Origin of the sequence: Prosthecochloris marina (assembly GCF_003182595.1) — a bacterium.
GTDB classification, from domain to species: domain Bacteria; phylum Bacteroidota; class Chlorobiia; order Chlorobiales; family Chlorobiaceae; genus Prosthecochloris; species Prosthecochloris marina.
Map to the genome: position 1 here is coordinate 5,001 of NZ_PDNZ01000010.1, position 57,671 is coordinate 62,671.

Below are 57,671 nucleotides of genomic sequence, written 5' to 3' on the forward strand. Positions count from 1 at the left end.
CGTTTATTGAATTCCGTTGAATTGGCCTCGCTGAAACCGCACACGTTACGAGCGAACTCAATCGTTGCGCACTGCATACCGAGACATATCCCCAGGAAAGGGATATTGTTCTCACGGGCATAACGAATGAAACTGATCTTGCCTTCTATACCTCTGTCACCGAAACCGGGAGCAACCAGCACGCCATGAACCCCTTTCAGAAACTCAGCACTGCTACCGCCGTTTTCCTCAGCATCTTCCGCCCTGAGCAGCCTGACATTCACCTTGACGTTGTTCATCGCCCCGGCATGTACAAAAGCCTCGAGAATCGACTTGTACGCATCGGGATATTCGGTATACTTTCCGCATATCGCGATCGTCACCTCTCCATCCGTCGGATGTTTCACCTTGTTACAGAAGTCCCGCCAGTAGGAAAGCTCAGGATCCTTGTACTTCTTGATATTGAGCTTTTTCAGAACACGCTTGTCGAGCTGTTCGTTCAGCAACATCAACGGTACGTCATAGATCGTCCCGCAATCGTTCAGACCGATGACATCTGATTCATGAAGGTTGCAGAAGTGCCCGACCTTGTTTTTAATCTCTCTTGAAAGCGGCTTTTCGCTCCGGCAAACAAGAATGTCCGGCTGAATTCCGGTTTCAAGCAACATCTTGACGCTGTGCTGCGTCGGTTTGGTCTTGAGTTCACAGGCCGCCTTGATGTAAGGCACAAGGGTCAAATGGATGTTCAGGAGGTTTTTCGGGCCCAGATCCAGTTTCAACTGACGCATGGCTTCGAGAAAAGGCAGCGATTCGATATCACCGATAGTGCCACCGATTTCGGTAATCAGTATATCCAGACTTCCGTTTTTCGCCTGCTCATTCATTTTTTCCTTGATCTCGTCGATCACATGAGGCACCACCTGAACGGTACCTCCCAGGTATTCGCCCTGACGTTCTTTGTCAATAACTGACTTATAGACCCTGCCCATCGTCAGATTGGACGCTTGCGACGTCGGCTCGTCAAGAAACCGCTCATAATGTCCGAGATCGAGATCCGTTTCTGCACCATCATCGGTAACATACACCTCCCCATGCTGGTACGGCGACATCGTTCCGGGATCAACGTTTATATACGGATCGTATTTCTGTATCGCTACACGAAGGCTTCGTGACTTCAGAAGCAGCCCAAGGGAAGCAGACAAAATACCCTTGCCTAAAGACGAGACAACCCCTCCTGTAACAAAAATATGCTTTACGTTTTTCGGTCGTGCCATAACAGTAACGGTGTTTTCCAAAGTTGATCGTTTCACTAAGCGCGGCAGTGCCGTGCTGTCGAATTATCTGAGAACAAGCGGCTGCCCTGTATTTCTCTCACACCCTACAGTGACAAATGCGAGCCATCACAGAACGGCTTGCTCTTCGACTGGCCGCAACCGCATATCGCAACAGTTCTCTCCTCCTCAATCTCTACCTTGTACGAGTGCATGCCCGTTCCGTGATGGGAACCGTCACAATAAGGCTTGTTTTTCGATAACCCGCATGCACAATACTTTTTCAATCCAGGTTCTTCATGCAGTATATAGGGCTCTGTTCTCATGTCCATAACCACCTCTTGTAAAAAATATCCTCAGGAATCAAAAAGCTCGATCTGCTCCTCAGGACCGTCACTAACATCTTCATCTCCGTTTTTCGGCACTCTCGCAGTAGCAGAAATCGAATCACCATCCATAAGCCGAACAAGCCTTACCCCTGAAGTATTGCGACCGGTAAGCCTGATATTGGATACATGCTGACGATTGACAATACCGTTGGCTGTAATAATAATGAGATCATCGCTGTCATTGACATCGAGCAGGCCAACAAGACTGCCAACTTTCTCGTGCGCTTTGAGAGTGATAACTCCTCTCGCACCCCTGCGTGTGAGCCGGTAGTCCTCAACCTTACTGCGTTTGCCGAACCCGTTGTCCGTAACAGCGAGAAGTGAGGTGTCGGAACGTTTCGATGTCACCATGGAAATGCAATGCTCATCCTCGTCCAGGGTTATCCCCTTTACTCCCATGGCCGTCCTTCCCATCGGACGGACATCTTTCTCAGCAAAACGGACCGCATAGCCCGAATTCTTTGCCATGATAATATCGTGTTCTCCGTCGGTCAGACGAGCATCGATCAACTCGTCGCCGTCCTCTATCGTAATAGCGGCAATACCGTTACGGCGAGGCCGGGAAAACGCTTCGATCTCGGTTTTTTTAATGATACCCCTGGATGTAGCCATAACGATGAAAAGAGAATCATCGAAATTCTTTACGTTGATATATGCCCGGATCATCTCGCCCGGCTGCAGTTCCATGATATTCGCCAGAGACCTTCCCCTGGCCGCTCGCCCAGCTTCCGGAATTTCATAGACTTTCAGCCAGTGGCATCTGCCCCTGTTGGTAAAGAAAAGAATATAGTTGTGCGTGGATGCCACGAACATATGCTCCACGAAATCTTCATGCTTGGCCTGGGCTCCGGTCACCCCTTTGCCCCCACGGGCCTGACGCCGGTACCCTGAAACCGGAAAACGCTTGATGAAACCCTCGTGCGTGATAGTGATGACCACATCCTCCTGTGCGATCATATCCTCGATGGAGAACTCGCCTTCCTGCGGCCTGATTTCTGTTCGTCGCTCGTCGCCATAAACCTGTCTGACTTTCAGCAGCTCTTCCTTGATGATCTGCATCTGCTTTTCAGGATTTGCAAGAACAAAACGTAGCTCTTCGATGAGCGCAAGGGTTTCGTTATAGTCCCTTTCAATTTTATCACGCTCCATACCAGTAAGGCGCTGGAGTCGCATTTCCAGAACAGCTTTCGATTGAACTTCGGTCAGCCCGAATTTTTCCATAAGCCGTTCCTGAGCCACTGCTGCATTGGGAGACTGTCGAATCGTGGAGATGACTTCATCGAGGTTATCGAGACAGATTTTCAAACCTTCGAGGATATGCGCTTTCTTTTCGGCAGCTGCCAGCTCGAAGGTGGTTCTGCGAAGAATAATCTCATTGCGGTGCTTGAGATACTCCTGCATCATCTCCTTGAGGGTAAGCACTTTCGGCACCCCGTTGACCAAAGCAAGCAGAATGACGCCGAAGGTATCCTGCATCGGTGTGTGCTTGTACAGATGGTTCAGTACCACCTTGGCAACGGCATCTCGCTTCAGCTCGATGACAAGGCGCATGCCGTCACGATCGGACTCATCACGGATATCGGCAATGCCTTCGATTTTCTTCTGGTGAATCAGATCTACGATCTTTTCTATGAGCCGAACTTTGTTTACCTGATAGGGGAGTTCGGTCACGATAATCGATTCTCTTCCGTTTTTCTGGGTCACTTCAACAACAGCTCTTGCACGGATAACCACACGTCCACGGCCGGTTCTGTATGCCTGCTTGACCCCCTCGTATCCGTAGATAATCCCACCGGTAGGAAAGTCGGGAGCAGTAACATGCTCCATAATTTCATCAACGGTAATATCAGGATTGTCAATCATTGCGATCAACCCGTCAACCACCTCGTTGAGATTCTGCGGGGGAATATTGGTCGCCATGCCGACCGCGATACCCGAAGCACCATTCACCAGCATATTCGGCATCGCAGAAGGCAGCACCGTCGGCTCCTCGAGCGAGTCGTCGAAGTTCAGCGCAAAATCAACCGTTTCCTTCTCCAGATCTTTGAGCATCTCGCCAGCTATGCTTTTCATGCGCACTTCGGTATAACGCATGGCAGCAGGGGAGTCGCCGTCGATCGAACCAAAGTTACCCTGTCCGTCGATCAGCGGATAACGCATCGAAAAATCCTGGACCAGGCGTACGATACTGTCATAGACCGCACCATCGCCATGGGGGTGAAACTTACCAAGCACTTCACCAACTACGCGGGCAGATTTCTTATAGGACTTTCCTGCCTGCAGGCCAAGTTCATGCATGCCGTAGAGCACCCTGCGGTGGACCGGCTTGAGGCCGTCACGAACATCCGGTAAAGCGCGGCTGACAATAACCGACATGGAGTAATCGAGGTAGGAATCCCTCATTTCATCTTCTATGCTGATCGGTAAAATCTTGTCGCGCTGCATGTTCGTGCTTGTATACTATGTGAATGAAAAAAGAAAAACCAACGGGGACAATGTAATAAAATAGACCTCTAAAGGAAAAGTATCAGACTGCTTGTTTCAACACCTTACGAACCCTCGGCAACCGTACTTTTAAGTTGCACCTTCGGTGCGTCTCCCCACAGTGACTCGAGATCGTAGAACTTTCGTTCATCAGGCATGAAAATATGAACCACGACATCGACATAATCAATCAAAATCCAATGCAAAGAATCACCCCCCTCGATATGCAAAGGACGTTCATCGTCTTGTTTCAGTTCATCGACAATGTACTCATAGGCTGCTTTTGCTTTTCTTTCGGAATCAGCCGTTGCAATCACAAAAAAATCCGTGACGCTCGTCAACTCCCTGACATCAAGAATCGTCACCTCTTCACATTTTTTCTCCAGCGATAATTCTGCCGCTCTTTTCGCAAGCAGTTCGCTTAAAGTAACCTCCCTCACATCCAGTCTCTTATCGTCTTCACGATTTAGCTCAGCCATAAACCTCCGTTTTGCTCAATTTTAAAAACACTTCATTTCAAGGTCTTTCGAGGAAACCTGCCCGCCATAAGCGGCTGTATAAAAATATACTAATAATCAACGCTTTCCGAAGCTGCTACATTCCGGGGGGGGTGCGTAAAAACAGTATTATCATTTCCAACAACAAACGTAACGCATGAATGGATCCAATAATTCTTGAATCTTAGAAATGAACGATCCCGTTTACGGCTACGATTAACCGCCTCACCGATGCCATCGGATCATCACAGCACAATTGATGCGATATCCAGGCAAATTCCCCCCTATTCCCCATTACTTACGGCCTTGCTTTTTCGGACGGAATTTCTGCTGATAATCAGGAATCACGGTTTCCAGAGAGGATATCTCTCCTGCCGTATATTTCTTGTTCGCAAGAGGAATAAGCGATGCCGCTGTAAAAAAATCGGCTTTTACAGCACCCACACCGGCTGCTCGACAAACCTGCTGCAATGGCGAAATATCTCTTACAACGACGGCACAACGCCCCTTTCTCAACTCAAGAAAGTCTTTCATGCGGTCAACCGGAGCATACGTTGTCTTCTCGATCTCTTCAAGCCCATCATCTTTCGAGGCATAGAGAGCATAATAAAACTCCCCTTTCCTTGCCGGGATAGCCGGCACCAGAAAAGGACTATCGACACGGTCACGGGCAGACTTGGCAAGAGCCTCCATGGTGGAAACCGTAACCAGTGGAGCAGCTGTTCCGTAAGCGAGCCCTTTCGCCGTAGCCATACCGATACGCAACGAAGTAAAAGAACCGGGGCCGGAAGAGAGTGCAAGGAGATCGATATCACTCACGGCTATCTCTGCCGAGGCAAGTACTTTGTCAACAAGGGGAATAATTGATTCCGCAGTCCGCTGCCACTCCCAGACCGTCTCCTCGACAATCCCTTCGGGGCCGCCAACCGCAACACTGACGCATTGATGCGTGCACTCTATTGCAAGAATCCTGTGAGAAAAAGAAAAAGTCAAAAGGAAAAAGTCAAAAGTCAAAAAAGACAGAAAGCACTTCAAGGCTCACGTATGACGATGCGCCGCTCGCTTTCTCCTACGGCCTCAATAAATACTTTTTTTGCATTATCGGGAAGTTCGTCGAAAAATTTTTCGCCCCATTCCACAACAGAAATGGCATCACCTGCAATGTACTCCCCGAAACCGAGCCCTTCGAGCTCGAGAGGAGACTCGATGCGATAAAGATCGAAATGCTGCAGCTTCACCGGCAAGTCTCTCAAACGCCCATTGTAGATATTGAAGATTGAAAAGGAAGGACTCGTCAACTGGTCGTCACAGCTGAACACCTGCGCAATACCCCGCATGAATTCAGTTTTTCCGGCCCCTAGGTTACCGCTCAAAGAAACAACGTCCCCCGGCTGCAACCCCACGGCAAACTGCCGCGCATATTCACGGGTCTCTTCAACTGAACGGGAAAGATATTCCTTGGTCATTGTCGATATCTTCAAACTGTTTCCTTTAACAAATTATCAGTCAATTCTACGGAAAAGATTTCGCTTGTTGAATTGTTGATCTGTTGAATTGTTGAATTGAAACGGCAAAAAGCTTTCAAGAGGCAATAATAACTTTTTTAAACTATCGAAAAACCGTCGCGAGCTTTTTGAGTACAAGGCGGACAGCGCACAGAAACCGGAGTGTACATACAAGTACATGAAGATTTTGAGCACTGCCCAACGCAGTAATCGAAACACGCAGCAGGTTTTCCTATAGTTTATGCATTACCATCCCTGTCATTATCTTGGGATAAAAATACGTCGACTTCTGCGGCATCACCTCTCCTTCTCCTGAAATATCGAGCACCTGTTGCACGGTTGTCGCCTTGACGACAAAACCGACCTGGATACCACCTTGTTCCACGGCATCGAACACCTGACGATCATCCTCTTCGTAGACGAGGTTCGTCTGACTGCACATCGCCTCCGGCGTAATGCCGAGAACCCGGTGCAGAATAAGCTCATGTAAAACAACAACACTGAGCTGCAGGAGCGGAGCGGGAACCGAGTCGCCAAGAAGCGTTTCAGGAGAATCTTTCAGCTTGATTCCCCAGATCCCCTCCGAAGTGACAACACCATAAACATGGCTTGAAGATTCACTTTCAAGGTAGTGCTTCAGCTCTCCTCTGCCGCCGAGAGGTTTCACCTCGAAGTGAGTGCTCAAGGTATCGATCAAACCTTCCGGACTGAACCTCCCGAGACTATGCACCATCCTGTGCAGTGGAAAGATAATGAGCCCTTCATCGAAAATGTTCGCAAGGTAGATGAGAATGAAGTTATACGGCTCATCACCGGTATGCGAATGATTTTCCTCAGAACGGAGGTTACGGTAGTTCACCCCTGTTTCATAACGGTGATGTCCGTCAGCGATATAAACCTGGCGGTCGAGCAACACCTGCTGTACCGTTGCGATAACATCGGGATCCGTCATCTTCCAGAGCCGGTTCCTGACGCCTCGAAATACAGCATCGACCTCAGGGTCATGCGTTACAGCAAACTCCTCGATCGCCTTGTCCGCCTGTAACTTTTCGTCGGCATAGAGTCCGAAAATGCTGCTGATATTGGCTTGTGTCCTTTTGAACAGGTTCAACCTGTCCTTTTTCGGCCCGGAAAGCGTCCGTTCGTGTGGCAATACCTTCTTTTCGCTGAACTCGTGCAGACGCAACGCACAGAAAAAACCTTTGCGGGTATAGGTGTTTCCTTCGGGGTCGGTATAAGTCTGATAGTAGGGGTACAACGCAGGCTTGTCGTCCTGCATCAGAACCCCATCCTGCATCCATTGCACAAGCCGCCCTGCCGCAGCTCCGTAAGGGTCATCCTCTTTCGGAAGCTCCAGCCGCACCGCGTTGTACTCGGAACTGCCATACAGTTCCTGCTGTATGGTGGGAGGAATAATATCATAGGGAGGACAGATGATAGAGCCCATGTCACCAGCGGTTTCAGGATCGTACCGCAAACCCTTGAAAGGACGGATTTCAGGCATGATTGTTCTACTATTTTTTCTTTTTTACAACGCCTTGTGCACTGCTTCCCCAAGATATAAAATGCTGGGCAAATGACCGGTCAATAGCTGTTCTCTGAATTGATAATCGAGCAGAATGCCATTCGATTTTTCAGATCGCCCTGGAAAGCAAAAGTTATGCTCCTTTATTGGCAGTGAATATTTTCATAGCCAACCCAATAAATACAATTCCCGCAATACGATTCAGATAAATTTGGATTCTGGGCGACCGCTTTAAATAGGTGCCCAAAGTACCTGACAACAAAGCGATACCCCCAAAGACAACCAGTGTAACCAGAATAAAAAGTGCGCCGAGTATGAACATCTGCTGCGTAACCGGACCGTTTTCAGGGATCGCGAATTGAGGCAGAAATGCCAAAAAAAAGATCGACACCTTCGGGTTTGTGACATTCATGATGATGCCCCGCCGGTATAGCTGCAGTCCCAAGAGTTTATTTGACTTACCGTTTTCCAAGAAAGATGCCGATGCTGTAAAAGCCTGCCAGGCAAGATAAAGCAGGTACACAGCACCGATGACTTTTAAACCGGTAAACGCAATTGCTGATGCTTGAAATATCGCTGCCACCCCAAAAGCAACCGCTACAGTATGAACGACAAGACCCGTACAAAGCCCGAGCGTCACCAGAACACCTTCAGTTCGACCATACAACGCTGCCTGAGTCAGGACAAAAATGTTATCCGGTCCGGGTGCAAGCGCCAGTAACACTGAAGCAAAAAGAAAAGTGAAAAAAGATTCTACGGGTATCACACAATGTTATTGAAAAATTCGATGATCAAACGTTTTCCAAGAAAATTACAGATGAAGTCGCTGACCTAAAAACCCTCCTCCAATATGATATAGTCATCGTATTACACCTGGATACCTGAGTTTCAGAGTTCGCTCAGAGCTGCTGTTCTGTAACAAAAATCAGCTCTCCCGCATGAATCACAACTTATTTGGTATCACGCTTTCCCCATTTCGGAAGCAACAAAGAGAAATCCCACAAGCAGCGGGATTATCATAGGTATTACCAACCCATAACCAGAAAAAAAAGTCACCGTTTGTGCAGCAAGAATGGCCAATACAACCATGTATCCACCTATCCGCGGATAACGCCATGCGAGAATAAGTCCGATAAAAACAAAGGGGAATGCCGTCAGCCATGCATTATCATGCACTGTGTAATCTGGATTCAAAAAGGGCAGGGGATTGCCATATCCGAAGTAGAAAGGAAGGAATAAAACCACGATTGCGATACCAGCTATTCGCGCAATCCATCTAGCCCATAATCTAATTTTCATCTCTGTTTTTTTCGCTGCTTGATGTTTACACGTTGCCATCTAATATGGCTTCATCGAACTCTGCACGAAACCTGGTTATCCCACCTTCTCTTGGTCAAGCATCCCTGTTGTCAAATATAAAACCCATAAACACTTCATCAGGCACACCTTTCCATTGGCACTTGAGCTTGTAGTGCAATGCCTGCTCAAAACCAAAACGCGGACAATATTCAGGATGCCCCAGACAATGACAAACGGACAGCCAGACTGTCGCAGGTGCCGCAATCCATGCCGAACGAGCATAGAGCCGATACCTTGTTTCTGACACGATGGTAAACCGCCATCGGAGCCCAAGCCCATGCCAATCACCTTAGAGCCGTCAATAGTAACCGGAGTAAACAATATATGCCCTATGACAGTATCCTGATTGACAGCCACAAACGAACAATAGTTTTACATGACTTACGAAGTTTGTCTACAATTGCCACCTCTGACCCTTGCACAAAAGCTATATCGTTAATTTGTCGAACTGCTTCCTGGTCAGCAGGCTCCTCTTTCCGTATGTCAATCATTGGAAAACCTCCGTTAAATTCGTTACCCAACCTCATCGCACCCATTCTTCCCGCAACAACCCAAACAGGAAAATATCATCATACATACCATCGAGTTTCCTGGCCTTGCGTTTTTTCCCCTCCTCACAAAAGCCGAAATAGCGATAGAGCTTTATTGCTCCAACATTTAAAGCAAAGACCTCGAGTTCGATTCGTTCAAACCCCGCTTTGAACGCAATCGACAATGCTTCTGTAACAAGCTTTGTTCCCCAACCCTGTCCACGATATTCCGGCAATAATCCCATCCCCAGACGCCCTGCATGCGTCAACCCTTCATAGATTTGCGGTGTTACATCACACCAGCCAACAACATCGTCACCATCCAGGGCAACGAGGTGAACTCCACCTGCGCTTTTGACAAATTGAATGAATTCACGAGTCTACTCTGGCGAAAAACCTTTGGTATTACCCAGGAAAAGCCGCTCCCTGGCAACACTGTCAATACAGGCTGCAATCCGTGAGGCGTCTTCTGTTTCTGTCGGGCGAATTGAAAGCATGACAGTTCGTTTTCGATAACACTCAGGCTCAACACAGGGGCTGAGCCCAAGCGTTTATAGAGAACTACAAGGGCTTTACCGGAAGACAAATATCAACAATATGATGCCCCTCGGGATGTTCTTCGGGATTATTGTGATAGACTTCATAGCCGAGCCGGTCATCGGGCTGAAGTCCGCTTTCAGGTAACCATTCTGCAATAACCATGTTCCAGGCTTCTTCATATTCATGACTCCCTTCCAGTTCAAAGCCTGCCACAGCAAATTTACCACCATCGATTTTCATTTTACCAACCTCTCCTTGAACCGGTGTATCTTCCGGCACTGTGATACAGGCAGAAACCCGAAGGTTATCTTCTTCAGTCACTTCGGGGTCGTCATGGTAAACCGCCATGATTTTTGCCTCCGGCACACACAGCCCCCGAGGGCCGGCCCAGTTCATCAACCGGGTAAACAAGCCTTCAAAAAGCTGACTATCGCCTTTATAGGGCCCGATGTGTCTGACATAAGCCACGTAAACAGATGGCATTTCTTTAACCTCAATGCCAAGTATTTTTTCTTTTTTCATTTCTATCCTCCATTTAAGATTACGAGTAACACTATCAACATAGTGGGAGGATTGAATAATATTTTCGCATTTCTTGCCAACCCTATTGCCGTTCTTGCTATTGGTTTTGCGATTCTTGCTATCGGGTTGTCGTTCGTTTAACCGCCACTGGCTGGCACTCACCCCAAAATAATTTTTAAAGGATCGGGCAAAGGTGGCGGATCCTGAAAATCCGGTATCGAAAGCAATCTCGGTAATTGTTTTTTCAGGATTGGTTGATAATTGATAGGCTGCTTTCTGCACCCGAACCCGGTTAATAAACCGGCTCAGTGTCTCGCCCACACAGGCTTTGAAGATCCGATGAAAATGAAACGGTGAAAAGCAGGCCACATCGGCAAGGATTCCTAAGGTCAAATCCTCGTCAAGATGATTTTCGATATAGTCAATAACGCGATTGATGCGTGATATATATTCCGCTCTCATGGATTGAGCGGTGTTGTTTTTATTTTCAGATTCCCTCATATCACTTCTTTTAACTCCGGATACCGCGAAAAGTACTCAACGAGCAACAAATTAAAAAAGGCACCCTTGTATAACGGCTGTTCAATAACAGCAAAAATTACCCTCATCCATCATATAGCTCCTCATAATTATCGTTACTCCCCGATAGCCCCCTCCGCTAATTTCTCCGCAAACAAGTTAATCCTCCGAAACGTCTCGAAGCACGTTCCATCACCTTGCAGAGTTTCTTCTACCATACGTTTCACGACATAATCACGGAACGATGTCCGCTCTTCTTTCGGAAGATAGGGCAACAAAGGTACAAGGCTTGGCTGGTCAATCCATTTGATCATGATCTCTTTATCGGGAAAGTAACGGTCTGCGTTCTCTCCCCATACTTTTGCATTGTGTAATCCGCTGGATTCGCAAAGCGTGCCGTACTCGTCAACCGAAGGCATGTACCACGGCCACTCGAAATCAGCAAAATACGCTATGTGACGATCATGCACCATCGCCTCCTGAACCACATTGAAGAAGTTCCTGCAGTTACCATCACCCGCGAAGTTGAAACGGATCCTGCCACCGGGCCGAAGTGCTCGATGAACGTTCTGCAACAGTTTTTCGTGATCTTTTATCCAATGAAGTGCTGCATTTGAAAAAACAACATCAAACTCCTCGCAGTAGTCAAGATAGTTGATATCCTTCCGTAGAAACTGAAGATTTTTCTTCGCCTTAGGAATTGCGGCATCGATCATTCCCTGCGACGCATCGATACCGATAACGTTTCCCTCCGGTACAAGCTTCGCAAGCTGTAAAGAAAGTGCACCATCACCACACCCCAGATCAAGAACACGCTCATTACCCTTTAGACCAAGCTCCTCAATCAACCGCATACCCCATTCCTTCTGATGAGAGGATGCCTGCTCGTATTTTTTGCCATCGAATTCATGTGCCATTTACGCTAAAAAGAAAATGTTTTCCGAGATCACCCAAACAGTCTCGTTTGAAAACCGTCAGGAGCAGTAATGACACGGAAGAAAAGGGTTTCCTTTGCCTTCAAAACTGCTTTGAACACCTCGGCAGGTGATTTCATTTATAAGCAAGGATTACTTCTGAAGGGAACAGCATTTGCTGATAATACTCTCTTGTTTCCACCCTGAAGCTTTGCGCCTGCAATCTTTCAGCCAGTGCAACACCCCGGCACCCACCCATTGTTGCAGGGGAAATCCTGTAAATAAAATCATAGATTCCGCTTCCAAAACGCTCGCCCTCTGTCATATTCACCAATACGAGTTTTCCGCCTCTTTTTAGAACTCTTTTAAACTCCTTGAGAACCTTACCCATCTCTTCAAAAAGAAGAAGATCAAACATATAGTTGTTTACCAATATATCAATGGATTCATCCTCAACATTCAAATGAAAGATACTTCCCTTATCCAAAGCATAATGAGCACCTGAGAGTTTGCTTAAACGCTCTCTGGCTTTCTCGAGCATCCCTTGCGACAGATCGATACCGATATTCGTGCCATGTGGATTCCGTTTGACGATTTCATAGAATGCCAGGCCCGTTCCTACGGCTGCTTCCAATACATGCTGCCCATCCTTGATGTCGGCAAGCTCGATAGCCCTACTTCTTGCTCGTGATTCCGTCAACTTTCCCAAGATATCATAGACCGGTGCTATTCTGTCATATATTGCACCGATGTTTTTCTGCGATACCCTTGCATCCAGCAGCCTTTCCTCTTTTCCGGAACAAGTAATACCACAACATGAAACAGATCTACCCATTTCTCACCCTTCTTTTTTACATAGGACTTACTGACTGAACAAATCGCTACTCTGTCAAGAGGCATTCATAAAGGGACCTCTCTTTATTCCTTCCGCGACTCAATTGCTTCGTTGAGTGGTGCTCGAAATCCTCATGTACTATCCGACCTTGCCGTGAAACATCGAATACGTAAAGAAAGCAGCGTAATCCGGATGATTGAGCAGGAAATCCTGTGACTCGGGAAGGCAAAGACGCCGATACTCCGCCTGATCCTCCTTTGTCAGTTCTGACTCAACACCATGCCAGCGCATCTGAAACAGGGCAGCCAAAGCACGATACAGCTCATCTGTCAAACAGGCTTGAACACTCCCCGCAAAAGTACTGGACGACAGTTCAACAAGTCCCACTTCACGAAACCAGCCAAGCGCGCGCATGACATGTAATTCCGGCCTCCTCCTCCTGGTGAAAGGGGCCATCCCTGAAGATGTCGCGTTAAGCCTGGCCTCGAGCAGAGGATATCCCGGAAGAAGTTTTTCTGAAGACCACGCGAGAATAGCTACACTCCCGCCAGGCTTAACAACACGTGCCAGTTCTTTCACCATCGGCAAAGGCTCAACAGGTGTGTATCCCACACAATCCGCACTCCATGCCCAATCGAAAGAATTGTCATTGAAAGGAAGTCGGTTGACATCTCCTTCCCGAAAGGCAATCATTTCCGACAAACCGGCCTTCCCCACAACATCTTTGGCGTAAGCCAGAATCTCTGAAGACACATCAAGGCCGGTGATATGACCTGCAGGCCCAACGTTTTGTGCAAGCAACATGGTTTGCAGTCCGATACCGCAGCCTGCATCCAGCCCTCGGCTCCCCGAAGAGAGCCGAAGCGCCTTGATCGCCGAACGAAGTACCGGCTCCCTCAGAGGTTGGGATACGAAAGCCGTCCTTACAACCGTCTCTATATCAGACATTATTCCTTCTTCCCAACCATTAAGACGTTCTATTTGAGAAGCTATTTCTATCGATACTCCAATGAGCGATACAGAGGGTTTTGAATCTTCATGAACCACTACAAACTCTGCTTCATAGCCATCCAAAAATCATCATACCCCTCTTTCACGATCACGACGATCTTCTGGCCTTTGCAGAGCTCGAGCACGGCAAGGAAGGTAACAACAAGCACCAAAGGCTCCTTCACTCCTTCAAGCACCGTTCTGAAAGAGATTTGTATTGTTTCCTGCAACTTCGTGAGAATCATCCCGCACTGCTCGTCGACGGTTACCGGAGCTTCATCGACATTCTGTACACGAACCCGCGGCATTTTCTCAAGCACCGATTTGTAAGTCATAATCAAATGATAGAGCGTCGGCCGGTTAACCGGCTCATCGAGTTCATCGATAACTTCAGGCTCGAACGATTCATAATACCCCCGGGGAAACATGGCGCTTCTTGTCTCTTCGAGTGAGCGCATTTTTTCTGCGCCATCCTTGATCCGTTTATACTCTATCAACCGCTCGACCAGTTCCGTTCTTGGATCGAACTCGGAATCGTCACCTTCTTGCGGAACTTCATTTGGCAGAAGCATCTTGGCCTTTATACTCATCAAGAGCGAAGCCATGTAAATAAATTCAGCAGCCACTTCGAGATTGAGACTCTGCATGGCTTCAAGGTAATCGATAAAATCTTTGGTTATTTTAGAAATAGGAATATTATAAATATCAAGCTCGTCTCGCTTGATAAAAAAAAGCAGCAGGTCAAGCGGTCCCTCAAATTCTTCAAGGCTTATTCGAAACATGCAGGCTTATGCTTTGGACAGGTTTGGTGTAGAAATAAAATAGGAAATACCGTCGAAATAGTTTTAGCTTCTATGTATATGATGCGTAGTCTTACTCCATATATTCTAGCCACGCTTTTAAGCGGCTTTATTGCATGGACACCGCTCCATGCCAGTACTCCGAAACAGTCTTTTGACAAGGGATACCGGCAACATCTCAAAGGAAACCATGCTGATGCCGTAAAATATTATACAAAAGCGATAAAGCGCAAACCCTCATACGCCCAGGCCTACCTCATGCGAGCTGCTGCCCATCATTCCATGAAAGAATATGAACGGGCTATGAAGGACTACACCAGGGTCATCGAATCGGGCGACAATTATTTCAAAGCTGTCGGCCACTTCAACCGCGGCGTGGTCCAGTACGATATCGGAAAGTACAGTGCAGCCATTACGGATTTCACCTGGGCGCTATCCTATGATCACAAGATGGCAGCGGCCTATCTGCACCGCGGCATTGCCAAGGGACGAGCCGGCGATAAAAAAGGCCAGGTCCAGGACTTTGTCTATGCCGCCCGTTCAGGAGATTCCGAGGTAAGAGGGTGGCTCGAAAAGCACGCACCTCATGTTCTCGGAAGAAAATAAACCCTGTTATTGTTGAGTTGTTGCAACAGTTAAAAAACTGTCTTTTCGTCTTTATTAACTAACAACTCAACGAGTCAACAATCCCGACTTGTCGGGTAAAACAAATCAACAACTCTTTTACAGTCCGAACTGCTTTGTATCCACCATCTCCATGCTTAAAATCGACCAGAAATCAACAGCCAGTCCTTGTAACACATACTCATAAGGCAACCAGCCATACCCCTCATCACCCCAGCTCGTTCCCCAGGAATTCCTTATAAGCAGCGCTCCTTTTGATTTCTTGTTGCAGCGAGGATTCTTTATTTCCTTTTTATCATCGAAACCAACAGCAACGATTGCGTGCCCCCACTCCGCTTTTTCATTAACACAGGGAAAAGGGATACACCCACCTTCATCAGTTTCATCAAACGATGGAAACCCATAGAATCCAAACATTGAAGGAATACCTGCAGCCAGATACTTTTTTACGCTTTCGAGCACATCCTTAAAATCAATATTTGAACCGAGAGGGTCGTGACAAAAATATTTCAGTGCCTCAAAATTATCGGCGACAGCATAAACAAACCCGGTAGGCTCCTCGTCAAAATCCGGATCGACATCGGTATACTCCCAGTAGCTTTCATGGGGAACGCCACAAAGGACAAGCGCTCCCATGGTATTTCTCAACCATGCACCGGTATCCCCGGTAGCTTTCATCAGGTTTCGGGTTGTTTTATACACAAAGAGCCTTGAACCGTCAATATGATCGTCAAAAGCTTTGCGTTGCAGATATTCGATCACTCCCATGGCTGCATGTGCCGTACATGAACCTATACTGCCCTGATTTTCGACTTTCGAACACCACTCCCTCAAGTCAACCACATCAGGGACGGCAGTCTTCATCGACTTTGCGCTCTGCTTCAGTTTCAGCTTTTTTGCCATCTCGGCAATTTCCGGAGTATTCACCGTATAATCCCTTAAATCAGGCATAGGGGGAAGCCACCCGGTCCCCAATGTTACTGGGGAACCACCGATATGCAGACTCACATGTTTGGATACCACAACAACCTCCTATTTCGAATGTTGATAAACTAATCCCGCACAAAAAGCCGCAGTGTCGAAAAAAGCCTGATTGAAGGCAGGGGACAGCAAGGCTTTTGTAAATAATACGAAAAATTTTCATCCGGCTGAATCACCCCGCACCAGAGAAAAAAGAAAAGAGGCTATCTCAAAAAAACCTCATCAATGGCAGAAACCGGAGAAAAATAGAATGACAGAACTGTTGAGAGAACAGAGTCATGCAGCCCTGTGAAATAGAAGTTCAGATTTCACAGGGCTGCATGACTCTCTACCGGAAACGTATGCATGGCAGCCAAGCAGTGCTTTTAATCAGCCTCTTGACAACTACATAGTGGGAACTCTATATAGCAGTTCCACCACGTTCTCCAGTCCTTATCCGCACGCACTCTTCGAGAGGGCTGACGAATATTTTTCCGTCACCCACCTTACCGCTACCATGCCGGGCCGACTCTACGATGGCATCGATGGTTGCGTCGACAAACGCTTCATTGACGGCAATTTCGATACGTATCTTGGGAATCAGATTCGGTACAATTTTCCTGCCGCGATAGATATCAATATCCTCCTGCCTTCCGTGACCGGAAATTCGGCTGACCGATATTCTCGTAATATCCGCCTGTATGAGGGCCTCCCGAACAGAATCCAGCTTGTCTTCCTGAATTATGGCTGTTATCAGCTTCATAGTAATTGAGAGTTAGTTAAGATTGATGAGACCATAACCGTGCTCTCCATGAAGAGTCTGATCGAGGCCGGTCATTTCACCAGTCTCATTCAAACGGAATCCAACGGTTTTTTCAATAACAAACACCAGTATAATCGTTACAACTGCCGCATACACGGTAGTGATTCCGACAGCTGCAGCCTGAACGCCAAACTGCTCCCAGACACCCCAGGTTCCACCTGCAGCCACTGCAGCTTCGGCCATCCAGCTTTCTCGAATAAAAAAAGTCAAAGTAAGCGCCCCGACGATCCCACCGATACCATGAATACCGAAAGCATCGAGACTGTCATCATAACCTGCACGGTTTTTCACTTGAATGGCAAGGAAACAGAAAAGCGAAGCTGCCGCACCGATCACTATTGCTCCACCAGGCTGGACAACACCGGCTGCAGGAGTTATAGCAACAAGACCCGAAAGAATCCCTGAAACCAAACCGAGGCTGGTTGCTTTTTTATAGAGTATCGCTTCGATAATGATCCAGGCAAATGCTCCAGCAGCCGCTGCAACCTGAGTCACGGTAAGCGCCCTGCCTGTATCGAGATCGCTGGCAACAGCGCTGCCGGCGTTGAACCCGAACCAGCCGACCCAAAGAAGACCCGCCCCAATCAGGGTCATAACAAGATTGTTGGGATGCATGACATTTTTCGGATATCCCCGCCTCGCCCCCAGAAACAAAGCGGCAACAAGAGCGCTGACTCCTGAAGAGATATGCACGACAGTACCTCCTGCAAAATCTATCGCCCCTGCAGGACCCATATTGAAAAGGAAACCGTCTTCAGCCCAAACCCAATGACAGATTGGACTATAAACCATTACGCTCCACAGCGCGATAAAAAGCACATACCCTCTGAAACTAACCCTTTCGGCAAAAGCACCGGCAATAAGGGCAGGGGCAATAATTGCAAATTTACCTTGAAACATCGCAAATACGTATTCGGGAATACCCGAATCAAGGATAGACTCGTCGATCCCCCTTAAGAGAACATATTCAGGGTTCCATCCCACAAGCCCACCCAGGATACTCGGACCGAAACTGAGGGCATAACCAATTGCCGGCCACAGTACACCGATAATCACCATAGCGGCAAAACTATGCATCATGGTACCCAAAACATTTTTTGTTCGCACCAGCCCACCATAAAACATTGCAAGCCCCGGGACCATCAACAACACGAGTGTCGTTGCCGTAAGCATCCATGCGGTTGTCCCCGAGTCTGTAACCTTCTCCGATGCCCAACTGGTATCGGCGGCAGCAATAACCAGAAACAGCAGGGCTCCTGCTGTTGTCAGCTTTTTAACCATAACTGAAATATTTAGAAAAAAAGAAATTACCTTACTTTTTAAACCCGAAGCGATAAATTTAAAAAAATATTTAAGCTGTAAAAATATAAATCAAAAATTAATTACAATTATGTCAACGAAAACACAAAAATGTAACCCTCGAGCGATCGAGCGCTTAAGAAATCGCAACCAAACCTGTTTACCGAAAAATCACAAACTTGTTTTTTGCAAAAGTGAAACTTTTTCTTTTTGAAATCCGCAAATCTGAAGAGTAAATTAAAGCATCAGCCAATGGTTGGCTGGTCGCTGCCGGATAACTCGTGCTTTGGCTATTCGAGAGCGGCTCTCATTCTATCAAAGCACGTGTTACTTCGATATTAAAAATGAATATTTACATTGGCAATCTGCCTTACAGCATAACTGAAGATGAGCTTCGTGATAAGTTCTCTGAATTCGGTCAAGTAGACAGAGCGAATATTATCAAAGACAAGTTTTCAGGCCGCTCGAAGGGCTTTGGATTTGTTGAAATGCCAAACGATGGAGAAGCACAAAGTGCTATCGACTCACTCAATGATACCGATTTTAACGGTCGTTCGATCAAGGTGAACCAAGCAAGGCCTCGCGAAGAGCGCCCTCCTCGCAGGGATAATTATTGATCTAATTACCAAGCAAAAATACATTGTTAGATAGCTGTCGGCGCTTTACCGGCAGCTTTTGTCCGGCGAGCTTTTATCCTTCGATCAAGCAGCTTGTAAGAGATGTGTACCTCAAGGCTTTGTTTTTACTCTGAGGTAACGATGATAGTGGGTTTTTGCATGATTAGATTATTTGGATATGAAACGATCTGCCCTTTTGAATCCCTGATTTTGAGGTAGAACAGCTTTATATCTTCGATACGGCCTTCTGTGCCCTCATCACCCTCGACTATTCTGATTGTATCGCCAATCTTGTAAGGGGCTGTAAAAAATATGATAAATGAAGCCGTTATGTTGCTGAGGATGGACCAGTTCGCAAACAGCCCGACACCAACAACCGCAAACAGTGACGACAAAATCACAAGAGCAGCCTGCAGATCGATTCCCCAGATAAGCACGATCGAGGTCAGTAATGTTGTTACATAAAAAACCTTGAAAAATTTTTTGATGTAAAACACGCGCTGATCGGGAAATTGCAGCTCTTGACCATAACGTTTAAGGCTTTTTGCCGTTGCAATCTGCAAAACCGCATATATGACGAAGGCAATGGCTGTAGCGATGATATTGCTCGATATCCCGGTGTCAAGAATAGCTTTCATAGCAGCATAGAAAAGCAACTGAGGAAACCTTCATCAATGGGCCCTCAGTTGCTGCAAGTTGATGAATCAGACAAGGAAAATCTTCTGCCTTTCACTTTTTCAGTATCACCCCAAGATCCACCAGAAGAGCCTGCAAATCTTCTTCATGCTCGACTTCATCTTCAAGAATCTGTACCGCAATATTGTATGTCACCGGGTCTTTCAGACCAATCTCCGCTATAATGCTATTGTAGACTGAAATGGCACATTGCTCCCCGGATATGTTCTGCTCGAGAACCATTTCTACAAAAGGATTTTCCGGCGCTTCATACCCGCAATTTGTCCACTCGTACCATTGTTTCGGAGTTACCAGCGGCGTACCGCCAAGCTGTATGATACGATTACTTATCATATCGGCATGGCGTAGTTCATCGGCCGCATGTTGCATGAGTTCGGCAATGACTGCATCCTTCATAGGGCCCTCGACAACCTTGGCACCTATCCAATACTGATAATAGGCAAGCCATTCATCGGCAAATGCCTTGTTGAGAAGTTCAAGTACACGATCAAGATGTTCACCGACAATTTCACGGCCTTTGGTTCCCATGTAATCCTCCTTTTGATTTGTTTACACAGTTAAAGAAAAAACCTCGTTTCATAAACCCTCTTCAACAGCATTCCAAAAACCTGGATACGGTCGAATTGAAACATCACTTGTTGTGCTCTATTAAATCCGCCAATGCCTCATGAAGCGAAGGATGAGCAAAACGGTAACCGTGATCATTAAGAAACGAGGGAATCACTTTCTGTCCTTTCGTTGCATATTCAGCCCCCTCACCCATAAGAATCTGCAACGCAAATTTTGGAACCGGAAGTAGTGATGGCTTGGATAGCACAGCCCCCAAAGTCTCTGCAAAAGTCTTCATTGAAACCGATTGAGGTCCGACAAGGTTTATCGGCCCATTATATGAAGTATCCTCCATAGCTTTGCGTATGATTGCAACTTCGTCATCGACATGGATCCAGGCAAGACACTGACTACCAGAACCGACCGGACCACCAAGAAAAAGATTGAAAGGCAGAAGCATCTGCTGGAGCATCCCCCCCCTTGTTGACAGTACAATTCCGGTTCTCAGCAGCACCAGCCGTACCGTATCGGAAACGTTACTGGCCGCTTTTTCCCAATCAATACAGATTTTTGCCAGAAAATCATCACCTGCTGCTGCGTTTTCATCCAGATCACTCGTATCATTACAGCTCCCAAACGCTCCGTAGTAACCCACCGCAGAAGCAGAGATAAAAACGCCAGGTTTCTTTTCGGCAGCCTGAATAGCTGCAACGAGGTTCTTTGTTCCAACAACCCTCGAGTTGTAGCATTCAACCTTGTGCTCTTCTGTCCATCGGCCTTCGAGCAGCGGCTTGCCTGCCAGATGCACCACTGCTTTGGCTCCGCTGATGTACTCTGCCCACGCCTCTTGTGTATCGTTATAATTCCATGCGGCATAGGCCGCAGCTCCTGGAATTTTTGAAGAAGCGCTTTCGGGAGAACGTGAAAAAACAACGACCTTTTCACCCTCTGCAATCAACTGATGAGCAAGCTCTGAGCCGATTACTCCTGTTGCACCGGTGATGACAACATGACCTTCCATGGCGAACCTCGGTTTTTGAGTGGTTTGAATCCTTAAGGCGTGTATCTATCTGTACTTGTTCACCAACCACCGTGTCAGAATAATAATTCCCCTGCAACACAGGAACCGGACACCTGCCAGCAGTTTTCAGCCGGCGCCATCGTGCTTGGCGAAGCAGCAACAAGTTTTTTCCACAAGCGATTCTTGCTACTCTTCGCTACTATTCCACCGTTACCGATTTGGCAAGATTTCTCGGCCGATCAACGTTACACCCTCTCAAGGTTGCAATATGGTAGGCCAGAAGCTGCAACGGAATAACCGAAAGCAGCGGGGTCACGGGCCCTGATGCAGCCGGAATATAAATAACGTGATCCGCAAGCCTGGTTATCTCTTCATCACCCTCGTTGGCGATAGCGATGACCTTCCCTTTACGGCTCCTGACCTCCTCGATGTTGCTCAGTACTTTGGCATAGGAGTTATCGCGGGTTGCAATAAAGATAACCGGCATATCCTCGTCAATAAGAGCGATAGGCCCATGCTTCATTTCGGCGGCAGGATACCCCTCGGCATGAATGTAGGAGATTTCTTTGAGCTTCAGCGCCCCCTCGAGCGCGACAGGGAAATTGTAGCCCCGGCCAAGGTAGAGAAAGTTCCGTGCATCCTTGTAACTGTTTGCAATATCGAGAATGAGATCATTGTGCTCGAGAATACTCGCCACTTTTTGAGGCACTTTTCCAAGATCTTTCAGATACAACTTGATCTCGTCACGGGACATGGTACGCCCCTTGCTCAGTGTCAATGCAAGAAGATAAAGCACGGTGACCTGTGCGGTAAAAGCCTTGGTCGAGGCAACACCGACCTCGGGACCAGCATGGGTATAAATGCCGCAGAGCGTTTCACGGGCGATTGTCGAGCCGACAACATTGCAGATCCCCATGACCAGGGCACCTTTTTCTCTTGCAAGACGCAAGGCTGCAAGGGTATCTGCAGTTTCACCGGACTGCGAAATCACAATGACAACGTCGTCCTTGGTTATTACCGGATTACGGTAACGAAACTCTGAAGCGTAATCAACTTCAACAGGAATCCTTGCAAATTCCTCTATCAGGTACTCCCCGATCAAACCGGCATGCCAGCTTGTGCCGCATGCACAGATAATAACCCTGCTCGAAAGCTTGAGGCGATCGAGATAATCCTCGATGCCACCAAGATGAACCTGACCCTCTTCAATCCTGACACGTCCCCGCATAACATCCTGAAGAACCGTAGGCTGCTCGAAAATTTCCTTGAGCATGAAGTGCTCGAACCCTCCTTTTTCTATCTCGGCAAGTTCGAAATCAAGCTCGCTGACATGTTTTTCCCGTGCAATATTTTCAATGGTCTTGATGATATAGCCATCTTTTGAAACAACCGCCATTTCACCATCTGAAAGATATATCACCTTTTTGGTATGCTCCACGATCGGAGCGGCATCGGATGCGATAAAATATTCTCCATCGCCTATACCGATCACCAGAGGGCTTCCCTTGCGGGCAACAACAATTTTATCGGGCTCACGCTCTGAAATAATGCATAAACCGTAAGCACCCTCTACATGGTAGAGCGCCGAACGAACAGCCGCCTCCAGTCCCATATTCGGATTGTCGACCCATATGCTGTCGATAAGATGAACCAGGACCTCGGAATCGGTATCACTGCTAAACTGATAACCTTTTGAAACCAGCTCTTTTTTGATCGAAGAATAGTTTTCGATGATGCCATTATGAATCAACGCTATACTGCCGTCGCTGCTCAAATGGGGATGTGCATTGCGATCACTCGGATCACCATGGGTAGCCCAGCGTGTATGACCTATACCGAGAGTCGCTCCCTGCAGGGAATGATTCGAATCGAAAAGCGCGTCTTTGAGCTTGCTGACGCTCCCTTTTTGTTTATGAACCCAAAGGCCACCGTTGAGAACGGCAACACCCGCAGAATCGTATCCGCGGTACTCGAGACGCTCCAGGCCGTTCAACAGAAGTTCTGCAGCATCTTTTGAACCAATGTAACCAACTATTCCACACATAAAACGAGCGTTTATAGAGACGTTGAGTCTCTGTTGGGGGAGGATATATCCAGTACCGGTTAGTATACAAAAACCTGCTCAAAAAATACTCTGCATTTCATTATGCAATCGTGCGGCTTTCACACTCACCGCATCTTCGAATGATTCGATTGAATCAAAGCTCCCTTCGGGGTAAATAATCCCCCTGCTGACGTTGATAAGCGCCGCCTGGCTGTTTTCATCCACACCAAACGCAGCGGACTCCTGTAATGACCCACCCTGAGCACCAACACCGGGAATCAGGAAAAACAACCCTGGCGCCGCTTTACGGATTTCTCTGAGCTGACTGCTTTTCGTTGCCCCCACCACAATACCTGCATTACCGTTCCGTTCCCACCGCTGCACTTTCGAAAGAACAGCTTGATAGAGTGAGGTCCCCGACTGCAACTGCTGTTCCTCAAAATCAGCGGACCCCGGATTCGAAGTCAGGCAAAGCACGAAAATCAGTTTCTGGTCATAATCAAAAAAAGGTTCGAGGGAATCTTCCCCCATATAGGGCGCTACCGTTAAAGCATCGAAACCCCAGTGATCGAAAAAAGCCTCAGCATATTTCCTGCTGGTATTGCCAATATCGGCACGCTTTGCGTCGGCAATGGAAAGGCTTTCAGAAGGTAGGTTTTCCAAGGTACTCTGCATATCGAGAAGACCTTCGATCCCTCTCGATTCATAAAAAGCCATATTAAGTTTATACGCTACTGCATGTTCCCTGGTGGCCCTGACAACAGCACGGTTAAACTCGAGGACAGGTTTTTGCATGCTATGGAATATCTCCGGAATTTTGTCGGGATCGCTGTCGAGGCCGACACACAACAAGGATTTCTTCGACAAAATCTGCTCATTGACCTTGTTTCTCGCTGCATTCATGGATATATTCATAGCTTTTACTTATAAGACATGATGTATTAGAAACCGTTCCCGTTTCGCTGATCTATCTAAACAATAGATAGCAAAAATACAAACAGGCAAAGTCCTCACCAACGGAAGAGGTGTTTCAGGGCCAAGAAACTTATTAAGCCTCTGAAGCATTAAAGCTATGTTTCATAATCCGGGTTCAATACTGTTTTTATTACTGTTAGAAATTGAACATACTTGTAACTTCTTTAAAGAATAGATGTCAAACAACCTTTTTAAACCACAGAATCCTTATAAAAACGATCCAGAGAACAACGACAAAAAACCGAAATTCTCGCTGGTTTACTATATCGTTATCGTACTCATCCTTATCGGCCTACAGCTTGCATTCTTCTGGTCTGGCGCCAGTGAGGAAATCACTTACAGTACATTCCGCAAGTATATAGAAGAAAACAAGATAGAATCGGTTAAAATAGCTCCTGAACGCATTTATGTAAATCTGAAACCGGGAGTAACCCCGACAACCAGTGCTAACGGGAAAAGTGATGGACCAGGCTCCATTTTTCCCGGCTCACCGTCTGAATCCAGAGAGGTTTATGTTGTTCCGGTAAGAGACGAAGAACTCATTCAACTTCTCGAGACAAAAGGAATTCGTTACCAAGGTATACCCGGCAATACATGGATCGGGGAATTACTGCAATGGGTACTGCCTTTCGCATTGCTGATCGGTATTTACTTTTTCGTTTTCCGCCGTCTTGGCGGACCGGGTTCGCAGTTCATGAATATCAGCAAAAACAAAGCTGCCCTGTACGAGAACCTTGACGAACATACACGCATCACCTTCAAGGACGTTGCAGGACTCGACGAGGCAAAAGCCGAGGTTATGGAGGTGGTGGACTTTCTCAAGGACCCAAAAAAATACACAAAACTTGGAGGCAAACTACCGAAAGGTGTTCTGCTCGTAGGTCCTCCCGGAACAGGAAAAACGCTTCTTGCAAAAGCTGTTGCCGGCGAAGCTGACGTTCCGTTTTTCAGCATCAGTGGATCGGATTTTGTGGAAATGTTTGTTGGTGTCGGCGCTGCACGTGTCCGGGATCTTTTCCGCCAGGCCAAAGAAAAAGCTCCCTGTATCATCTTTATCGATGAAATTGATGCCGTTGGCCGGAGCCGGGGTAAAGGCATGATGATGGGAGCCAACGACGAACGAGAGAATACCCTGAACCAGCTGCTGGTTGAAATGGATGGTTTTGCAACCGACAAGGGAGTCATCCTCATGGCAGCAACCAACCGGCCGGACGTACTGGATAACGCTCTGCTCCGCCCGGGAAGATTCGATCGCCAGATCATGGTCGATAAACCGGATCAGAAAGGCCGTATCGATACGTTCAGGGTTCACACCAAGAAACTCTCTCTTTCACCCGACGTCAATCTCAAGGTGCTGGCATCACAAACACCCGGATTTGCCGGAGCAGAAATAGCCAATGCCGCAAACGAGGCAGCTTTGCTTGCATCGAGGAGAGGCAAACAAAGCATCGAGATGAAAGATTTTGAAGATGCTATTGAGCGTGTCGTTGCAGGGCTGGAAAAAAAGAACAAAGTTATCAACCCGCAAGAAAAAAAGGTTGTTGCCTATCACGAGTCAGGCCATGCCATCATCAGCTGGATGATGGCGGAAAACGATGCCGTGCAAAAAATATCCATCGTCCCCCGAGGCATGAGCGCGTTGGGATACACGATGAACCTGCCTCTTGAAGACCGCTACCTCATGACAAAGAAGGAGCTTTTTTCGCGAATTTGTGGCTTGCTTGGAGGAAGAATCGCAGAAGAAATCATCTTTGACGAGATTTCAACCGGAGCCCAGAACGATTTGGAAAAAGTGACCGAAATAGCCTATAACATGGTTGTCGTTTACGGCATGAGCGAAAAGCTGGGCAACATATCTTACTTCGAAAGCAATAATCCCTACTACGGTGGTCCTGGTGTTGACAAGAAATATAGCGAGCATACCGCCCGTCTTATCGACGAAGAGGTCCACTCGATTATCGATAAGGCGCAGAAACAGGTTCGAGAGATACTGACCGGTAACAGCGACAAGCTTGAACTGCTTGCAAAGGAACTGCTTGACAAGGAAGTGCTTCACTATTGTAAAATTGAGGAAATTCTTGGCAAAAGACCAGCTGGAAACTCATTCCACAGCATAGCCCATGAGTGCGGAGAGAAGGTAGTGGAGAGAGAAGAAAAGCCAACTCACAATGGGCAACAAGATGTCGACGCAGACGAGCTTCGCACTCTTGAAGAAGCTGTTGAAAAGATAAAGCAAAACAAAAATTCAGGCGAAAGCTGACAGATGTCTTCCTTTTCATCGCCGTGTCTGCCTTGTGAAATTCGCAGGGAGGCATGGCTGATGATAGCCATGGTCAATAACAATGGAAAAACGCGTTCTTGTTACAGTATACGGTCTGGTACAGGGAGTAGGCTTCAGAATGTTTGTGGAACGCTCGGCTTCTCGCCTGGGATTAAGTGGATGGGTAAGAAATATGCCCGACGGAACGGTTCAAATTGACGCTCAAGGTCCTGACGGGCTTGTCGATGAACTGCTCAACGATACAAAGATCGGACCACCAGCATCAAAAGTATCCTCGCTGGATGTGATAGAAAAACAACCAGATCATACTCGAACCGGTTTTAATGTATTGATATAAGCGGCTTTGTTAACAACCTCTGTTGTCGCAAATCCTGATTGCCTTATCAGACAGATAGGCACCGCCTATTTCTTCCCGTACTCAGCTTGCCAGTAATATTTTAATAACTGTCACTTCTTTTGTTGAATACCGGATAAAAAGCATAACCGGCACAGAGAACCTGATGCAGATGGAGAAAACAACGTTTCTGGCGGATAAATTTAGTAAGCAGATCCGTGAATGAAGGCAAAAAGGATGGACTTCGGAAATATTGGAGTGTACCTTCACCGGTGCAGAGAGAAAAAAGAGTGGGTCCCGAGGGAGTCGAACCCCCGACCTACTGGGTGTAAACCAGTCGCTCTAACCAACTGAGCTAGAGACCCATACCAAAGGGACGATAGTATACGACTTTTCCGTTCAAGATCAAAACTTTTTTACAAAACGACGACATTGCGCTAACCTGAATAATTTGTAACCCGTCTTGAAAAAGTATAAATTCAGGCCGGAATCCCAGTGATTTAAAGCAATATTCCAACACCATGAAATCATTATCCATCCTCGGCAGTACCGGATCTATCGGTTTGAGCACACTTGATGTCGTCCGGCAACATCCTGAAAAATTCAACGTAGCAAGCCTTGCCGAAGGCCATGACGTCAACCTGCTTGCAGAGCAGATCAAGGAGTTCAAACCGGACATCGTTTCTGTCAGGGATGAAGACTCGGCCGAGCAATTGCAAGAACTGCTCGGTTCCGATAAACCCGAAATACACTGGGGTATAGAAGGCGCTGCTGTGGTAGGCGCTGCAGAAGGCTCGGACATGGTTGTATCGGCCATTGTCGGTGCGGCAGGTCTTGTACCAACCATCAGGGCAATACAAGCGGGCAAAGATATCGCTTTAGCCAATAAGGAAACGCTGGTAGTCGCCGGACAGCTTGTTTCGGATCTGGTAAAACAACATAATGTCACCCTTCTCCCGGTAGACAGTGAACATTCCGCAATCTTCCAATCACTTACCGGACACAGGGCTGAAGATATTGAGCGCATTATTCTGACTGCATCGGGAGGGCCGTTCAGGCAAACCTCCGCATCGGAACTGCACGGTGTAGGGCCTGAAAAAGCGCTGAAGCATCCACAGTGGTCCATGGGGGCAAAAATAACCATCGATTCCGCCACGTTGATGAACAAAGGACTGGAAGTTATCGAAGCCCACTGGCTTTTCGACATGCCTGTAGAAAAAATAGGTGTGGTGGTTCATCCACAGAGCATCATTCATTCGATGGTAGAATATATAGACGGCTGTGTCATGGCACAGCTTGGCGCTCCGGACATGCGAGCCCCCATAGCCTATGCAATCTCCTGGCCCGAACGGTGTGAAAGCGGTATTAAAAAGCTCGATTTGACTCAGGTTGGAACACTCACGTTCGAACAACCGGACATGGATCGCTTTCCGGCACTTCGTCTTGCATTCGAAGCGTTGAAAGCCGGCCAGACGTTTCCGGCCGTACTCAATGCGGCAAATGAAGTCGCTGTTGCCGCATTCCTCGACAAGAAAATAGGATTTACCGACATACCTGCAATTGTCGACAAGACAATGCAGGAACATGATGCATATGCACCATCCTCTCTTGAAGAGTATCTGGCTGCCGACAAATGGGCTCGCGATAAGGCGGTAGCGATGACAGTATAGCTTTTTTGTACTTATATAACGATAATATGAATCGGCATTCCAAAACCACCGTTATGAACGGCTTATGGAATAGCCAGTCTTGAAGGAAACAAAATAGATCATGGACTTTTTAAGCACGACGTTTTATTTTATCATCGCGATTTTCATTCTTGTTACCGCACATGAGCTCGGGCACTTTCTTGCAGCCAAGCTTTTCGGTATGCGGGTAGACAAGTTCTACATCGGGTTTGATTTTTATAACCTTCGTCTCTGGAAAAAGAAAATCGGAGACACGGAATATGGCATTGGCGCTTTCCCCCTGGGCGGATACGTGAAAATAGCCGGTATGGTGGACGAAAGCCTCGACACCGATTTCCAGAAATCCGAACCCGAACCGTGGGAGTTTCGGGCGAAGCCTGTCTGGCAAAGGCTCATTGTCCTTGCTGGCGGTGTGGCCATGAACATGATTCTTGCCGCGGCCATATTTATCGCCATGGCTTCGGTTTTCGGAGAAAGCAGAACCTCCGTGGTCAATCCCGCCTATGTTGAAGAAGGTTCGGTTTATGAATCGATGGGCATGCAAACCGGTGACCGCTTTGTTGCAGTGAACGGTCAACCTGTACAGTACTGGGAAGAAGTACTTTCTCCGAAAAATTTTGCAGGTCAGACCCTGACCTATACTGTACTGCAAGATGAAAACCGCAAAACACTGCGTGCACCTGCCGACATACTTACCCGTATCAACGAAAACCAGGCTCTTGGCATACGCCCGCTGATGGCTCCGGTAATCGATCAGGTACTTGGCAACCAGCCTGCGGAAAAAGCGGGATTGAAACCGGGAGCACTCATTACCGCGATCAATGACGAACCTATTCATGACTGGACTGAAGTTGTCGACATCATCTCCGCAAACCCCGGACAAACAATATCGGTCGCATGGAAGTACCTTGCCCCTCCAGCCGATGACGGTACGGTCGATGTTTCGAAAATCCGGGAATTCGGAACGCAGACCGTTTCAGATATTGTCCCGACATCCACCGGAAAAATCGGTATAGCACTGAAACAAACACTCGTCATAGACCACCGGCAACTTAACCTGGCTGATGCAACCACCTACGGTCTGGAACAAACGTGGAACCTAACCGTAACAACCGTACAAGGGTTTGGCAAAATCCTGACCGGCAAGGAAGATTTCCGCAAATCCCTTGGTGGACCGATCAAAATCGCGAGGATAGCCAACCAGAGTGCCGAACAGGGACTGAGCAGTTTTCTTTACTTTTTAGCCCTCTTGTCGATCTCTCTTGCCTTCATCAATATCCTTCCCATTCCGGCTCTGGATGGTGGGCAATTTGTGCTTAACGCCATTGAAGGCATTATAGGTCGAGAGATTCCTTTTCAGCTGAAAATGAGGATTCAGCAGATCGGTATGGCATTGCTCCTGACGCTCTTTTTATTTTTTATTATCAATGACATCATCAACCCCTGAGCAAAGGGTACAGGGAGCAGGAACTCGATTATGCTTGATAAACTTGAGTCCATAAAGGACAAGTACCTCCGCGTCGAAGAACAGCTTTCCGATCCTGAAGTCATTGCCGATCAGCAAAGATTCAGAAAGCTCAACAAGGAGTATAGTGACCTGAAAGAGATCGTCCGGGCATTCGACAGCTATAAATCCAACAAGCTGCAGCTCGAAGAGGTACGCCAGATGGTAAAACAGGAAACCGATCCTGAAATGAAAGCGCTTGCTCAGGCCGAACTTGAGACACTTCAGGAGCGCGCGCCTGAACTCGAGCAGCAGCTGAAACTGCTGCTTCTGCCGAAGGATGAAGCCGATTCAAGGAATGTCATCATTGAAATACGTGCAGGAACCGGAGGTGACGAAGCCGCTCTTTTTGCCACCGATCTTTTACGGATGTATCAAAAGTTCGCGGAACGGAACGGCTGGAAATACGAGGTAATGGAATTCAGCGAAGCAAGCATACCTGGCGCCTGCAAGGAAGCCATGCTCAGTATAAGCGGTCACGATGTCTATGGAACCATGAAGTTTGAAAGCGGAGTACATCGCGTCCAGAGAGTACCGGAAACAGAGACCCAGGGAAGAATTCACACTTCTGCAGCAAGCGTGGCGGTTCTCCCTGAAGCCGAAGAGGTCGACATCGAGATCCGCAAGGAGGATCTTCATATGGATACTTTCCGAAGCGGAGGAAAAGGCGGCCAAAATGTCAACAAAGTTGAAACGGCGGTCCGTATCACCCACATTCCGACCGGAATTGTAGTGGCCTGCCAGGAAGAACGATCCCAGCTTCAAAACCGTGAACGGTCATTGAAAATGCTTCGGGCGAAGCTCTACGACATGCAGCTTGCAGAAAAAAACAAGGAGCGGGCCGATCTTCGCAGATCGATGGTTACAACCGGTGATCGCAGCGCCAAAATCCGCACCTACAATTTCCCGCAATCGAGGGTAACCGACCATCGTATCGGCTTTACAAGTCATGCTCTGCCCCAGATACTCGAAGGCAACCTCGATGAAGTCATAGAAGCCCTCAAACTTCACGAACAAACTGTACGCCTGCAGGAAGAGCGTCAATAACGAGCTTGATTGCAACCATTTTGGTATATTTGCAAAAGCGTTGTAAGCTGATCATAAAGAAGACGATGAACAACAACTTTGAAATTAAAGCAACAGGCAAAAGCAAGGGCGAATGGATTTTTCATGGGGAGTTTCATGAAACTGTTGACTATCTCTCTAACCACAAAAGAATCCTTGAGTTCAATCCCTTCTGCTACGAAGTGGAAAAAACCGATATAGATAATATCTATAAATGGCATTTTCGGGTAACCGATCCCCAAAACAACCCGTTTGACGTTATCTTCTTTATTGAGGAAAAGCAGGAACTGATGGTTATTTTACCGGATGAGTATGAAGATATGGATCCGGACAATATTCCCGAAAATATCATTCATGAAAGTACCGTCGGTAAAAAAATCATCTGGGAGCACTATCCTACCGATACAGCGATCGATGACCCCAAAAACTATATTTTTGAAGGCAGGGCCTTTGCAGAAATGTATGTGCACCCCCATAAAAAGGCACAAACAAAAGTAGACTTTGATCTGAAAATCAATGTCAGGTTCATGCTTTATCCCGCGTTCAGAATCATACCGGAAAATGTCATCAAAAACATGACCAATGCCGGAATGTCTTTTATCATGCAAACTGCAACAAACAAGATGTTTCAAAGCATTTCAAAGGATTTTGGTAAAATACAGCCTGCATGATTTCCAAACAGTTTTTTGCATTCCACTAATAATTTGCTTTTTCATTGAGCAGAGATACGCAGCAGCTCACAACATTCCGCCGTTTCTCGATTTCGATTATCAGCCTCTTCTTTCTTATCTGGATAGGGGTATCCGGTTATATCTATATCGAGGACATGACGCCTGTCGATGCGCTATATATGACGGTCATTACGCTCAGCACCGTCGGCTTCAGCGAAGTTCATACCCTCTCTGAAACAGGGCGACTGTTCACGCTGGCACTGATCATCGGAGGAACAAGCTTATTTTTCTTTACATTAAGCAGTGTCGCAGCTTTTTTCCTTTCAGGAGAATGGCATTCGCACTGGGAACAACAACGAAACCATCGTATGCTCCTTAACCTCGATAACCATTACATTATCTGCGGCTACGGCCGTTTAGGATCAAATGTCGCCAGCGAGCTATATGCCAAAAAAATCCCCTTTGTCGTGATCGATACCCTTGACGAGCAGGTCGAGCTTGCCCGCAAGCTCGAGTACGTCGCGATAAAAGGCAACGCTGCAGATGAAAAAGTGTTAAAGAACGCCGGGATCAACAAAGCAAAAGGGCTGATTGCCTCAGCTAGCACCGATGCAGAAAACGTCTTTATAGTACTGACCGCCAGAACCCTTAAACCGTCCCTGCACATCATTGCCAGAGCCGATTGTGAAGAATCGGAAAACAAGATGCTTCGAGCCGGGGCAGAGCACGTTGTACTGCTCTACCAGTCAGCCGGACGCAAAATGGCAAACATGCTGATTGAACCCGACCTTGCCCAGTATCTCGACGAACTCAGCGACGCGAATCAACTTGACCTTCAGATCGCCCAGTTCATAATCACTGAAACATCGTCACTATCAGGCAAGACGTTCCGCGAAGCCGACCTCTACAACAACTACCAGATCAATCTGGTTGGCTACAAGCTCCCTGAAGGAGAGATACATTCGACGCCAAAACCGTCCGAAGTTATTCAGAAAAAAGCAACTATCATTGCAATAGGATCCCCGAAAGCACTTAAAAACTTCAAAGAACTGGCCAAAGGAGAACAAGCATGATGGACATCTACGAACTGGTAAAGAACCGCAGCAGCCTCAGAAGCTACAGTAAGGACAAACCGATACCGAACGAGATTCTTCTGCGAATTCTTTCCGCAGGGCAAATGGCTCCTTCAGCCAAAAACATCCAACCCTGGACATTCAAGGTGGTCAGTTCACCGGAAAAACTTGCTGAAATTTACCCCTGTTATCCTGCAGACTGGATTCAGACCGCCCCTCACCTGCTTTTTGTTACCGGGAAACGAGACGAAGCCTGGGTGAGGCGTCACGACGGCTATAATTCGATCGAAACCGATCTTGCAATCGCCATGGACCATATCATCCTTGCAGCAACCTGGGAAGGCATTGCCACCTGCTGGATTGCCGCTTTCAAGCCCGATCTTTTGCGAAAAGCACTTGGTCTTGAAGAAAACGAGGAGATATTCACGTTCACCCCGCTCGGTTTTGCATCTCCCGACGCACAACCATTTCCTAAAAAGAGAAAAGCACTGGATGACCTTGTAGAGTTCTTATAGGCTTTACGTCTGTTAAGCAACTCTATCAATGCTCTCTTTGTTTTTCCCGGGCTTATGAAGCCTTTTCACCTGAGAATTTTCTACAGGACAAAACGGTTGTTCTTTTATCGATCGTAGGCGCAAACTCAACGGGAGCAACCATGAGAAATATTGTTTTCACCGGAAAAGGCGGGGTCGGTAAAACAACCATCGCTGCAGCGACAGCACTAAAAGCCTCGAAAGCAGGACATAAAACCCTGGTCATTTCAACCGACCCCGCTCACAGCCTTGGAGACTCTTTCGATATTGAACTTGGAGCTGCCCCGGTTAAAATTGCCGATAATCTTTATGGTCAGGAAGTCAGCGTCTATGGAGACTTGACCCTCAATTGGGAAATTGTCCGAGAGCACTTCGCACATCTCATGGAAGTGCAGGGAATAAAAGACATTTATGTCGAGGAAATGGGCGTTCTTCCCGGTATGGAAGAGCTCTTTTCTCTCTCCTATATCAAGAAATACAACGAGTCGAACGACTATGACCTCCTCGTAGTTGACTGCGCGCCTACCGGAGAAACGCTTCGCCTGCTTTCGATTCCGGAAACTTTTGGCTGGATGCTCAAGCTCATCCGCAACATGGAAAAGTATGTGGTAAAACCGGTTATCCGCCCCATCTCGAAACGCGTCGGCAAATTGCGGGATATCGTGCCTGAAGAGGAGGTTTACAACCAGGTCGATAATCTTTTTTCTTCCGTTGATGGCATCATAGATCTTCTGTCGGACAGCACCAAAACAACTGTACGCCTGGTCATGAATCCCGAAAAAATGGTCATCAAGGAGTCCATGCGCGCTCTCACCTATCTCAACCTTTATGGAATAACGGTCGATCAGATCGTCATCAACCGTGTTTTTTTCGAGGAAGTTGACGGACAGTATCTCAGCGAATGGAAAGAGATCCAGAAAAAATATATCGATCAGATCGAAAAAACCTTCTCACCGATCCCGATCGCGAAAGTTCCTTTGTTTAGAAAAGAGGTTGTGGGCCTCGACATGCTTGAAAATGTGGGAAATATCATCTACAGTGCCACCAGCCCCATGGAAATTTTTTACCGGGAAGAACATGTGGATATCCAGAAAAAAAGCGATGGGCATTACATCATGAAACTCCGTGTGCCTTTCGTTTTCGACAACAACATGGAAGCAAACATCGTACAGGTAGGCGAACTCATGACTATCCGCATCGGCAACTACCAGAAAGGGGTCGTACTCCCTGCTTTTCTTGCAGGACTCCGCGTCATGAGCGCCAATTATGAAGACAAATGGCTTGTTGTCGAGTTTAAAACCAAAGAAGAAACTTCCGCAACGGTCGATGTGTAAAAGCTGCAAAAGGAACAGAAGGACAGAACGACACCACAAACCAACCGTCACCTCCTCCCGCGCATCAGAAAAGAACGACAAACCGGTTGCCAGAATTCCGATCGTTTCCTAAATTTTCACCTTGAACCGCAAACGACCGTTATGTTGCACATGCAAGCAATTTCTGCAAAGCAATCAGAGTAGGACTTTTATGAAACAGATCGTTTTTGTACTGAACATCGCACTTCTTCTCACTATTTCCTCATGCAATACTATTGAAGGCGTTGGAAAGGATGTTGAATCAGCCGGTTCGGCCATAAAGGAATCTGCCCAGAAAAACAAGTAATATCTTTAGTAAAAACAATGGTCTGCGGCCTCCGGTAAAGCACTGTTTTTGTATCCTCATCGATAGCATAGAGAACACTCCACCCGAGGTCCACTCCAACGCAACCTGTTCGGTGCCAAGATCAGCCTGGGCAGAAAATCTGAACAGAGAGAACGTAGAGCACCAGACCCTCAAGAAGAGAGCGGTAGCTTTTTGTCACCTGGCAATAACTGCTATTGCTATAATAACCGTTTCATTGTTGTTTGAAGATCCCTTATGAACCCATTGATGGATCTTATGATTCATAAAAAAAATGTAGCTTCCTTTGAATAACCGCAACACGGTATCTTTCGTATGACAAAACGGAATAAAGTATTTGTCGTAGCCTCCTTTTTATTGGCATTTTTCCTTTATCCTATCGAACGTGAGGCAACGGCAAAAACCTATTATCACGTTACCCTGAAAGCCTTTCTTGATCCTCATGATCTCTCGGCGGTGGAGTGGGCCTGGGTAACGCTGGTCGAAATCCAGAAAAGAGAGGCGTATCCTGAACAGGCCGCCCTGGCTGAACGTTACGGCGGTGAACTCAGGGGAAGCGTTCTCGCATTTGTCCGTGCAGCTGCCTGGAGATCCGAACACCGCTACACCATTGACAAACGCTGCAAGGATAGACCCGCAGAAATGGAGATTTCATGGGATGAAAGCTGGAACGATAAAGTGTATGCAATGGGCGGCCTTGATAATCCGAACAATCCGGACGAGTTGAACTTCGGATTTACCACCCGTCCCATCCTGCTGCAAAACAAACGCTGGTTCGACCCCAAAAGCAGAAGTTACGTTGCACTCGGGCCGGTTCGCATGGAAGGAGAGCCAGCCGAAGAAATCAGAGGAGAGTTCATTCTTCGTCCCGTAAACTATCTTGACCCTTTGAAGCATTACAGTTTCTGCCAAAAACAGTGGGTAGAACAATACCTCTCCGAGTTCAATCATTTCCATCTGCATGAAGAATTTTATGACGGTGACAATGAAATTTTCAACCAGACCACCGGAAAAAAACACATCGTCTACCATATTCTCCGCACCTCTTCAAGGGTCCACCCGAACTGGAAACAACAGCAAATGTAGCATTGACGTTTCTGATTTTTCTGAAATGTTCAACCATGTAATCCAGGCATCGTTGAGGAAGAAACCGATAAAGTTATCTGCAGATTTTATTTTTTGTAGATTATTTTTCTATCATTTCGTTGGGAATTGTTATCCGAACAACAAAGAATGAGTGTTAAAAACATATTGGTAATCGGCCTGGGAGGAGTAGGACTTCATCTGACGCAACGCCTTGTTCATGATGGATACGGTGTTACGGTAATCGAATCGAGCCCTCAGCTGATAAGCAGCGTCAACGATAAGATCGACGCGAAAATTATAGAAGGTAATGCCATGGAACTAGCCTGCTGGCAACGGGCAAAAGCGGAGACCATGGACTTGCTGATAGCGGTTACAAATGAAGATTCGGTCAATATGATAGCATCTATCATAGCCGACCGTTTAGGTATACCCCGCAAAGTTGCCCGTGTTCGTTCCCCTGAATATGGCTACGAGAACTCGTTTCTCAATAAAAACGATTTCAAGATAGATCTGGTCATTCACCCCGAAGAACTGGTTGCACAGGAAATGGCACGCCTTGTCATGAGAGCCTCGGCAAATGACGTCGTCGATATCGGTGAGGGGCAGATGAAAGTGGTCGCTATGCGTGTCAACCCGGATAGCCCGATAGTCAACAAAACGCTTAAAGAGATCGACCTTTTGCACAATGATTTCCGGTTCAAGATCGTTGCTGTCGCAAGGGGCATCGCCACCATCATCCCCGGTGAAGACGACACAATTCTTCCCAACGATCAGGTATTTATCATGCTGCATGAAAAAAACCTTCCGCAGCTGATGAATCTCATGGATATGCGTGAGCAAAGCATTCACAAGGTCATGATCGTTGGAGGCGGAATGGTTGGAGCGAGGGTAGCCGAGCTACTTGGAAAAACCGTTAAAATAACCCTCATAGAAAACGACAAGGAACACGCCGAAGAACTTGCCTCCACGCTGAAAAACACCGATGTCCTGCTTGGTGACGGCACCGATGTCAATGTTATGGTGCTTGGCGGTTTGATGGAAATGGACAGCTTCATCGCAACCACCGGCAACAATGAAACAAACATTATCAGCTGCCTGCTTGCCAAGCATATCATGAACAGGTCCAATGTCGATGCAAATGCAAAAGTCGGTAAAACCATCGCCTTGGTAAAAAAAGAAGACTATCTTGTCCTGGCATCGACGATCGGCCTTGATGTCGCTCTCAACAAAAAGATTTCCGCTGCGGATGAAATCATGAAGTTTATCCGAATGGGGGAACTTTTCTCACTCGCACATCTGCATGGAGTCGACGCGGAAGTCATCGAACTTGCAGCTGCGCCAAAGTCTCAAATCACAAAAAAGCCGTTAAAAAAAATGCGCTCCATGCTGCAGGAAAAACAGATCCTCATTGCCGGCGTGGTACGCAATGGGGGGTGTGAACTGACGGATGAACACACGGTTATTGAACCAAACGATCTCGCTGTTGTGGTTTCGGCAACAAAAAGTCTAAAAGACGCAAGAGAACTTTTCAAATAACACACCAAAGAAACCTGCTTTCGCTCAATGAACTTTCCCGCTATATTCAATGTTCTTGGAGCTCTTCTTATCTTTATAGGCAGTACCATGCTCCTTCCTCTCGCATGCGCCCTGATCTACAACGACGGTGATGCCCTCTCACTGGCTATAGCAATGGGTGTAACGGTCGGTATAGGACTGCCTCTGTGGTGGAGTTACCGCAAATACCGCGATCTGACATTGAAGGACGGTCTTTTCATCGTCACCTTCGGCTGGATTCTTGTATCATCCGTTTCGGCAATTCCGTTCATGATTCACGGAACCATTCCATCATTCACCGACGCATTTTTTGAAATGATGTCGGGTTATACCACTACTGGTGCCACTATTCTCGACGACATCGAAGCCGTACCTCACGGGCTGCTTTTCTGGCGAAGCACCACCCATCTCATCGGAGGCATGGGGTTCATCATGGTTACCATAATCATTCTTCCTCTTCTCGGTATAGGAGGCATGCAGCTCTACAAAGCGGAAGCTGATCCAGGCCAGGTCATAACCGGCGAAAAATTTCTTCCCCGCGTCAAGCAGACCGCTGTATGGCTCTGGGGAATCTATCTTGCGCTTATTCTTATCCAGTCACTCCTTCTGCTTCTTGCAGGCATGCCGCTTTTCGACTCCCTTTGCCATGCTTTTGGTACTGTTTCGACCTCGGGCTATTCGACAAAGAACAGCAGCATCGGCTATTATAACAGCGCCTGGATAGATTGGATCACCGTCATCTTCATGTTTCTGGGAGGCATGACATTCATGATGCACTATCACATCCTGAAAAAGGATTGGGAACCCGTCAGAGAAAATACAGAGATACGATGGTATATTGGATTTGTTGTTTTTCTCAGCCTGCTCACCGCGCTGATTCTCTGGATAACCGGAAGCTACAGCGGTATTTTCGATTCAATTCGATATGCTACATTTCAGGTTGTCTCGATCCTGACGACAACGGGCTTCACTACTGCCGATTATGAGCTTTGGCCTCAGTCGGCTCAGATGCTCATCATGATCGCCTGCATGATCGGTGCAAGCGCAGGTTCAACCACCAGCGGTATCAAGGTGGTACACTACGAAATAATCTGCAAATATCTCTACGCCACAGGCAGGAAGTTCCTGCAGCCCTTGGCTGTAGTTCCGATAAAAATCAATCAGAAAAATGCCGACCCTTCAGTCGTCACACTGGCAATCAGTTATTTCATTCTGAACATCTTCATGATATTTGTCGGCAGCGCAATCTTGACGCTGATCGACGGTATGGATTTCTACAGCGCCATAAGCGCGGTTATCGCCGCACTCTTCAACATCGGACCCGGCTTCGGAGAGATTGGCCCTGCGCATACCTATTCACATATCTCAGCAGCAGGCAAGTGGTTTCTCTCGTTCAACATGCTGACAGGGCGTCTTGAGATGTTTACCGTCATGGTGATGTTCTACCCCTCGTTCTGGAAGAAGTAGCTCAGAAAAAGTCAAAGGTCAAAAGGTAAAAGTCAAAAACAGGAAAGTGCTGTTGATTTATTGAATCGGTGAGTTGCTGAACTGTTTCCCTCTCCCAAACAACAAATAAACAGATCAACAATTCAACAAGCCTGTCACTCAGCTTCGCATATGTCCGTCGTCAGCTATATGGCCCGATGCGTCCCACCCCAGATCCTTGTCCTTGTGGAGCTCTTCTTTCTCTTTGAGCATCAGTTGTTCGAGATCCTCTATCCGTAGCTTCGTTGCACGCATGAGCTCTTTTTTGTCGTGTCTTATCTCGGCAAGCTCGTGCAGATGCCGCTCTTCGTAACGACGGAACGTCTTCATCGCCCTCATGACATGATACCTCCTATGTCCAAGCCTGCTCAAAGCATCGCCGCCCATGCGCAGTGCGACATCAAGGGTATCGAGGTAGACGTTTTTCACCCCCATGCCGATCATTTCGAATGACTCTTCCCAATCACTTGTCCGCGCTATGATCTCGAGATGAGGAAAATATTTACGAGCTGTCCCTGCAATTTCCAGGGCTTTTTCTGCATTGCCCACAGCGATAACAAGCAATTCTGCTTCAGCCGCTCCCGCCGCCTGCAACAGATCACTGCGCGAAGCATCTCCGTAAAAAACCTGCAACCCCATTTTGCGCAGCAGGTCAACGTTATCCGGATCGGTATCCAGATAGGTTGCCTCCTCGTCATTGGCTTGCATGAACCTCCCGACAGTACTGCCGACCATACCGAACCCTGCTATGATAACACTGCTTTTGCGGTCCAGGTCTATCGTATCGGGACTCTTTTTTTCTTTCTCCACTGTACCGAACCTCGGTTGAACAAATTTTTCATTGAGCAACACCAAAAGGGGAGTCATGGCCATGCTGAGCGCAACAACCGCAATCAGCGGGTTGACCAAAGATGCTTCAAAAACCCCGTTGTTCAATCCGAATGAAAAAAGAACGAACGCAAACTCTCCTCCTTCTGCAAGAGCCAGAGCAAAAAGAAGGATGTTATCGAAGCTCATCCCGAACATCCGCCCTATGCCAGCCAGCACAAAGAACTTGAGCAACAGCAATGCCGCTACCAGCTGCAGAATCAAAGCTGGATTGGCGGCAATAACCTCGAAATCGATCGATGCACCGACAGAGATGAAAAACAGCCCTAGAAGCAGTCCCTTGAAAGGCTCGATATTGGTTTCAAGTTCATGACGATATTCACTTTGTGCCAGTACCACACCAGCGATGAATGTACCCAAAGCCGGACTCAGACCGACTTTACCCATGAGAATGGTAATCGAGATAACCAGCAACAGGGCAGCCGCGGTAAAAAGCTCACGGAGACGTGTCTTCGCAATAAGCCGAAATAACGGGTTGATCAGGTATTTTCCGACAAGAACAATACCGGCCACAACGCCAAGAACCAACGTTGTTTGCCCCCAGAGCGGCAACCCTTCTATCCATGTCGTCCCGCCAGCATGACCGCCGTCTCCATGGACGGCCGAAGACGATGCCTGAGCGGTTGCGAGTAGCGGCAGAATGGCGAGTATCGGTATGATCGCGATATCCTGAAAAAGCAGTACCGAAAAAGAGTTCTGCCCTCCGTCCGTTTGCATCAAACCTTTCTCATGCAGGGTCTGCAGTACAATAGCGGTTGAGGAAAGAGCCAGGACAAGTCCAAGTGCAAGGGCAGTCTGCCACTGCAAGCCAAAAAACAAGGCAATGGCCATCAGCAGCAATGCAGTTGCCGTTACCTGGGCACCCCCCATACCAAGAATGGACCCCTTGAGTTTCCAGATCATCGACGGTTGGAGTTCGAGTCCGATCAGGAAAAGCATCATGATGATGCCGAACTCGGCGAACTGCATGACACTCTGCCCCTCACTGCCGACCAACCCCAGCACAAAGGGACCAATAATGACCCCTGCTATCAGGTAACCCAGTACAGAACCGAGACCAAGCTTTTTAGCTATCGGCACAGAAACAACGGCAGCAGTCAGATAAACAAACGCCTGAAAAAAAAATCCTCCACTATCCATATACCAATGCCCCCTTATCCTCTCCTGATTTGATCATTGAGATTTTCCTGGCTGCATAGACCCACTGGATCGAATGTCTGATCGGTAAGCAATTTCAAAATCGTCCGGTAATGTTTGACCTGCTCTTTTATAACGTCCGGTTTCATGACGTTGGTACCATGAATCACGAAAGGGGGAAGATAACGCATACCGCAAAGATGCGCTGCCTGTTCGAGAGGAGCAAGCAGCTCCTTCATGGTAAACCGATTGTAACCACCTTTTGAATACGAAGCTTTACTGCCTCCGGTTGTAACAACATGGCAAATCCATTTTCCTTTCAGGGCATTGCCTTTTCGGCCAAACGCCCATCCGTGTACCAGGACGAGGTCCATCCACTCTTTCAGCAACGAAGGGATACCGAAGAGAAAAAAAGGATACTGGAAAACGACAATATCATGTTCTTTCAACAGGTCCTGTTCAGCTTTGACATCGATATCCATCTCAGGGTAGCGTTCATACAAATCATGAAAGGTTACTCCTGTAATCGCCTCTACCCCTTCAATCAGCCTGACATTAACCCGTGATTTCTCCAACGCAGGATGTGCAAACAGTATGAGAATTTTTCTCAAAACAACTTTTTTTAGAATTGTCACTGGATCGGCCCATTGCTGGCAAGCAAAAAAACCAATATATCGGAAAAGAATGCCTTATCCCCTCCATTTCCTCATGCAATGTTAGACATTTACTATAACTTTCAAAAAAACTTGCCGCCGCTGTCAAGCGGCAAAAGTATCGATCATCATCAATACCAACTGGTCATGGAGAACAAAGAAAAAAAGAGTTCTCATGGCCAAGAAAACAACATACCGAAGAACCTCGGTCAGAAATCTTTGAGACAAAACCGGCCCTTCAAACGCCCAAACTGTCGAAACCGGTTTTCAGATTGCAGAAACACAAGGCGATGACCGCCGTCGAAGAGTTCGACAATGCACTGATCTACTTCAAGAGGGAGTTCATAAATTCCCGCCTCTCCCGCCTGATCCATCCCGAACAGGGTTGATCGCTGGAGCCTTTCCATGCCATATACCGCTCAGCATCCAGGAGTAAAACCATGTCCCCACGGCACAAAGTATGAAAGTGACGACAATATCAAATAATGAACCGTTGAGTGAAAACCCGGGAACATAACCGAAAAGAAACGGAGCGAGATAAAGAAACTTGGCAAATTTGAAAGCCGAGAAGGCGGTCTTCCACATATTCGCTTCGGCTATTGCAGCACCGGTGAATGCCGCAATACAAACAGGAGGGGTAACATTTGAATCCTGTGAGAGCCAGTAGACAATCATGTGAGCGGCAATCAAGTTCACCCCAAGATGGGTCAGAGCAGGAACGGCGACGACAGCGGTTATAAGATACGCTGCGGTTACAGGAACCCCCATGCCGAGCACCAGCGAGGCCAGTGCAATGAACCCGATCGTCAAAAAAAGATGCCCTTGAGCCAGTTCAATGATGATGTCGGCAAAAGTAAGCACCACTCCGCTGTAGTTGAGTACGCCGATAATGATTCCGATCACTCCGACGGTCGAGCCAATGAGCAGGCTGTTTTCGGTGCCTTTTCGCGCAGCTTCTCTGAACGCTGCTACATCGATCCTCGTCTCCTTACGTAACCAGCTTACCGCGATACAGCTTACAATACCGAGAACCGCAGCATAGCCGGGTGAAAACCCTTGAAACATGAAAACCGTTATCATGACGATCGGCAAGGTGTAATACCATCCTTTTTTCAGGATATCGAGCGCATTTCCACCAAACTGCTCACCTGTAAGGCCCTGCTTTTTGGCTTCATAGTGAACCATCATAAAAACACTGAAAAAGTAAAGCAGAGCCGGAACAAGAGCCACTTGCATGATTCGAGCGTAAGACACCCCCGTCAATTCAGCCATGATAAACCCGCCGGCACCCATAATAGGAGGCATGAACATACCACCTATAGACGCTGCAGGCTCGATTCCGCCTGCCACATGCGACCGAAATCCGGCCTTTTTCATCATTGGAATCGTAAATGTTCCGGTTGAAGCCGTATTGGCAATCGCACTTCCGGAAATGGATCCGAACAGACCGCTTGCAATAACAGCTACCTTGGCAGATCCTCCTGTTCTGTGGCCAAACACTGCCAGAGGAAAGTCGATAAAAAACTGTTTCGCTCCCGATTTCTCAAGAAAAGCCCCAAAAATCACAAAAAGCACAATGTAGGTGGCCAGAACATTTGCCATTATTCCGAACACCCCGTCACTTTTGTAAAAAATACTGGTGCACAAACCTGAAAAACTCTCTCCAGCATGGGCAAACATATCGGGGGCATAATCGCCGTAAACACCATAGAACAGCATAAGCGCTCCGATAAAAACAAATACGTTACCCACAACCCTTCTTGCGAGTTCCACCCCGAGTAGTACCCCGATAACCGCCACTACAGTATCGAGAGGGGTTTCCATACCGACTCGATAGTTGATCGCCTCGAAATTCAGAATCCAGTACCCGATCGAAAACACAGAAAGAGCAACCAGCAGGTAATCGACAACACGCATCAGATGAGATTCCGATCGGTAGAGCAGGAAAACAAGAACATAGGTGATCAAGATATACACACCTCGATGGTATTCGGTTGGTGCGGGCTGGATGAATGCCGAATACCCATAGAAGAGAACCAGCACAACTGCCAACAGATCGAAAATGATTTGCTCAATCCTGTACAGCCGATCGTACACCTTACAACACCCCCTTCTCTCTCCAGAACCTCACTGCTCCGGGATGCATTGGCGTTACAATGCCATTGACTCCGTTTTCGATGCTCATCCCCCTGAAGTTTTTTTTCTGGCTCACCATATACGCAATCCCCTCATCGCTGTAGACAAGCGATAACATTTTATAAACAACATCATCGGGGACATCTGCATTAGCCACCCAGAGAGCCGAATCCTGAAAAGAATGCCTGTCTTCATCGACTCCTCGGTAGGTACCGGCGGGAATGGTGACTTTGGTGAAGTACGGATACTTTTCATAAAAACCGCTGTTTAGCGCAGCAGTTTCCAAACTGAGAAGATCGATGCTGTTTGTCTGGGATGCCATAATAACCGCCCCGCTGGGAAAAGCTGTAAAGAGCCAGAATGCATCGAGTTGCCGATTCCCGAACGCCGCGGCAGCATCATTGTACCCCATGGCGTTTCTCTCGATTTTTTCCCACAATCCAAGATGGGTAAAAAACAGCTCGCAATTGGCAAAAGCACCTGACCCTGCATTCCCAACCCCAACTTTTTTGCCTTGCAGATCATCGACGGAGCTTACCCCGCCCCCCTTTCGCACCACCAACTGGGCAGGAGCACCGTACAGATAACCTACTGCCAGCACTTTGTCATAGGTTTTCGGGTCGTGCCTGAGCATTCCATTCCTGCCCTGGTAGAGATGGCCGGAATAAACCACGGCAAAATCCGACTTTCCTGCATTCACCCTGCGCAGATTTTCGATCGAACCTGCCGAAGACTGGGCTTTCACCGAAAACTCTTTTATATCTTTGACCGGCTTGTAGGTCTGTATTGCATTTGCAACGACCTGGAAAGTCCCCCCCGCCGGACCACCGCCGAAAACAAAGCGCGTCTTGACGGCAAAGGCATCCGGTACCGATACAAGTGATACCATCACAAGCGAAACAATAGTAAAAACAGGAAAAAAATGTTTTCTACTCATAGCATGTTGAGTCCTTTTAATGTGCTTTGATGAAAATGTGCGATGAAGCTTCAAGAAAAAGAAAACTGGACGGGGAATTCAGTTAGGTTATGAAACAATCTGCTCGTTAGCGGTAAAACAGCCTCACTTTTTTCGCCGAGCTGCCGCCATTTTTGCAGCCCCGGCAAGCTTGCCACCGTAATGACCAAGGAGGGTAACAACCGGCATCATCGCCAAAAGAAGCACGATATAGACCCAATGCAGCCAGTCGTTACGGTACATCACATCTGGAACCGTCAAGCGGATTGCCACCGCAAAAGCAACAAGTCCGAAAAGCACAAACGACAGCCGAATCTTGTTCATGAAAACAGGAGTTTTAGCCCGTTTGTAGTTCACCGTCCAGTCGTGAATTCCCGAAAAAAAAGATACCGGAATCGCAAACAGCACGATAATGATAAGATGCTCGACGGTATGCTCGAAAAACGGATCACTTGAAGGAAGGGTAAGCAGAAGATAAAGCACAGCAACCGGTATCAATCCATTGCTGAAATGTGCGGCGACAGGATGTACGAAAAAACTCTCCTTCATTTCTTTCAGCAAGCTTTTCTTTTCTGCCATAGCCCTCTCCTTTGCTTGTGGATTGAAACTGGAATAAGATTTTGCAGATACAGAAGATAATGTAACACCTTTACCGCAAAAACTCATTTATCGGCCTTTTCCATACGCTCTTTGAACTGATCTATTTTTGTTTTTTCCCATAAGGGTACCTTGCCGAAATATGCTGCTCTGCCGATAATGTGAGCAGCTACTGGTGCTGTAAGAAACAAGAAAATAATGATTGCTACAGCTCGGAAAGCAATACCAATATCCTGCCAGTAAACGGTCGTCCCGATAAGCACCAGCCCTATACCCAGCGTTGAAGCTTTGGTCGTTGCCGACATACGGGTATAGAGATCGGGCATTTTCAGGATACCGATTGCCGAAACAAGAATAAAAAGGGTTCCCAGAAGCAAAAAAACACCGCTTAGAATTTCTATCATTCTCTTCCCCTCCTTCCAAGATAGTATGCAAAAGCCACCGTACCGAGAAACGCCAGCAATGCCACGATGATACCCACATCGAGGAATGTTGTCGTCTTCTTTTGAATAGAGTAGACCGCAATGAAAGCTATCGCGTTAGCCGACAAAAGGTCCAGCGAAACAATCCGGTCTTCGATGCTCGGACCGATAACCAGGCGCAGAAAAATCACCAGAATCGAAAGACCGATGATGATCACCGAAATATCTACGGACCATTCTATAAACGTCATCGCATCACCTCGATCAATCGTTTTTCAAGACCTTCTTTAAGTTCATCGCAAAACCGAACGGCATCTTTGACATACAGCGCATGCACGTAGAGCGTCTTTCTATCAGGAGATACATCGAGACTCAGCGTTCCAGGGGTCAGGGTAACGAGATTCGCGAAGAGTGTGATCTCGACATCTGTCTTGACATCGAGCGGAAAAGCAATCACTCCGGGCTCCATGTAATCCTTCGGTGTAATGATATCGAACGCCACCCTGAGATTCGCGATGAGTAATTCCTTCAGAAAGTACAGAACAAACTTGATTACCAGCGGTATTTTTGAAAAATACTTTGTTTCTTTCCACGCCGAACGCGAAAACCATAGAATCAGATAGCCAACAACCATGCCAAGCACAAACGTTCCGGCAGTGAAGTCACCGACAAGCAACATCCAGGCTATCGCCAGAAGGATATTGAAAAGAAAGGGATTCACGAGCGACCTCCTATAACCGCATTGATGTAATTACGCGCATCCAGCAATTCATAGGCCGCTCTGTCCACAAGCTTGAAAAAAGGCTCGAACCAGAGCCCGAACACCACCGTCAGGAATCCGAGCATGATAATCGGTACTATGGTAGCCGCTTTTTTCATGGTCGGAGTTCGCAGATACCCCTCATCCTCAACGCCGCCCTCTCCGCGTGGATCATCTTTCCAGAACGCTTCGTTCCAGATCTTCACCATGGAAAACAAAGTCAACATGCTTACGCCAAGAGCAACCCCGACCAGCAGATGGTGCTCCGAGTCGATCCCGGCCTTAATCACAACGAACTTTGCCCAGAATCCCGATAGCGGAGGAATACCGGCCAGACCCAGAGCCGGAACCAGAAACAGCAGCCCGAGCATTGGATAAAAGCGGTAGATTCCACCGATCTCCCGGAGATCCCAGGATCCCTTTAAACGATGGATAAGACCGCTTAGGTAGAAAAGATTTGTTTTGGCGACAATATTATGAATGATATAAAACAGCGCTCCTGCAATAGCCAAAGGCGACTGCACCGCCAGAGCAAAAATCATATATCCTATCTGGCTGATGATATGAAAAGAAAGCAGCTTGCGCATGTCATACTGCACTACGGCACCAAGCACCCCAACAACCATCGTGAAGGAAGAAAGAACAAGCAGCACCTGATGGATAAACGATACGCCATCATACGAAAAAATAGTCGTGAAAAAACGCATGATCGCATACACACCCACTTTTGTCAACAGCCCGGCAAAGATAGCGGAAACTGCAATCGGAGGAGTATGATATGACGCAGGAAGCCAGAAAAAAAGTGGAAAGATAGCCGCTTTAACCCCGAAAGTGATCATGAAAAGCACCGCCACCACCGACAGCAGTTCCCGATGGTCAAGCAGGGGAATCCTCAGAGCAAGGTCTGCCATGTTGAGCGTACCTGCAGTCCCGTAAAGAATCCCAGATGCGGCGAGAAAAACCGACGAGGAAAGAAGATTCAACGTCACATACTTGATTGCCCCTTCGAGCTGCTGCGGTCTCCCTCCAAGCACGAGCAGTACAAAAGAAGAGATCAGCATCACTTCAAACCAGACGTAGAGATTGAAGATATCTCCCGTCAGGAAAGCCCCGTTGATCCCCATAAGCAACAGTTGCAGAAGGGGATAGTAGAAATAGTGCTCCCTCTCCTCATCGATGGTCCCGAGAGAATACAGTGCCGTGGTAAATCCAATGAGAGCCGCGGCAACCACCATGATAGCAGAGAGTGTATCGGCTACGAGAGTTATCCCGAATGGGGCTTCCCAGCCACCGACCTGCAATGAAAGAATTCCTTCGGACAGCACACTGCCGAGTATAACCAGCGATACCCCGAGCATCGAGGCGGTTGCCACAACGTTCAGAATACGATGTAAGGCCACCGATCTTCGGAAGAAAATCATGATCAGCGCAGTGCAGAGCGGAAGCAGTATGGGCAACATGATAATCTTGCTCATAACCGTTCCTCCGGAAGCTGGTCGGTGCTTCTCATTTTATCCAGGTCCTCGGTTCCAAGCGTCAGGTAGGCACGCTTGAAAAGCACAAGGGCAAACGCCTGCACGCCAAACCCTATAACGATCGATGTAAGTATGAGGGCTTGCGGCAAAGGATCGGCAAATGGTTCGGTAAGCATTTCCGCCCCTTCCGGCACAAATGCAGGAACCCCTTTGGTAAGCCTTCCGACGGTAAAGATCATAAGGTTGGCCGCGTGACCCAGAAAAATCAGCCCGAAAATAACCTTGACGATGCTTCTCCTCAATACAAGATAGGTCCCGGCAGCATAGAGTGCACCGACAATCACAGCAAGCAGAAACGTCATAAGCGGTCCTCCTCTGCTAGCGAAAAGATGATACAGAGCGTTATACCCAGCACAAGAAAGTACACTCCGAGATCGAACAACAGGGGCGTCCCCACTTTTCCGACAAAAGGAATTCCCGTATCGATCCAGACTGCCTTCATGAACACCTCTCCGACAACAAGCGACGGCAACGTGCTTGCAATGGCTGTGCACAAACCGGCAGCAATAATCGTAATGGGCTCAAACCGGACAATAGTCCGTGCCGCTTCAATGCCGTTTGCGATAAAGTAAAGCGCATAGGCTGCTGCTGCAACAAGACCACCGACAAACCCACCACCCGGTTCGTTATGCCCCCGGAACAGCAGAAACACCGAAAACATCAATAACAAAAGCAACAGATAACGCGACGCGGTAGCAAGAATCATGGAATACATATCACTTCCTCCTGTCAGGTCTGAGTTTCAACAGCGCAAAAACCCCCAACGCTGCTACCGTCAGCACCGTGATTTCTCCCAAAGTGTCAATCGCCCTGAAATCCACGAGAATAACATTTACCACATTACGACCTTTCCCGTCAGGAAAGCTCGCTTCGGCAAAAAAGCGCTTTAGTGCTGACGAAAGCTCAAACGATGAAGCAAAAAGCACTGTAAGCGTCATCGTGCACCCGACGCACAGAGCGATAACCGCGTCTCTGACTCTGTTCAGCGACCCGGAAAGTTTCAGAAAACCCGGAAGCTTGTAGAGCACCAGCACGAAGAGAACAACGTTAAGCGTCTCGATTGCAAAGGTTGTCAGACCAAGATCAGGGGCCCCATAGATCACGAAAATGATACCTATTGAAAACCCAAGCACGCCAAGAGCTACAATCGACTTGAGTCTCGACTTGGATGTGACCAGAAGCAGCGTTGAAACCAGGATGATGAATGCTAAAGCACCCTCGTAAAAAGTAATTGAAAAGTCCGGTACCATGGTAATCTGTCCTGCCGATCGAAAAAGGGGAAAAGAGACCAGAAAAACCGTTGTGACGACAAAAAATATGATGTAGTTGCGCAGATAACCGTTTTGGACAAGTCGGGTCTCCATCCGTGCGAACGACAACATACCCTTGATTGTCATCTCATACCAGACCGAAGGCCTGGCGATTGCAGGTAGCGATATCTGTAAAACCCCGGGAACCTTCTCCCGCACCAGATAGAGAACCGCACCGAGCAGAAGAGTCACGAAACTTAAAAGTAGGACCAGATTGAACCCTTCCCATATAGAAACCTTGAGACTGAGCGTTTCAGACAGAATGCTCTGCGCCGACTGTTCGAGCATCGTGGCAATGAAAAAGTTGGGAAAGAGCCCGAAGAGAAGTCCCAAAACAGCAAGCACACCTGGCCCGATAAGCATTTTTAGCGCCGCCTCATGTGGAGGCCTTGGAGTTACAGGCATTTTTCCCCAAAACGGTTTGAATCCGACAAACAAGGTAACCATCACCACAAACGCATGGGCGAGCACCGCACCAACAATGAGAAAGGTCCCCCAGTATTCCACCTCAAGAATCGATTTATACACCGTTTCCTTGCCAATGAATCCGATAAGAGGAATCACTCCCATCATTGAGAACGATGCAAGAACTGCGGTAAGCGTTGTCACCGGCATCAACCTATACAACCCTCCCAGCTTTCTCACATCTCGAGTCCCGGTTTCGTGATCAAGCGTTCCCGCAATGAGAAAGAGAGCTCCCTTGTACAGCGAATGTGCGATAAGGTAGATAAAAAACGCCTTGATCGCCAGTTTTGAACCGATACCGAGCAGCATCACAAGCGTCCCCAATACCGAAAGCGTTGAATAGGCGAGCAGCCTTTTCAAGTCGGTCTGCTTAAAGGCGAGCATGGCCGAAAAAAGCATGGTCACTGCACCCGTTATCAGTATCGTATCCTGCCATAGTGGCGTTCCACCTATCTCATGATTCATCCTCGCTATAAGGTAAATCCCCGCCTTGACCATCGTTGCCGAATGCAGATAAGCACTGACCGGAGTAGGAGCCTCCATGGCGTTGGGAAGCCAGAAATGAAAAGGAAACTGTGCCGACTTGGTAAATGCTCCGACCAGCACAAGCACCACAATCGCTGGATACAGCTCATGAGCGATAATCGCTTCACTTTTGTCGTAAAATGATGAAATCTCGAAGCTCCCGGTCACATTATAGAGTAGAATGATACCGGAGAGAAGAGCAAGCCCCCCCCCGCCTGTAACAAGTAACGCCTGTAAAGCAGCTTTCCTTGACGACTCTTTATGGTGATTGAAACCGATAAGGAGAAACGAACTGATACTGGTCAGTTCCCAGAACACAAACATCAAAAGCATGTTGTCCGAGAGCACCAGCCCCAGCATGGATGTCATGAATATGCCGATATACACATAAAATCTGCCGGTCTGCGCATAGGCTTTCATGTAAGCTCCGGCAAAAAGAAACACAGCGGCACCGATCAGTGTGATGATCAGCGAGAAGGTCAGGCTCAAACCGTCGAGAAGAAAGGAGAAGTTGACGCCAAGAGACGGTAACCATGGCCCTGACTCCCGGATAACCTGCCCGGCGGCAATTTGCGGATAACGAGCCAGAAACCCGAAAAACATGAACAGGGGGAAAATAACGGCAATCCAGCCGAAGTTCTCCCTGAACCGTTTATAGAGCAACGGAGCAAGTGCCGAGGCACAATATCCTATGGCTAACAGAATCAGCAATCTATAAAGACTTAAGTGATTTGTGTTGACAGAATTAACCGCTGGAAACGTTCGGTTGTTCCCGGAAAGATTGCAAAGAAAAGATTACCAACAAAAACATTACTGTGGTGAAACCGATCGATTCGCTTGCTATCGGATAACCTGAAAATCTTTAACTCAGGACTCAGCCGGCTCCCTATACGCTCTCCATGCACGGGCAACTCCTTTCAGAGAGCAGGAAAGCAGAAGTGCCGTAGCAAGAACAACAACACTCCCCACTCTGATGGCAACGGCCGTTCCGAAAAGCTCCGAAAGTATGCCAACCTCCAAATTACCGATCGGCATGAACCCCATCAGAACCATCAGATAAATACTCATGACCCTACCCCGATAGCGGTCATCGACAAGGTACTGCACTGTAGCGGTCATGGTTGCAAAAGCCGAGAGGAGACCCATGCCTGCTATAAAAAGAAAGATCATTCCGAGTCGCTCATCCTGCACAAAAGAAAATGCGATCAGCCCAAGAGAAAAGGTAACGCTTCCACCGACAACCATACTGCTGTTACGAACCCGACCCGAGGTTATTGAAACCAGAACGGTACCGGAAAGAGACCCTAATCCCAATGCAGAAAAAAGATACCCCATACCTTCCGAACCAAGACCGTAGGTCTGTTTGGCGACCACGGGCAACATCGACACGAACGACCAGCCGAAGATAGACACCACCGAAGCAAAAAGCACGATAGTCCTGATAATGGGATGCTGCCATGTATAGACCACTCCATCACGAATGGACTGTAGGGTTGAACCAGAATCGGTTACTTTTTCCTGAGAAGTAGTTGTATGAATAGCAAAAAGAGCGAGAATTACAGCAATATAGCTTACTCCGTTTGCCAAAAACGCACCCCCCGTACCGGTATAGGAAATCATAAAGCCGGCGATGACAGGACCGATTACCCGCGACGTGTTCAAGATGGCGGAATTGAGCGCTACGGCCGAACGAAGCTGATCGTGCTCCACCATTTCACTTAAAAAAGCCTGTAGCGCAGGCGTTGCAACCGACGTTACGCAACCGAGCAGAAACGCAAGTTCCATGATGATCACAAGGGTGATAGCCCCTGTGATGGTAAACAAACCGAGCGCCAGAGCCAATACCATGGACAATATCTGTGTCCAGAGAAGTATTGTTTTCCGGTCATAGCGGTCAACAATCACCCCACCGAACAGAGAAAACAACAACGCAGGAAGTGATGACGCTGCTGCAGTAACCCCAACCCAGAACGCTGAACCGGTCATTTCCAGCACCAGCCAACCCAGAGCCACCATCTGCAGCCAGGTACCTATCATAGAAACGATCTGCCCGATAAAATACAGCCGGAAATTCCTGCTGCAAAAAGCGGGAAAAGCCGAAAGAAGCCATGCTTTCAAACCGGAACACTCACAGTCGGCGGAATCACCCTCACTCGAATCATCATTCATCGAAATCTCTTCAGTAAAAGAACACTCTTTATTCATCATCATAGACATCATATCATAAACCGGAGGCAAGATAGGAAAAGAAAACGAGAACTATACAAGCCACCTCATATTGCCCTTTTGCAGCAGAGCCTCTATATTCAATACCAAGTCTTACCTGCACAATAACGATACACCGGCATGACAATGGACACCGTGCGCCCAACTCGATCCCAAGGAGAGCAGCCCTCCTTAACCGCCGAGACAAAGCTGCTCGACACGCTGCAAAAAGTATTCGGATTCCATACGTTTCGTAAGAACCAGGAATCGATTATCCAGGCTATACTCGATCGAAAAGACGCATTTGCCGTCATGCCGACCGGCGGAGGCAAATCACTCTGCTATCAACTTCCTGCACTACTGCTTCCCGGTACCTGCATCGTAATCAGCCCACTGATTGCACTGATGAAGGATCAGGTTGACGGTGCCAAGGCAAACGGTATCCGCGCAGCGTATTTGAACAGCACTCTCTCTGCAGAGGAGCAATCCCTAGTCCTCAAAGACCTGCAGTCTAATTCACTCGATCTGTTGTATATAGCACCTGAGCGGTTTGCACTCAACCATTTTCAGGACATGCTTAAAGAGACGAATATCAGCATGGCGGTAATTGACGAAGCTCACTGCATATCCGAATGGGGTCATGATTTTCGGCCCGACTACCTTTCACTCGCTGCTTTGGCCAAGCTTTTTCCCGGTACACCAATAGCTGCATTTACAGCAACAGCCACCCACAAGGTACAGCAGGATATTCTCGATAAACTCGGCCTGCGCAACCCCTTTATCATCAGAGCCTCCTTTGACCGCCCGAACCTCCTTTACGACATCCGCTTCAAGGAAAACCCCAACGCCCAACTTGCCTCGATCCTGAGAAACAACTCCGGCAAAGCCGGCATTATCTACCGCACCAGCCGCAAAAGCGTCAACGAGACAACAGCGATGCTCCAGGCAAAAGGCTTTCGTGTACTCCCTTACCATGCAGGCCTGGGCGATGAAGAACGAAAGAAAAACCAGGAAGCATTCATTCGAGACGAGGTCGATGTTATCGTTGCAACGATAGCGTTCGGTATGGGTATCGATAAATCGAACATACGTTTTGTCATTCATGCCGACCTGCCAAAAAGTATTGAAAATTATTATCAGGAAACCGGCAGGGCTGGCCGCGACGGGGAACCCGCTCAATGCATAATGCTCTTTTCACAATCGGACATCCCCAAAGTCCGTTTTTTCATCGACACGATGGTCGATGAAACCGAACGTGCAAAAGCACAAGGAGCATTGCAACGCGTGATATCATTTGCTTCGACATCCGTTTGCAGGCGGAAAACCCTGCTCGAGTATTTTGGCGAAACGTACCCTCACGACAACTGCAATTCCTGCGATATCTGCCTTGGTTCCCGGGAAGTGGTTGACTGCACTGTAGAGGCTCAGATGCTGCTCTCCGCGATCGCCCGAACCGAAGAACGCTTCGGTGCGACACATATAGTCGATATTGTCACAGGCAGCAAAAACAAAAAAATCCGTGACTTCGGCCATGACCGCCTCAAAACATACGGAGTAGGTAAAACGCACGGCAAAAAGTTCTGGCGGCAGCTTATCGACGAATTGATGGCTCAGAAAATAATCGCAAAATCCGAAGGGCTCTACCCGGCCCTTCACATACAGGAGAAAGCTATTCCGATACTCAAAAATAAGGCAAGGGTTGAAATGGTACGGATAAAAGAATCCCCAGCGCCTACAGCAATGACCAAGGGAGCAGGAACCTACGATCACGACCTGTTCGACCAGCTCAGGGCGCTTCGTAAACAACTCGCTGACGAACAGAATATTCCTCCCTACATTGTCTTTTCCGACCGCTCCCTTCGTGATATGGCCACCCTCCATCCCATGAACGAAGACACAATGCTTTCAGTGTCAGGAGTAGGAGAAGTAAAGCTGCAGCGATATGGAAGACAGTTTCTCGCTCTCATCAAAAGATACTGTGAAGAACACCCGAAGAAAAACGAAAGATAATCAGGCATTGTAGTTGTTCAGACTGTTCTGATCCTACTCTTCCAAAGCGATTTCAACGCGCCGGTTCAACGCTCTGCCGTCAGGTTTGGCGTTGTCGGCAACCGGCACGGATTCACCAAACCCTTTTGCCGATAACTGCTTCTCGGCAATACCGTGGGCAACCAGCCAGTTCACTACGGCTTGAGCTCGTTTTTCGGATAAAGCACGATTGTATGTATCGCTTCCCCGGGAATCGGTGTGCCCCTCGACGATCAATTTTACCTCCGGCCGAGCCTTGATGGCCCTGAGAACCCGATTCAAGGTCTCCTCGGAATCAGGTTTGATCGTAGCTGTGTCATAATCGAAGTAAATACCGTAGATGATTGCACGGCCAACCTCGTCAAGAGAACGTCCGATCGCATCCTTTTTCATGCCTGAAACGAATGCCTGCAGGCATTTGGGTTGTCGGCCGTCCGTTACCCGCTTTCCATGCCAAAGTCCCTGATAACGGCTGTTCTCGTACCACAACCCGTTTAAAAAACTTCTGTCCGACGTCAGCACCATAATGGCGGTTCCGGTTTGTGGACCGCTTTCCACCCATTGAAAACGAATAACACGACCGTCCGTAGTCCCCGCAAGCCGTCCGTCATCCCAGTCGTAACACCCTTCGACCTCTACGCCTTTCTGCCGCAGCCACATGATACCGTAGTTGGTCTCATACACCCCCCCGACCGGCTTGGAAGCAGTCACTGCATTTACCGGTTCACCATAGGCTTCCAGTTCCATGATTTCCGTATAATCGGGATTTCCCCAGTTCGATAATACTTCGAGTTTCAACCATTGACCGGGAACCATGCGCTCCATGGTAAACCCTTTTCTTTCTCCCATTGAAGCCTCTCCCTCATAGACCAGTTCGAAGCCATCGTTCGCAGACTGGTTCGACACATACAGCTTGAAACGCCTTGCTGAAATACCGGGATATCCGCTTTCCTGAGCGTTGGTGTTGTCTATATAAAACGACTTGATGGCAACACTGTTCGGCAACTCGATGATAAACGTATTCGGGTAAGGCAGCTTTCTCGTACTGCACCACCCCATTTCAGTTGTGCCGTCCAGAAGCATCATTCCGGCCCATTTCTGGTTGTATTCCGTCGTCGCAGAAATCAGGACGGCACCGCTGGCGATATCGAGCCGATCGTTTTTTTCCGCGGCAGTCACGGGTGTAGCCATAAATAATGAAACAATAAGAATAAGGAAGAGGAAGGAAAGTTGCCTCATGTTGCTCTCCTGTTCAGACGAACTGATGGTTGAAACGAGCTTGTTCAGTCTCTGTTGCCACAAAAAACCCCAAACTGCTGCATTTATGGCTGTGAGGAGCAGCGACCGTAGCGCTCTCTTTTAGACCTTTTGAACTTGCCCGTAAGCGTGAATGAGCACTACCGTTGGCACAAATGAGCCGCAATGAAAAATATAGTTAAAATATATATAACCTTATCGCTATTGAGCTGTTAACAGTTTATGTTCAGAACATCTGGAAAAAGAGAATTCTTATGACAAGTACTCGACAACCGGGAATGGAAGCCCAATCTGAAACTGGATTTCAGCAAACTGGCCGATCATGCATTTATCGAAAGTTTTATTCGGGAACAAGTTGCCTGGAAAGGCTGAATGATAAGCGGTTTTTAAGCCCGGAGTATACTCGTGAGGTCATCAAGAATTGGTAAAATAATCATATGAACGCAGATCGCACAGTGCATTGAATGGCCAGAGGCCGTCAGAATTTGCTGTTCAAAACCAAAAATCTTCCCTAAAACTTGTGTTATAGTAAACAGGGAGCGAGTTTCCACCTGCCTCTTGATCGTATAGCCAGCAACTAGTAGAAATACCATTTTACACCGCCACTCCAACAATCATAGTAGATTCTTTTTATAAATACAGCAGCCGTCAAAATTATCTCGAACTTCACTCAAAAACCGGTTCGAATCCCATATATCCGATATATTGCCTCCCTCCCGTATATTCCCGAAAGGAGCCTTGATCCATTGAGAACCTTTTTTCCACATTTTTGCCACACATGGCCATATATCTCCCTGTATATCCACATAAACACCTAATGTCTGTGTACAGGCTCCACCGCCATAATAAGCAAACCCCTCTGAACGCTCGATCTCCAACGATTTATCAATTTCATATATTGTATTCAACAGTAAACTTCGCTCTCGAGTAGATATAGGCATCAGTAAAGACGAAATCTCCATACCCTCTTCACGGCCGAAATCCGTAAGCGATTCATAACCGATAAAATCTCCCCCAGCTGTTCTCCCGGATGGAATATATTCACCGGCCATTGGATACATATTGCTATCGCGACACCACTTATGCAATGCCGGTATCTCTTCAATATTTCCTTTGAAAACCATAGTGTTTAGCCCGAGCCTTGTTGGCAAGATCTCATTAAAGCCTGCATCCATAAGGTTTAGCAGTGCCTTGTCCCTTTTTTTAGAGTATCCTTTCCTGCCACACACCAAATCCTGAATCAACTCGGACTGCGAATTATATTTCAAGACAACACTAACATCCCTCATATAACAAAAGTCGATCAATTCATCATGAGACTCAAAAGCAATACCATTGGTAAACAACATCGAGGTCATTTCATTTTCATATATACAATTAATGACATCCTTAAAATACGGATCCATTGTTGGCTCTCCGGCCCCAACAATATTGACAGTTTCCGCTCCCAACTTTTTAAATTCTTTAATAACCTTGCATGTTTCTTCTATTGAAAGCTCGTTAGCTCTCCTGCTTTTACCCTTGGACTCCTTTTCTTCTTTATAGCAATAGGGGCAATTAAGATTACATGCATTGGTTAG

Annotated in this window: 55 protein-coding genes and 1 tRNA gene (2 of these 56 cut by a window edge); 16 read left to right on the forward strand and 40 right to left on the reverse strand. The window is 47.5% G+C overall.

Annotated features, from left to right (window positions below; translation table 11 throughout):
• The 16 genes from CR164_RS11840 to CR164_RS11920 form a co-directional block, all read right to left on the reverse strand.
• A protein-coding gene (locus tag CR164_RS11840) for a CTP synthase (protein WP_110024208.1) crosses the window boundary here: on the reverse strand, nt 1-1,253 show its 5' portion. 445 nt of this gene lie to the left of the window's left edge; the window shows 1,253 of its 1,698 coding nt (coding positions 1-1,253); its start codon is at nt 1,251-1,253; its stop codon lies off the left edge, out of view.
• A gap of 104 nt (nt 1,254-1,357) precedes the next feature.
• The gene (locus CR164_RS11845) at nt 1,358-1,582 is read right to left on the reverse strand and encodes a CDGSH iron-sulfur domain-containing protein (protein WP_110024209.1); all 225 of its coding nucleotides are present in this window, start codon (nt 1,580-1,582) and stop codon (nt 1,358-1,360) included.
• Nucleotides 1,583-1,606: 24 nt separating this feature from the next.
• Nucleotides 1,607-4,084 carry a DNA gyrase subunit A gene (gene gyrA, locus CR164_RS11850; RefSeq protein WP_110024210.1) on the reverse strand — a complete coding sequence of 826 codons (2,478 nt, stop codon included), beginning with the start codon at nt 4,082-4,084 and terminating at the stop codon, nt 1,607-1,609.
• 104 nt (nt 4,085-4,188) lie between these two features.
• The gene (gene rsfS, locus CR164_RS11855) at nt 4,189-4,602 is read right to left on the reverse strand and encodes a ribosome silencing factor (protein ID WP_110024211.1); all 414 of its coding nucleotides are present in this window, start codon (nt 4,600-4,602) and stop codon (nt 4,189-4,191) included.
• Between the two features lie 312 nt (nt 4,603-4,914).
• Nucleotides 4,915-5,634 (reverse strand): tRNA (adenosine(37)-N6)-threonylcarbamoyltransferase complex dimerization subunit type 1 TsaB, encoded by a 720-nt coding sequence (gene tsaB / locus CR164_RS11860; protein ID WP_204901812.1) that lies wholly within the window; start codon nt 5,632-5,634, stop codon nt 4,915-4,917.
• A 17-nt stretch (nt 5,635-5,651) separates the two neighbouring features.
• On the reverse strand, nt 5,652-6,086 hold the full coding sequence (gene tsaE, locus CR164_RS11865) for a tRNA (adenosine(37)-N6)-threonylcarbamoyltransferase complex ATPase subunit type 1 TsaE (RefSeq protein ID WP_110024213.1): 435 nt from the start codon (nt 6,084-6,086) through the stop codon (nt 5,652-5,654).
• A gap of 271 nt (nt 6,087-6,357) precedes the next feature.
• Nucleotides 6,358-7,629, reverse strand: a complete 1,272-nt coding sequence (locus CR164_RS11870) for a DUF1015 domain-containing protein (RefSeq protein ID WP_110024214.1) — start codon at nt 7,627-7,629, stop codon at nt 6,358-6,360.
• Between the two features lie 154 nt (nt 7,630-7,783).
• Nucleotides 7,784-8,416 (reverse strand): LysE family translocator, encoded by a 633-nt coding sequence (locus CR164_RS11875; RefSeq protein ID WP_110024215.1) that lies wholly within the window; start codon nt 8,414-8,416, stop codon nt 7,784-7,786.
• Nucleotides 8,417-8,610: 194 nt separating this feature from the next.
• Nucleotides 8,611-8,988 carry a DUF7670 domain-containing protein gene (locus CR164_RS11880; RefSeq protein WP_110024216.1) on the reverse strand — a complete coding sequence of 126 codons (378 nt, stop codon included), beginning with the start codon at nt 8,986-8,988 and terminating at the stop codon, nt 8,611-8,613.
• A gap of 36 nt (nt 8,989-9,024) precedes the next feature.
• Nucleotides 9,025-9,366 (reverse strand): GNAT family N-acetyltransferase, encoded by a 342-nt coding sequence (locus CR164_RS13380; protein ID WP_110024217.1) that lies wholly within the window; start codon nt 9,364-9,366, stop codon nt 9,025-9,027.
• Between the two features lie 166 nt (nt 9,367-9,532).
• Nucleotides 9,533-9,907, reverse strand: a complete 375-nt coding sequence (locus tag CR164_RS11895; RefSeq protein WP_110024219.1) for a GNAT family N-acetyltransferase — start codon at nt 9,905-9,907, stop codon at nt 9,533-9,535.
• Between the two features lie 193 nt (nt 9,908-10,100).
• Entirely contained in the window at nt 10,101-11,102 is a 1,002-nt protein-coding gene (locus tag CR164_RS11900) for an AraC family transcriptional regulator (RefSeq protein ID WP_110024220.1), read from the reverse strand.
• A 134-nt stretch (nt 11,103-11,236) separates the two neighbouring features.
• Nucleotides 11,237-12,037: a class I SAM-dependent methyltransferase gene (locus CR164_RS11905; protein ID WP_110024221.1), complete on the reverse strand. Its 801-nt coding sequence runs from the start codon at nt 12,035-12,037 to the stop codon at nt 11,237-11,239.
• 133 nt (nt 12,038-12,170) lie between these two features.
• Nucleotides 12,171-12,869 carry a class I SAM-dependent methyltransferase gene (locus tag CR164_RS11910; RefSeq protein ID WP_110024222.1) on the reverse strand — a complete coding sequence of 233 codons (699 nt, stop codon included), beginning with the start codon at nt 12,867-12,869 and terminating at the stop codon, nt 12,171-12,173.
• 138 nt (nt 12,870-13,007) lie between these two features.
• Nucleotides 13,008-13,943 (reverse strand): class I SAM-dependent methyltransferase, encoded by a 936-nt coding sequence (locus CR164_RS11915; protein WP_204901813.1) that lies wholly within the window; start codon nt 13,941-13,943, stop codon nt 13,008-13,010.
• Nucleotides 13,916-14,641, reverse strand: coding sequence for a segregation and condensation protein A (locus CR164_RS11920; protein ID WP_110024223.1), 726 nt, complete (start codon nt 14,639-14,641; stop codon nt 13,916-13,918). The genes CR164_RS11915 and CR164_RS11920 overlap by 28 nt, the downstream gene beginning before the upstream one ends.
• A 78-nt stretch (nt 14,642-14,719) precedes the next feature.
• Between CR164_RS11920 and CR164_RS11925 the strand changes: the two genes are divergently transcribed.
• Nucleotides 14,720-15,265 carry a tetratricopeptide repeat protein gene (locus tag CR164_RS11925; protein WP_239994554.1) on the forward strand — a complete coding sequence of 182 codons (546 nt, stop codon included), beginning with the start codon at nt 14,720-14,722 and terminating at the stop codon, nt 15,263-15,265.
• A 117-nt stretch (nt 15,266-15,382) separates the two neighbouring features.
• Here CR164_RS11925 and CR164_RS11930 read toward each other — a convergent pair whose 3' ends face one another.
• The 3 genes from CR164_RS11930 to CR164_RS11945 form a co-directional block, all read right to left on the reverse strand.
• Nucleotides 15,383-16,234: a C1 family peptidase gene (locus CR164_RS11930; RefSeq protein WP_110024274.1), complete on the reverse strand. Its 852-nt coding sequence runs from the start codon at nt 16,232-16,234 to the stop codon at nt 15,383-15,385.
• Nucleotides 16,235-16,664: 430 nt separating this feature from the next.
• Nucleotides 16,665-17,006 carry a P-II family nitrogen regulator gene (locus CR164_RS11940; protein WP_110024225.1) on the reverse strand — a complete coding sequence of 114 codons (342 nt, stop codon included), beginning with the start codon at nt 17,004-17,006 and terminating at the stop codon, nt 16,665-16,667.
• 12 nt (nt 17,007-17,018) lie between these two features.
• The gene (locus CR164_RS11945) at nt 17,019-18,347 is read right to left on the reverse strand and encodes an ammonium transporter (protein ID WP_110024226.1); all 1,329 of its coding nucleotides are present in this window, start codon (nt 18,345-18,347) and stop codon (nt 17,019-17,021) included.
• Between the two features lie 362 nt (nt 18,348-18,709).
• Between CR164_RS11945 and CR164_RS11950 the strand changes: the two genes are divergently transcribed.
• Nucleotides 18,710-18,982, forward strand: coding sequence for an RNA recognition motif domain-containing protein (locus CR164_RS11950; protein WP_110024227.1), 273 nt, complete (start codon nt 18,710-18,712; stop codon nt 18,980-18,982).
• 125 nt (nt 18,983-19,107) lie between these two features.
• Here the strand turns inward: CR164_RS11950 and CR164_RS11955 are convergent, their stop codons facing one another.
• The 5 genes from CR164_RS11955 to pyrF form a co-directional block, all read right to left on the reverse strand.
• Entirely contained in the window at nt 19,108-19,620 is a 513-nt protein-coding gene (locus tag CR164_RS11955) for a mechanosensitive ion channel domain-containing protein (RefSeq protein ID WP_146204172.1), read from the reverse strand.
• A 91-nt stretch (nt 19,621-19,711) separates the two neighbouring features.
• Nucleotides 19,712-20,206, reverse strand: coding sequence for a ferritin-like domain-containing protein (locus tag CR164_RS11960; RefSeq protein ID WP_110024229.1), 495 nt, complete (start codon nt 20,204-20,206; stop codon nt 19,712-19,714).
• A gap of 103 nt (nt 20,207-20,309) precedes the next feature.
• Nucleotides 20,310-21,248 (reverse strand): TIGR01777 family oxidoreductase, encoded by a 939-nt coding sequence (locus CR164_RS11965; RefSeq protein ID WP_110024230.1) that lies wholly within the window; start codon nt 21,246-21,248, stop codon nt 20,310-20,312.
• Nucleotides 21,249-21,447: 199 nt separating this feature from the next.
• Nucleotides 21,448-23,292 (reverse strand): glutamine--fructose-6-phosphate transaminase (isomerizing), encoded by a 1,845-nt coding sequence (glmS, locus tag CR164_RS11970; RefSeq protein ID WP_110024231.1) that lies wholly within the window; start codon nt 23,290-23,292, stop codon nt 21,448-21,450.
• 78 nt (nt 23,293-23,370) lie between these two features.
• A complete protein-coding gene (gene pyrF, locus CR164_RS11975) occupies nt 23,371-24,195 on the reverse strand; it encodes an orotidine-5'-phosphate decarboxylase (RefSeq protein WP_110024232.1) in 825 nt (274 codons plus the stop codon).
• A gap of 247 nt (nt 24,196-24,442) precedes the next feature.
• Between pyrF and ftsH the strand changes: the two genes are divergently transcribed.
• Together ftsH and CR164_RS11985 are read left to right on the forward strand one after the other, a co-directional pair.
• Nucleotides 24,443-26,527 (forward strand): ATP-dependent zinc metalloprotease FtsH, encoded by a 2,085-nt coding sequence (gene ftsH / locus CR164_RS11980; RefSeq protein ID WP_110024233.1) that lies wholly within the window; start codon nt 24,443-24,445, stop codon nt 26,525-26,527.
• Nucleotides 26,528-26,609: 82 nt separating this feature from the next.
• Nucleotides 26,610-26,885 carry an acylphosphatase gene (locus CR164_RS11985; protein WP_110024234.1) on the forward strand — a complete coding sequence of 92 codons (276 nt, stop codon included), beginning with the start codon at nt 26,610-26,612 and terminating at the stop codon, nt 26,883-26,885.
• Nucleotides 26,886-27,173: 288 nt separating this feature from the next.
• On the opposite strand, the gene CR164_RS11990 is transcribed toward CR164_RS11985, so the two are convergent.
• Nucleotides 27,174-27,247, reverse strand: a tRNA-Val gene (locus CR164_RS11990).
• A 156-nt stretch (nt 27,248-27,403) separates the two neighbouring features.
• Between CR164_RS11990 and CR164_RS11995 the strand changes: the two genes are divergently transcribed.
• From CR164_RS11995 to CR164_RS12045, 11 genes are all read left to right on the forward strand, one after another.
• Entirely contained in the window at nt 27,404-28,552 is a 1,149-nt protein-coding gene (locus tag CR164_RS11995) for a 1-deoxy-D-xylulose-5-phosphate reductoisomerase (protein WP_110024235.1), read from the forward strand.
• Between the two features lie 100 nt (nt 28,553-28,652).
• A complete protein-coding gene (gene rseP / locus CR164_RS12000; protein ID WP_110024236.1) occupies nt 28,653-30,017 on the forward strand; it encodes an RIP metalloprotease RseP in 1,365 nt (454 codons plus the stop codon).
• Between the two features lie 30 nt (nt 30,018-30,047).
• Entirely contained in the window at nt 30,048-31,121 is a 1,074-nt protein-coding gene (gene prfA, locus CR164_RS12005) for a peptide chain release factor 1 (RefSeq protein WP_110024237.1), read from the forward strand.
• A 65-nt stretch (nt 31,122-31,186) separates the two neighbouring features.
• Nucleotides 31,187-31,810 (forward strand): DUF1997 domain-containing protein, encoded by a 624-nt coding sequence (locus CR164_RS12010; protein WP_110024238.1) that lies wholly within the window; start codon nt 31,187-31,189, stop codon nt 31,808-31,810.
• A gap of 44 nt (nt 31,811-31,854) precedes the next feature.
• On the forward strand, nt 31,855-32,883 hold the full coding sequence (locus CR164_RS12015; RefSeq protein WP_110024239.1) for a potassium channel family protein: 1,029 nt from the start codon (nt 31,855-31,857) through the stop codon (nt 32,881-32,883).
• Nucleotides 32,880-33,398 (forward strand): nitroreductase family protein, encoded by a 519-nt coding sequence (locus CR164_RS12020; RefSeq protein ID WP_322113411.1) that lies wholly within the window; start codon nt 32,880-32,882, stop codon nt 33,396-33,398. The genes CR164_RS12015 and CR164_RS12020 overlap by 4 nt, the downstream gene beginning before the upstream one ends.
• A 140-nt stretch (nt 33,399-33,538) precedes the next feature.
• On the forward strand, nt 33,539-34,750 hold the full coding sequence (locus CR164_RS12025) for an ArsA family ATPase (RefSeq protein WP_110024241.1): 1,212 nt from the start codon (nt 33,539-33,541) through the stop codon (nt 34,748-34,750).
• Between the two features lie 190 nt (nt 34,751-34,940).
• Complete coding sequence (locus tag CR164_RS12030) at nt 34,941-35,075, forward strand: entericidin A/B family lipoprotein (RefSeq protein ID WP_110024242.1); 135 nt, start codon at nt 34,941-34,943, stop codon at nt 35,073-35,075.
• A gap of 333 nt (nt 35,076-35,408) precedes the next feature.
• Nucleotides 35,409-36,179 carry a hypothetical protein gene (locus CR164_RS12035; protein ID WP_110024243.1) on the forward strand — a complete coding sequence of 257 codons (771 nt, stop codon included), beginning with the start codon at nt 35,409-35,411 and terminating at the stop codon, nt 36,177-36,179.
• A gap of 147 nt (nt 36,180-36,326) precedes the next feature.
• Entirely contained in the window at nt 36,327-37,715 is a 1,389-nt protein-coding gene (trkA, locus tag CR164_RS12040; RefSeq protein WP_110024244.1) for a Trk system potassium transporter TrkA, read from the forward strand.
• Nucleotides 37,716-37,742: 27 nt separating this feature from the next.
• Nucleotides 37,743-39,200, forward strand: coding sequence for a TrkH family potassium uptake protein (locus CR164_RS12045; protein ID WP_110024245.1), 1,458 nt, complete (start codon nt 37,743-37,745; stop codon nt 39,198-39,200).
• Between the two features lie 138 nt (nt 39,201-39,338).
• Here CR164_RS12045 and CR164_RS12050 read toward each other — a convergent pair whose 3' ends face one another.
• The 13 genes from CR164_RS12050 to CR164_RS12115 form a co-directional block, all read right to left on the reverse strand.
• The gene (locus CR164_RS12050; protein ID WP_110024246.1) at nt 39,339-41,246 is read right to left on the reverse strand and encodes a monovalent cation:proton antiporter-2 (CPA2) family protein; all 1,908 of its coding nucleotides are present in this window, start codon (nt 41,244-41,246) and stop codon (nt 39,339-39,341) included.
• 14 nt (nt 41,247-41,260) lie between these two features.
• Nucleotides 41,261-41,878: an NAD(P)H-dependent oxidoreductase gene (locus tag CR164_RS12055; protein WP_239994555.1), complete on the reverse strand. Its 618-nt coding sequence runs from the start codon at nt 41,876-41,878 to the stop codon at nt 41,261-41,263.
• 360 nt (nt 41,879-42,238) lie between these two features.
• Nucleotides 42,239-43,993: a TRAP transporter permease gene (locus CR164_RS12065; protein ID WP_110024249.1), complete on the reverse strand. Its 1,755-nt coding sequence runs from the start codon at nt 43,991-43,993 to the stop codon at nt 42,239-42,241.
• A gap of 1 nt (nt 43,994) precedes the next feature.
• Nucleotides 43,995-44,969 (reverse strand): TAXI family TRAP transporter solute-binding subunit, encoded by a 975-nt coding sequence (locus CR164_RS12070; RefSeq protein WP_110024250.1) that lies wholly within the window; start codon nt 44,967-44,969, stop codon nt 43,995-43,997.
• A gap of 123 nt (nt 44,970-45,092) precedes the next feature.
• The gene (locus tag CR164_RS12075; protein ID WP_110024275.1) at nt 45,093-45,566 is read right to left on the reverse strand and encodes a hypothetical protein; all 474 of its coding nucleotides are present in this window, start codon (nt 45,564-45,566) and stop codon (nt 45,093-45,095) included.
• An 83-nt stretch (nt 45,567-45,649) separates the two neighbouring features.
• Nucleotides 45,650-45,988, reverse strand: a complete 339-nt coding sequence (gene mnhG / locus CR164_RS12080; protein ID WP_110024251.1) for a monovalent cation/H(+) antiporter subunit G — start codon at nt 45,986-45,988, stop codon at nt 45,650-45,652.
• Nucleotides 45,985-46,257 (reverse strand): MrpF/PhaF family protein, encoded by a 273-nt coding sequence (locus CR164_RS12085; RefSeq protein ID WP_110024252.1) that lies wholly within the window; start codon nt 46,255-46,257, stop codon nt 45,985-45,987. Before CR164_RS12085 ends, mnhG begins: the two co-directional genes overlap by 4 nt.
• Nucleotides 46,254-46,727: a Na+/H+ antiporter subunit E gene (locus tag CR164_RS12090; protein ID WP_110024253.1), complete on the reverse strand. Its 474-nt coding sequence runs from the start codon at nt 46,725-46,727 to the stop codon at nt 46,254-46,256. The genes CR164_RS12085 and CR164_RS12090 overlap by 4 nt, the downstream gene beginning before the upstream one ends.
• Entirely contained in the window at nt 46,724-48,241 is a 1,518-nt protein-coding gene (locus CR164_RS12095; protein WP_110024254.1) for a Na+/H+ antiporter subunit D, read from the reverse strand. The genes CR164_RS12090 and CR164_RS12095 overlap by 4 nt, the downstream gene beginning before the upstream one ends.
• Nucleotides 48,238-48,603, reverse strand: a complete 366-nt coding sequence (locus tag CR164_RS12100; RefSeq protein ID WP_110024255.1) for a Na+/H+ antiporter subunit C — start codon at nt 48,601-48,603, stop codon at nt 48,238-48,240. The genes CR164_RS12095 and CR164_RS12100 overlap by 4 nt, the downstream gene beginning before the upstream one ends.
• Entirely contained in the window at nt 48,600-49,016 is a 417-nt protein-coding gene (locus CR164_RS12105; protein ID WP_110024256.1) for a Na+/H+ antiporter subunit B, read from the reverse strand. The genes CR164_RS12100 and CR164_RS12105 overlap by 4 nt, the downstream gene beginning before the upstream one ends.
• A gap of 1 nt (nt 49,017) precedes the next feature.
• Nucleotides 49,018-51,312, reverse strand: a complete 2,295-nt coding sequence (locus CR164_RS12110; protein ID WP_110024257.1) for a putative monovalent cation/H+ antiporter subunit A — start codon at nt 51,310-51,312, stop codon at nt 49,018-49,020.
• A 156-nt stretch (nt 51,313-51,468) separates the two neighbouring features.
• Nucleotides 51,469-52,812 carry an MFS transporter gene (locus CR164_RS12115; protein ID WP_322113410.1) on the reverse strand — a complete coding sequence of 448 codons (1,344 nt, stop codon included), beginning with the start codon at nt 52,810-52,812 and terminating at the stop codon, nt 51,469-51,471.
• A 135-nt stretch (nt 52,813-52,947) separates the two neighbouring features.
• Here CR164_RS12115 and recQ point away from each other — a divergent pair, with 135 nt between their 5' ends.
• The gene (recQ, locus tag CR164_RS12120) at nt 52,948-54,816 is read left to right on the forward strand and encodes a DNA helicase RecQ (RefSeq protein WP_110024258.1); all 1,869 of its coding nucleotides are present in this window, start codon (nt 52,948-52,950) and stop codon (nt 54,814-54,816) included.
• Between the two features lie 33 nt (nt 54,817-54,849).
• Here the strand turns inward: recQ and CR164_RS12125 are convergent, their stop codons facing one another.
• Complete coding sequence (locus tag CR164_RS12125; protein ID WP_110024259.1) at nt 54,850-56,073, reverse strand: OmpA family protein; 1,224 nt, start codon at nt 56,071-56,073, stop codon at nt 54,850-54,852.
• A 632-nt stretch (nt 56,074-56,705) separates the two neighbouring features.
• Nucleotides 56,706-57,671 carry the 3' portion of a radical SAM/SPASM domain-containing protein gene (locus tag CR164_RS12135; RefSeq protein WP_110024261.1) on the reverse strand. 96 nt of this gene lie beyond the right edge of the window, so only the last 966 of its 1,062 coding nucleotides appear in the window; its start codon lies beyond the right edge, outside the window — the gene reads right to left on this strand; the stop codon is at nt 56,706-56,708.

What these genes read in the sequence shown, in the direction of transcription:
- CR164_RS11845 (WP_110024209.1), bottom strand. Translation starts at nt 1,582, where the DNA reads ATGGACATGAGAACAGAGCCCTATATACTGCATGAAGAACCTGGATTG.
- gyrA (WP_110024210.1), bottom strand. Translation starts at nt 4,084, where the DNA reads ATGCAGCGCGACAAGATTTTACCGATCAGCATAGAAGATGAAATGAGG.
- rsfS (WP_110024211.1), bottom strand. Translation starts at nt 4,602, where the DNA reads ATGGCTGAGCTAAATCGTGAAGACGATAAGAGACTGGATGTGAGGGAG.
- tsaE (WP_110024213.1), bottom strand. Translation starts at nt 6,086, where the DNA reads ATGACCAAGGAATATCTTTCCCGTTCAGTTGAAGAGACCCGTGAATAT.
- CR164_RS11870 (WP_110024214.1), bottom strand. Translation starts at nt 7,629, where the DNA reads ATGCCTGAAATCCGTCCTTTCAAGGGTTTGCGGTACGATCCTGAAACC.
- CR164_RS11880 (WP_110024216.1), bottom strand. Translation starts at nt 8,988, where the DNA reads ATGGCAACGTGTAAACATCAAGCAGCGAAAAAAACAGAGATGAAAATT.
- CR164_RS11900 (WP_110024220.1), bottom strand. Translation starts at nt 11,102, where the DNA reads ATGAGGGAATCTGAAAATAAAAACAACACCGCTCAATCCATGAGAGCG.
- CR164_RS11905 (WP_110024221.1), bottom strand. Translation starts at nt 12,037, where the DNA reads ATGGCACATGAATTCGATGGCAAAAAATACGAGCAGGCATCCTCTCAT.
- CR164_RS11910 (WP_110024222.1), bottom strand. Translation starts at nt 12,869, where the DNA reads ATGGGTAGATCTGTTTCATGTTGTGGTATTACTTGTTCCGGAAAAGAG.
- CR164_RS11920 (WP_110024223.1), bottom strand. Translation starts at nt 14,641, where the DNA reads ATGTTTCGAATAAGCCTTGAAGAATTTGAGGGACCGCTTGACCTGCTG.
- CR164_RS11925 (WP_239994554.1), top strand. Translation starts at nt 14,720, where the DNA reads ATGATGCGTAGTCTTACTCCATATATTCTAGCCACGCTTTTAAGCGGC.
- CR164_RS11930 (WP_110024274.1), bottom strand. Translation starts at nt 16,234, where the DNA reads ATGCCTGATTTAAGGGATTATACGGTGAATACTCCGGAAATTGCCGAG.
- CR164_RS11940 (WP_110024225.1), bottom strand. Translation starts at nt 17,006, where the DNA reads ATGAAGCTGATAACAGCCATAATTCAGGAAGACAAGCTGGATTCTGTT.
- CR164_RS11945 (WP_110024226.1), bottom strand. Translation starts at nt 18,347, where the DNA reads ATGGTTAAAAAGCTGACAACAGCAGGAGCCCTGCTGTTTCTGGTTATT.
- CR164_RS11950 (WP_110024227.1), top strand. Translation starts at nt 18,710, where the DNA reads ATGAATATTTACATTGGCAATCTGCCTTACAGCATAACTGAAGATGAG.
- CR164_RS11955 (WP_146204172.1), bottom strand. Translation starts at nt 19,620, where the DNA reads ATGAAAGCTATTCTTGACACCGGGATATCGAGCAATATCATCGCTACA.
- CR164_RS11960 (WP_110024229.1), bottom strand. Translation starts at nt 20,206, where the DNA reads ATGGGAACCAAAGGCCGTGAAATTGTCGGTGAACATCTTGATCGTGTA.
- CR164_RS11965 (WP_110024230.1), bottom strand. Translation starts at nt 21,248, where the DNA reads ATGGAAGGTCATGTTGTCATCACCGGTGCAACAGGAGTAATCGGCTCA.
- glmS (WP_110024231.1), bottom strand. Translation starts at nt 23,292, where the DNA reads ATGTGTGGAATAGTTGGTTACATTGGTTCAAAAGATGCTGCAGAACTT.
- pyrF (WP_110024232.1), bottom strand. Translation starts at nt 24,195, where the DNA reads ATGAATGCAGCGAGAAACAAGGTCAATGAGCAGATTTTGTCGAAGAAA.
- ftsH (WP_110024233.1), top strand. Translation starts at nt 24,443, where the DNA reads ATGTCAAACAACCTTTTTAAACCACAGAATCCTTATAAAAACGATCCA.
- CR164_RS11985 (WP_110024234.1), top strand. Translation starts at nt 26,610, where the DNA reads ATGGAAAAACGCGTTCTTGTTACAGTATACGGTCTGGTACAGGGAGTA.
- CR164_RS11995 (WP_110024235.1), top strand. Translation starts at nt 27,404, where the DNA reads ATGAAATCATTATCCATCCTCGGCAGTACCGGATCTATCGGTTTGAGC.
- rseP (WP_110024236.1), top strand. Translation starts at nt 28,653, where the DNA reads ATGGACTTTTTAAGCACGACGTTTTATTTTATCATCGCGATTTTCATT.
- prfA (WP_110024237.1), top strand. Translation starts at nt 30,048, where the DNA reads ATGCTTGATAAACTTGAGTCCATAAAGGACAAGTACCTCCGCGTCGAA.
- CR164_RS12010 (WP_110024238.1), top strand. Translation starts at nt 31,187, where the DNA reads ATGAACAACAACTTTGAAATTAAAGCAACAGGCAAAAGCAAGGGCGAA.
- CR164_RS12020 (WP_322113411.1), top strand. Translation starts at nt 32,880, where the DNA reads ATGATGGACATCTACGAACTGGTAAAGAACCGCAGCAGCCTCAGAAGC.
- CR164_RS12025 (WP_110024241.1), top strand. Translation starts at nt 33,539, where the DNA reads ATGAGAAATATTGTTTTCACCGGAAAAGGCGGGGTCGGTAAAACAACC.
- CR164_RS12030 (WP_110024242.1), top strand. Translation starts at nt 34,941, where the DNA reads ATGAAACAGATCGTTTTTGTACTGAACATCGCACTTCTTCTCACTATT.
- CR164_RS12035 (WP_110024243.1), top strand. Translation starts at nt 35,409, where the DNA reads ATGACAAAACGGAATAAAGTATTTGTCGTAGCCTCCTTTTTATTGGCA.
- trkA (WP_110024244.1), top strand. Translation starts at nt 36,327, where the DNA reads ATGAGTGTTAAAAACATATTGGTAATCGGCCTGGGAGGAGTAGGACTT.
- CR164_RS12045 (WP_110024245.1), top strand. Translation starts at nt 37,743, where the DNA reads ATGAACTTTCCCGCTATATTCAATGTTCTTGGAGCTCTTCTTATCTTT.
- CR164_RS12050 (WP_110024246.1), bottom strand. Translation starts at nt 41,246, where the DNA reads ATGGATAGTGGAGGATTTTTTTTTCAGGCGTTTGTTTATCTGACTGCT.
- CR164_RS12070 (WP_110024250.1), bottom strand. Translation starts at nt 44,969, where the DNA reads ATGAGTAGAAAACATTTTTTTCCTGTTTTTACTATTGTTTCGCTTGTG.
- CR164_RS12075 (WP_110024275.1), bottom strand. Translation starts at nt 45,566, where the DNA reads ATGGCAGAAAAGAAAAGCTTGCTGAAAGAAATGAAGGAGAGTTTTTTC.
- mnhG (WP_110024251.1), bottom strand. Translation starts at nt 45,988, where the DNA reads ATGATAGAAATTCTAAGCGGTGTTTTTTTGCTTCTGGGAACCCTTTTT.
- CR164_RS12085 (WP_110024252.1), bottom strand. Translation starts at nt 46,257, where the DNA reads ATGACGTTTATAGAATGGTCCGTAGATATTTCGGTGATCATCATCGGT.
- CR164_RS12095 (WP_110024254.1), bottom strand. Translation starts at nt 48,241, where the DNA reads ATGAGCAAGATTATCATGTTGCCCATACTGCTTCCGCTCTGCACTGCG.
- CR164_RS12100 (WP_110024255.1), bottom strand. Translation starts at nt 48,603, where the DNA reads ATGACGTTTCTGCTTGCTGTGATTGTCGGTGCACTCTATGCTGCCGGG.
- CR164_RS12105 (WP_110024256.1), bottom strand. Translation starts at nt 49,016, where the DNA reads ATGTATTCCATGATTCTTGCTACCGCGTCGCGTTATCTGTTGCTTTTG.
- CR164_RS12115 (WP_322113410.1), bottom strand. Translation starts at nt 52,812, where the DNA reads ATGATGATGAATAAAGAGTGTTCTTTTACTGAAGAGATTTCGATGAAT.
- recQ (WP_110024258.1), top strand. Translation starts at nt 52,948, where the DNA reads ATGACAATGGACACCGTGCGCCCAACTCGATCCCAAGGAGAGCAGCCC.
- CR164_RS12125 (WP_110024259.1), bottom strand. Translation starts at nt 56,073, where the DNA reads ATGAGGCAACTTTCCTTCCTCTTCCTTATTCTTATTGTTTCATTATTT.